53 protein-coding genes, 1 tRNA gene and 1 pseudogene (2 of these 55 cut by a window edge) are annotated in these 56451 nt (G+C 65.0%); 30 read left to right on the plus strand and 25 right to left on the minus strand.

Annotated elements, in window-relative coordinates; genetic code table 11:
- Positions 1–2422, plus strand: the 3' portion of a protein-coding gene (gene metH / locus J3E64_RS00575; RefSeq protein WP_253338525.1) for a methionine synthase. The gene continues 179 nt to the left of window position 1, outside the view; only the last 2422 of its 2601 coding nucleotides appear in the window; its start codon lies beyond the left edge, outside the window; it ends in the stop codon at positions 2420–2422.
- Between the two features lie 13 nt (positions 2423–2435).
- Here the strand turns inward: metH and J3E64_RS00580 are convergent, their stop codons facing one another.
- Positions 2436–3617, minus strand: a complete 1182-nt coding sequence (locus J3E64_RS00580; protein ID WP_253338528.1) for an NAD(P)/FAD-dependent oxidoreductase — start codon at positions 3615–3617, stop codon at positions 2436–2438.
- Between the two features lie 186 nt (positions 3618–3803).
- Between J3E64_RS00580 and J3E64_RS00585 the strand changes: the two genes are divergently transcribed.
- The 3 genes from J3E64_RS00585 (at position 3804) to J3E64_RS00595 (ending at position 5826) form a co-directional block, all read left to right on the plus strand.
- The gene (locus J3E64_RS00585) at positions 3804–4910 is read left to right on the plus strand and encodes a histidine kinase dimerization/phosphoacceptor domain -containing protein (protein WP_253338530.1); all 1107 of its coding nucleotides are present in this window, start codon (positions 3804–3806) and stop codon (positions 4908–4910) included.
- Between the two features lie 8 nt (positions 4911–4918).
- A complete protein-coding gene (locus tag J3E64_RS00590) occupies positions 4919–5353 on the plus strand; it encodes a response regulator (RefSeq protein WP_253338532.1) in 435 nt (144 codons plus the stop codon).
- A gap of 140 nt (positions 5354–5493) precedes the next feature.
- On the plus strand, positions 5494–5826 hold the full coding sequence (locus tag J3E64_RS00595; RefSeq protein ID WP_253338534.1) for a LysR family transcriptional regulator: 333 nt from the start codon (positions 5494–5496) through the stop codon (positions 5824–5826).
- Between the two features lie 197 nt (positions 5827–6023).
- On the opposite strand, the gene J3E64_RS00600 is transcribed toward J3E64_RS00595, so the two are convergent.
- Positions 6024–6857, minus strand: coding sequence for a TIGR00266 family protein (locus J3E64_RS00600; RefSeq protein ID WP_253338536.1), 834 nt, complete (start codon positions 6855–6857; stop codon positions 6024–6026).
- Positions 6858–7030: 173 nt separating this feature from the next.
- On the opposite strand from J3E64_RS00600, the gene J3E64_RS00605 reads away from it, so the two are divergent.
- Together J3E64_RS00605 and J3E64_RS00610 are read left to right on the plus strand one after the other, a co-directional pair.
- On the plus strand, positions 7031–7969 hold the full coding sequence (locus tag J3E64_RS00605; RefSeq protein WP_253339358.1) for a right-handed parallel beta-helix repeat-containing protein: 939 nt from the start codon (positions 7031–7033) through the stop codon (positions 7967–7969).
- A gap of 37 nt (positions 7970–8006) precedes the next feature.
- Positions 8007–8201, plus strand: coding sequence for a hypothetical protein (locus tag J3E64_RS00610; protein ID WP_253338538.1), 195 nt, complete (start codon positions 8007–8009; stop codon positions 8199–8201).
- Between the two features lie 13 nt (positions 8202–8214).
- Here J3E64_RS00610 and J3E64_RS00615 read toward each other — a convergent pair whose 3' ends face one another.
- Positions 8215–9867 carry an alkaline phosphatase family protein gene (locus tag J3E64_RS00615; RefSeq protein ID WP_253338540.1) on the minus strand — a complete coding sequence of 551 codons (1653 nt, stop codon included), beginning with the start codon at positions 9865–9867 and terminating at the stop codon, positions 8215–8217.
- A gap of 77 nt (positions 9868–9944) precedes the next feature.
- On the opposite strand from J3E64_RS00615, the gene J3E64_RS00620 reads away from it, so the two are divergent.
- From J3E64_RS00620 to J3E64_RS00665, 10 genes are all read left to right on the plus strand, one after another.
- Positions 9945–11984, plus strand: a complete 2040-nt coding sequence (locus tag J3E64_RS00620) for a protein-disulfide reductase DsbD (RefSeq protein ID WP_253338542.1) — start codon at positions 9945–9947, stop codon at positions 11982–11984.
- Positions 11984–12721, plus strand: coding sequence for a TlyA family RNA methyltransferase (locus tag J3E64_RS00625; RefSeq protein WP_253338544.1), 738 nt, complete (start codon positions 11984–11986; stop codon positions 12719–12721). Before J3E64_RS00620 ends, J3E64_RS00625 begins: the two co-directional genes overlap by 1 nt.
- An 89-nt stretch (positions 12722–12810) precedes the next feature.
- Positions 12811–13854, plus strand: a complete 1044-nt coding sequence (locus J3E64_RS00630; RefSeq protein ID WP_253338546.1) for an efflux RND transporter periplasmic adaptor subunit — start codon at positions 12811–12813, stop codon at positions 13852–13854.
- 12 nt (positions 13855–13866) lie between these two features.
- Complete coding sequence (locus J3E64_RS00635) at positions 13867–16971, plus strand: efflux RND transporter permease subunit (protein ID WP_253338548.1); 3105 nt, start codon at positions 13867–13869, stop codon at positions 16969–16971.
- 28 nt (positions 16972–16999) lie between these two features.
- Positions 17000–17548, plus strand: a complete 549-nt coding sequence (locus tag J3E64_RS00640; RefSeq protein WP_253338550.1) for a TspO/MBR family protein — start codon at positions 17000–17002, stop codon at positions 17546–17548.
- Positions 17549–17589: 41 nt separating this feature from the next.
- Positions 17590–17889: an accessory factor UbiK family protein gene (locus tag J3E64_RS00645; protein WP_253338552.1), complete on the plus strand. Its 300-nt coding sequence runs from the start codon at positions 17590–17592 to the stop codon at positions 17887–17889.
- 42 nt (positions 17890–17931) lie between these two features.
- Entirely contained in the window at positions 17932–18438 is a 507-nt protein-coding gene (locus J3E64_RS00650) for a YbjN domain-containing protein (RefSeq protein ID WP_253338553.1), read from the plus strand.
- Between the two features lie 18 nt (positions 18439–18456).
- Positions 18457–19263 carry a pyrroline-5-carboxylate reductase gene (gene proC / locus J3E64_RS00655; protein WP_253338555.1) on the plus strand — a complete coding sequence of 269 codons (807 nt, stop codon included), beginning with the start codon at positions 18457–18459 and terminating at the stop codon, positions 19261–19263.
- A gap of 71 nt (positions 19264–19334) precedes the next feature.
- On the plus strand, positions 19335–19838 hold the full coding sequence (locus tag J3E64_RS00660; protein WP_253338557.1) for an asparaginase domain-containing protein: 504 nt from the start codon (positions 19335–19337) through the stop codon (positions 19836–19838).
- Between the two features lie 81 nt (positions 19839–19919).
- Positions 19920–20165 carry a hypothetical protein gene (locus J3E64_RS00665; protein ID WP_253338559.1) on the plus strand — a complete coding sequence of 82 codons (246 nt, stop codon included), beginning with the start codon at positions 19920–19922 and terminating at the stop codon, positions 20163–20165.
- Between the two features lie 81 nt (positions 20166–20246).
- Here the strand turns inward: J3E64_RS00665 and J3E64_RS00670 are convergent, their stop codons facing one another.
- The 4 genes from J3E64_RS00670 to J3E64_RS00685 form a co-directional block, all read right to left on the minus strand.
- Complete coding sequence (locus J3E64_RS00670; RefSeq protein WP_253338560.1) at positions 20247–20774, minus strand: CarD family transcriptional regulator; 528 nt, start codon at positions 20772–20774, stop codon at positions 20247–20249.
- A 239-nt stretch (positions 20775–21013) separates the two neighbouring features.
- Positions 21014–21352: a ferredoxin FdxA gene (gene fdxA, locus J3E64_RS00675; protein WP_253338561.1), complete on the minus strand. Its 339-nt coding sequence runs from the start codon at positions 21350–21352 to the stop codon at positions 21014–21016.
- A 98-nt stretch (positions 21353–21450) separates the two neighbouring features.
- The gene (locus J3E64_RS00680; RefSeq protein ID WP_253338562.1) at positions 21451–21747 is read right to left on the minus strand and encodes an RNA-binding S4 domain-containing protein; all 297 of its coding nucleotides are present in this window, start codon (positions 21745–21747) and stop codon (positions 21451–21453) included.
- Positions 21740–24544: a helicase-related protein gene (locus J3E64_RS00685; RefSeq protein ID WP_253338563.1), complete on the minus strand. Its 2805-nt coding sequence runs from the start codon at positions 24542–24544 to the stop codon at positions 21740–21742. Before J3E64_RS00685 ends, J3E64_RS00680 begins: the two co-directional genes overlap by 8 nt.
- Before the next feature lie 215 nt (positions 24545–24759).
- On the opposite strand from J3E64_RS00685, the gene J3E64_RS00690 reads away from it, so the two are divergent.
- Both J3E64_RS00690 and J3E64_RS00695 read left to right on the plus strand, forming a co-directional pair.
- On the plus strand, positions 24760–26292 hold the full coding sequence (locus J3E64_RS00690; protein WP_253338564.1) for a M23 family metallopeptidase: 1533 nt from the start codon (positions 24760–24762) through the stop codon (positions 26290–26292).
- A 40-nt stretch (positions 26293–26332) separates the two neighbouring features.
- On the plus strand, positions 26333–27142 hold the full coding sequence (locus J3E64_RS00695) for an NTP transferase domain-containing protein (RefSeq protein ID WP_253338565.1): 810 nt from the start codon (positions 26333–26335) through the stop codon (positions 27140–27142).
- On the opposite strand, the gene J3E64_RS00700 is transcribed toward J3E64_RS00695, so the two are convergent.
- Positions 27133–28395 (minus strand): dipeptidase, encoded by a 1263-nt coding sequence (locus J3E64_RS00700; RefSeq protein ID WP_253338566.1) that lies wholly within the window; start codon positions 28393–28395, stop codon positions 27133–27135. The genes J3E64_RS00695 and J3E64_RS00700 overlap by 10 nt on opposite strands.
- Positions 28396–28608: 213 nt before the next feature.
- Between J3E64_RS00700 and aat the strand changes: the two genes are divergently transcribed.
- Positions 28609–29349, plus strand: a complete 741-nt coding sequence (aat, locus tag J3E64_RS00705) for a leucyl/phenylalanyl-tRNA--protein transferase (protein ID WP_253339360.1) — start codon at positions 28609–28611, stop codon at positions 29347–29349.
- Positions 29350–29384: 35 nt separating this feature from the next.
- Here the strand turns inward: aat and J3E64_RS00710 are convergent.
- A pseudogene (locus J3E64_RS00710) lies at positions 29385–29555 on the minus strand (DUF2155 domain-containing protein); the annotation flags it as partial.
- Between J3E64_RS00710 and J3E64_RS00715 the strand changes: the two are divergent.
- Positions 29518–29694, plus strand: a complete 177-nt coding sequence (locus J3E64_RS00715; RefSeq protein ID WP_253339411.1) for a hypothetical protein — start codon at positions 29518–29520, stop codon at positions 29692–29694. The pseudogene J3E64_RS00710 and the gene J3E64_RS00715 overlap by 38 nt on opposite strands.
- Positions 29695–29800: 106 nt before the next feature.
- Here the strand turns inward: J3E64_RS00715 and J3E64_RS00720 are convergent, their stop codons facing one another.
- The 3 genes from J3E64_RS00720 to J3E64_RS00730 all read right to left on the minus strand — a co-directional run bounded on the left by J3E64_RS00720 (position 29801) and on the right by J3E64_RS00730 (position 31496).
- Positions 29801–30199, minus strand: coding sequence for an NADH:ubiquinone oxidoreductase subunit NDUFA12 (locus tag J3E64_RS00720; protein ID WP_253338567.1), 399 nt, complete (start codon positions 30197–30199; stop codon positions 29801–29803).
- 51 nt (positions 30200–30250) lie between these two features.
- Positions 30251–30775, minus strand: coding sequence for a DUF192 domain-containing protein (locus J3E64_RS00725; RefSeq protein ID WP_253338568.1), 525 nt, complete (start codon positions 30773–30775; stop codon positions 30251–30253).
- Between the two features lie 199 nt (positions 30776–30974).
- A complete protein-coding gene (locus tag J3E64_RS00730; protein ID WP_253338569.1) occupies positions 30975–31496 on the minus strand; it encodes a regulatory protein RecX in 522 nt (173 codons plus the stop codon).
- A gap of 149 nt (positions 31497–31645) precedes the next feature.
- On the opposite strand from J3E64_RS00730, the gene J3E64_RS00735 reads away from it, so the two are divergent.
- Together J3E64_RS00735 and J3E64_RS00740 are read left to right on the plus strand one after the other, a co-directional pair.
- The gene (locus J3E64_RS00735; protein ID WP_253338570.1) at positions 31646–33406 is read left to right on the plus strand and encodes a fatty acyl-AMP ligase; all 1761 of its coding nucleotides are present in this window, start codon (positions 31646–31648) and stop codon (positions 33404–33406) included.
- 132 nt (positions 33407–33538) lie between these two features.
- Entirely contained in the window at positions 33539–35818 is a 2280-nt protein-coding gene (locus tag J3E64_RS00740; protein WP_253338571.1) for a bifunctional diguanylate cyclase/phosphodiesterase, read from the plus strand.
- 7 nt (positions 35819–35825) lie between these two features.
- On the opposite strand, the gene J3E64_RS00745 is transcribed toward J3E64_RS00740, so the two are convergent.
- The 6 genes from J3E64_RS00745 to aroQ form a co-directional block, all read right to left on the minus strand.
- Positions 35826–36575, minus strand: coding sequence for a ParA family protein (locus tag J3E64_RS00745; protein ID WP_253338574.1), 750 nt, complete (start codon positions 36573–36575; stop codon positions 35826–35828).
- Between the two features lie 85 nt (positions 36576–36660).
- Positions 36661–37005, minus strand: a complete 345-nt coding sequence (locus J3E64_RS00750) for an arsenate reductase family protein (protein ID WP_253338576.1) — start codon at positions 37003–37005, stop codon at positions 36661–36663.
- A complete protein-coding gene (locus tag J3E64_RS00755) occupies positions 36983–37735 on the minus strand; it encodes an aquaporin (protein ID WP_367398589.1) in 753 nt (250 codons plus the stop codon). The genes J3E64_RS00750 and J3E64_RS00755 overlap by 23 nt, the downstream gene beginning before the upstream one ends.
- A 27-nt stretch (positions 37736–37762) precedes the next feature.
- Positions 37763–39109, minus strand: a complete 1347-nt coding sequence (accC, locus tag J3E64_RS00760; protein ID WP_253338579.1) for an acetyl-CoA carboxylase biotin carboxylase subunit — start codon at positions 39107–39109, stop codon at positions 37763–37765.
- A gap of 12 nt (positions 39110–39121) precedes the next feature.
- Positions 39122–39607, minus strand: coding sequence for an acetyl-CoA carboxylase biotin carboxyl carrier protein (gene accB / locus J3E64_RS00765; RefSeq protein WP_253338581.1), 486 nt, complete (start codon positions 39605–39607; stop codon positions 39122–39124).
- Positions 39608–39699: 92 nt separating this feature from the next.
- Positions 39700–40140 carry a type II 3-dehydroquinate dehydratase gene (gene aroQ, locus J3E64_RS00770; RefSeq protein ID WP_253338583.1) on the minus strand — a complete coding sequence of 147 codons (441 nt, stop codon included), beginning with the start codon at positions 40138–40140 and terminating at the stop codon, positions 39700–39702.
- A gap of 120 nt (positions 40141–40260) precedes the next feature.
- Here aroQ and thiS point away from each other — a divergent pair, with 120 nt between their 5' ends.
- The 8 genes from thiS to J3E64_RS00810 all read left to right on the plus strand — a co-directional run bounded on the left by thiS (position 40261) and on the right by J3E64_RS00810 (position 48395).
- Positions 40261–41262 (plus strand): sulfur carrier protein ThiS, encoded by a 1002-nt coding sequence (gene thiS / locus J3E64_RS00775; RefSeq protein ID WP_253338585.1) that lies wholly within the window; start codon positions 40261–40263, stop codon positions 41260–41262.
- Between the two features lie 96 nt (positions 41263–41358).
- The gene (locus J3E64_RS00780; RefSeq protein WP_253338587.1) at positions 41359–42069 is read left to right on the plus strand and encodes a CoA transferase subunit A; all 711 of its coding nucleotides are present in this window, start codon (positions 41359–41361) and stop codon (positions 42067–42069) included.
- The gene (locus J3E64_RS00785) at positions 42069–42944 is read left to right on the plus strand and encodes an HAD family acid phosphatase (protein WP_253338589.1); all 876 of its coding nucleotides are present in this window, start codon (positions 42069–42071) and stop codon (positions 42942–42944) included. Before J3E64_RS00780 ends, J3E64_RS00785 begins: the two co-directional genes overlap by 1 nt.
- A 2-nt stretch (positions 42945–42946) precedes the next feature.
- On the plus strand, positions 42947–43582 hold the full coding sequence (locus tag J3E64_RS00790) for a 3-oxoacid CoA-transferase subunit B (RefSeq protein WP_253338591.1): 636 nt from the start codon (positions 42947–42949) through the stop codon (positions 43580–43582).
- Positions 43583–43592: 10 nt separating this feature from the next.
- Positions 43593–44033, plus strand: a complete 441-nt coding sequence (locus J3E64_RS00795; RefSeq protein ID WP_253338593.1) for an HIT family protein — start codon at positions 43593–43595, stop codon at positions 44031–44033.
- 27 nt (positions 44034–44060) lie between these two features.
- Positions 44061–45356 (plus strand): glycosyltransferase family 1 protein, encoded by a 1296-nt coding sequence (locus tag J3E64_RS00800; protein WP_253338595.1) that lies wholly within the window; start codon positions 44061–44063, stop codon positions 45354–45356.
- 128 nt (positions 45357–45484) lie between these two features.
- A complete protein-coding gene (locus J3E64_RS00805) occupies positions 45485–47122 on the plus strand; it encodes a beta-3-deoxy-D-manno-oct-2-ulosonic acid transferase (protein WP_253338597.1) in 1638 nt (545 codons plus the stop codon).
- On the plus strand, positions 47115–48395 hold the full coding sequence (locus tag J3E64_RS00810) for a capsule biosynthesis protein (protein WP_253338599.1): 1281 nt from the start codon (positions 47115–47117) through the stop codon (positions 48393–48395). The genes J3E64_RS00805 and J3E64_RS00810 overlap by 8 nt, the downstream gene beginning before the upstream one ends.
- 79 nt (positions 48396–48474) lie before the next feature.
- Here J3E64_RS00810 and J3E64_RS00815 read toward each other — a convergent pair.
- From J3E64_RS00815 to J3E64_RS00845, 7 genes are all read right to left on the minus strand, one after another.
- Positions 48475–48548, minus strand: a tRNA-Gln gene (locus J3E64_RS00815).
- Between the two features lie 135 nt (positions 48549–48683).
- On the minus strand, positions 48684–50993 hold the full coding sequence (locus tag J3E64_RS00820; RefSeq protein WP_253338601.1) for a glycosyltransferase: 2310 nt from the start codon (positions 50991–50993) through the stop codon (positions 48684–48686).
- 48 nt (positions 50994–51041) lie between these two features.
- Positions 51042–52112, minus strand: coding sequence for a dTDP-glucose 4,6-dehydratase (rfbB, locus tag J3E64_RS00825; protein WP_253338603.1), 1071 nt, complete (start codon positions 52110–52112; stop codon positions 51042–51044).
- Between the two features lie 129 nt (positions 52113–52241).
- Positions 52242–53258: a phytanoyl-CoA dioxygenase family protein gene (locus J3E64_RS00830; RefSeq protein ID WP_253338605.1), complete on the minus strand. Its 1017-nt coding sequence runs from the start codon at positions 53256–53258 to the stop codon at positions 52242–52244.
- A gap of 117 nt (positions 53259–53375) precedes the next feature.
- Complete coding sequence (locus tag J3E64_RS00835; protein ID WP_253338607.1) at positions 53376–55151, minus strand: hypothetical protein; 1776 nt, start codon at positions 55149–55151, stop codon at positions 53376–53378.
- A 13-nt stretch (positions 55152–55164) separates the two neighbouring features.
- Positions 55165–55797 (minus strand): hypothetical protein, encoded by a 633-nt coding sequence (locus tag J3E64_RS00840; RefSeq protein WP_253338609.1) that lies wholly within the window; start codon positions 55795–55797, stop codon positions 55165–55167.
- A 140-nt stretch (positions 55798–55937) separates the two neighbouring features.
- Positions 55938–56451 carry the 3' portion of an ATP-binding cassette domain-containing protein gene (locus tag J3E64_RS00845; RefSeq protein WP_253338611.1) on the minus strand. It continues 104 nt past the right edge of the window, so only the last 514 of its 618 coding nucleotides appear in the window; its start codon lies beyond the right edge, outside the window; its stop codon occupies positions 55938–55940.

A 56451-nucleotide genomic window follows, 5' to 3' on the forward strand; every position in this document is an offset into this window, starting at 1 on the left:
CGACGCGGTCGAGGCGATGACCACCTTCCTGAAGCTCATGACGTCGGAACCGGACATCAGCCGCGTCCCCGTCATGATCGACAGTTCCAAATGGGAAGTGATCGAGGCCGGGCTGAAATGCGTTTCGGGCAAGCCGGTCGTGAACTCGATCAGCATGAAGGAAGGCGAAGAGGCGTTCCTGCATCATGCCCGCCTCTGCATGGCCTATGGCGCCGCCGTGGTCGTCATGGCCTTCGACGAGACGGGTCAGGCCGACACGAAGGCGCGCAAGGTCGAGATTTGCGAGCGCGCCTACAAGCTGCTGATGACGATCGGTTTTCCGCCCGAGGACATCATCTTCGATCCCAATATCTTCGCCGTCGCGACGGGGATCGAGGAACATAATAATTACGGCATGGACTTCATCGAGGCGTGCCGGGAGATCAAGGCCCGCTGCCCGCACGTCCATATTTCGGGCGGGCTTTCGAACTTCTCCTTCTCCTTCCGCGGCAACGAACCCGTCCGTCGCGCGATGCACAGCGTATTCCTCTACCACGCCATTCCCGCCGGGCTCGACATGGCCATCGTCAATGCGGGGCAACTCGACGTCTATGACGCGATCGACCCCGCGCTGCGCAAGGCGTGCGAAGACGTCCTGCTGAACAGCGATCCCGAAGCGGGCGACCGCCTCGTCGCGCTGGCCGAAAGCTTCAAGGGCAAGGACGCCGCATCCGAAAAGGCGGCGCAGGAATGGCGCGGCTGGCCGGTTGCCAAGCGGCTGGAACATGCGCTGGTCAAGGGCATCGACATGTATGTGGTCGAGGATACCGAGGAAGCCCGCCTCGCCGCCGCCAAGCCGATCGAGGTGATCGAAGGCCCGCTGATGGACGGCATGAACGTGGTCGGCGACCTGTTCGGCGCGGGCAAGATGTTCCTGCCCCAGGTGGTGAAGTCAGCGCGCGTCATGAAGAAGGCGGTCGCCCACCTGCTCCCCTATATCGAGGCGGCGAAGGAACCCGGCGCCAAGGGCAAGGGCAAGATCGTCATGGCCACGGTCAAGGGCGACGTCCACGATATCGGCAAGAATATCGTCGGCGTCGTGCTCCAGTGCAACGGCTTTGAAGTGATCGACATGGGCGTGATGGTCCCCTGGCAGGACATCATCAAGGCCGCGAACGAGAATGACGCCGACATGATCGGCCTCTCCGGCCTCATCACCCCCTCGCTGGACGAGATGGTGACGGTCGCCGCCGAAATGCAGCGCGCCAACATGACCATGCCGCTGCTGATCGGCGGCGCCACCACGTCGCGGGTGCATACCGCGCTGCGCATCGACCCCGCGTTCACCGGCCCGGTCGTCCACGTCCTCGACGCCAGCCGCGCCGTGGGCGTCGCCACCGCACTCGTCTCCGAAACGCAGAAGGACGATTTCGTCCGCAAGACCAAGGACGATTACGAACATGTCCGCGTCGCCCGCGCCAACAAGGGGCAGAGCGCGCTGGTCAGCATCGAGGACGCCCGCGCCAACGGCTTCGAGATCGACGAGAGCCTGAAGGCACCGCGTCCGCGCCTGCCGGGCGTGCATGTCTTCAAGGACTGGGATCTGAAGGATCTCGTCAACTATATCGACTGGACCCCCTTCTTCCGTGCCTGGGAACTGGCGGGCAACTATCCCGCGATCCTGAACGACGAAGTGGTGGGCGACAGCGCCCGCAGCCTCTTCGCCGACGCGCAGAAGATGCTTGGGCGGATCGTCGACGAGAAATGGCTGACCGCGCGCGGCGTCGCGGGCCTGTGGCCCTGCCGGCGGGATGGCGACGACATCATCGTTCATGTCGAGGACGAAAAGCATGTCCGCCTGCCGATGCTGCGCCAGCAGATCCAGAAGCGGGAGGGGCGGGCGAACATGTGCCTCGCTGACTTCATCAGCCATGACGGCGACTGGATCGGCGGCTTTGCCGTGTCGATCCACGGCATCGAACCGCATCTCGCGCGCTTCAAGGCGTCGATCGATGACTATTCGGACATTCTTTTGAAAGCGCTGGCCGACCGCCTGGCCGAAGCCTTCGCCGAGCGTCTGCACCATTATGTCCGCACCGCTTTGTGGGGCTATGCCGAGGGCGAGCAGCTCACCAACGAGGCGCTCATCAAGGAACAATATCGCGGCATCCGCCCGGCGCCCGGCTATCCCGCCTGCCCGGAACATAGTCTCAAGCCGATCCTGTTCGACATGCTCGACGCGCATCACGCCACCGGCGCGACCCTGACGGAAAGCTTCGCCATGCTCCCCACGGCGGCGGTCAGCGGCTTCTATTTCGGCCATGCCCAGGCCGAATATTTCGGCGTCGCCCGCGTCGGCCGCGACCAGTTGGAAGATTATGCGGCGCGGCGCGGCATCGATCTGGAAACGGCGGAACGCTACCTCCGCCCCAACCTCGACTGATCGCCGTCGGGTTTCAGAGCGCCTGCGCCGCGGCCCAGCCGCTGGCCCAGGCCCACTGGAAATTATAGCCGCCCAGCCACCCGGTCACGTCCACCGCCTCGCCGATCACATGCAGGCCGGGCAGGGCGCGCGCCGCCATCGTCTGCGACGACAGCCCGTCGGTCGACACGCCGCCCGCCGTCACCTCCGCCTTGGCGAAGCCCTGCGTCCCGTTGGGCGTGAACCGCCAAGCGCCCAGCACCTGTTCCGCCCGCGCCAGCGCCTTGTCGGGCAGGTTCGCCAACTCCCCGGCCAGCGCCAGCCGCTCGCCCAGCGCCTCGGCCAGCCGGTCGGGCAGCGCCGCCCCCAGCAATCGCCCGACGGTCGTGCGCGGATTGTCCCGCTTGGCTGCCCGCATCCATCCCTCGCCGCGGTCGGGCAGGAAGTTGATCGCGACCGGCTCGCCATGCCGCCAGTAAGAGGAGATTTGCAGGATCGCCGGTCCCGACAGTCCGCGATGGGTGAACAGCGCCGCCTCGCGAAAGGCGGTCTTGCCGACCGAGGCGATCACCGGCGCGGACACGCCCGACAGCGACCGGAACAGCAGTTCCCCGTCGTCCAGCGTCAACGGCACCAGCGCCGGGCGCGGCTGCACGACCTTCAGCCCGAAACGCCGCGCCAGGTCATAGGCGAATCCGGTCGCCCCCATCTTCGGAATGGACGGCCCGCCCGTCGCGATGACCAGCGCGGGCGCCTGCACGGCGCGGCCGGGCAGGGTCACATGAAAACGCCCGTCGCGATGGGCGACGTCGGTCACCGCCTGCCCCATGGCAAAGGCGGCGGGCTCGCCGCGCGCGCACTCGTCCATCAGCATGGCGACGATCTGCCGCGCTGATCCGTCGCAAAACAACTGCCCCAGCGTCTTTTCATGCCAGGCGATGCCGTGCCGCTCCACCATCGCCAGGAAATCCTGGGGCGTATAGCGCGCCAGCGCCGACCGGGCGAAGCGCGGATTGGCCGACAGGAACCGTTCGGGCACGGTGCCCGAATTGGTGAAGTTGCACCGCCCGCCGCCCGAAATCAGGATTTTCTTTCCCGCCTCGTCGGCATGGTCGATCACCAGCACCCGCCGCCCGCGCTGCGCCGCCGTCGACGCGCACAACAGCCCGGCGGCCCCGGCGCCCAGGATGATGGCGTCGAATTCAGCGACCGGCATGGCGCGGGACCGGGATGGAGCAAGGATGCGACATGCAATGAAGGCACCGGGCAAGAGGGGGAGGACGCTCCCTATAGGCGTGCGACCATGCAAAGCGGAAGGGGCGTTGCGCCGGACGGAACATTGTCCGGCGGCGACCGTTCCGCTCAAGCCTTATGCCTACGGGGCGATCGCTTGCGGGGTCGGATGAAAGAACGTGATGACTGGCATCTGACCGACGAGTTGGATTACGAACATGGGCAGGGCGATCCCTTCGCCGCCGCGGTCAGGGCCACCAGAATGCCGATGGTCATCACCGACCCGGCGCAGCCCGACAACCCCATCGTATTCTGCAACGTCTCCTTTCAGGAACTCACCGGCTATTCGCGGGAAGAGATTGTGGGCAGGAACTGCCGGTTCCTTCAGGGCCCCGACACCGACCGCGCGACCGTGGCGAAGGTGCGCGAAGCGATCGGGAACGGCCATGATGTGGACGTCGACCTGCTGAACTACCGCAAGGACGGGACGACATTCTGGAACGCGCTGTATCTCTCGCCGGTGCGCGACAAGGATGGCGTCATCCGCTTCTTCTTCGCGTCGCAACTCGACGTCACCGACCGGGTCCAGGCCCAGCATATCATCAACGAGCAGAAGGAACTGGTGGAGCGGGAGGTCGCGCGTCGCACCGCGGACCTTCGCATGGCGCTCGATGCCAAGACGATCTTGCTGCATGAGGTCGACCATCGCGTCAAAAACAACCTGACGATGATCGGATCGTTGTTGCGGCTTCAGGCACGCACCATCGAGGATCCGGCGATCGCGGCGAAGCTGGACAGCATGCTCGAACGTGTCGACGCCCTCGCGGTGGTTCACCGGCAGCTATACCGGTCCGAAGATATTTCCAGCTTCGACATCGGCACCTTCTCGGGCAACCTCGCCGCCGATGTGGTGGGGTCCAGCGGACGGAGCGACATCGCGCTGGATGTCCAGTCCGAACCCCTGTTCGTCGACGCGGCCAACGCCTCGGCACTGGGACTGATCATCAACGAGATACTGACGAATGCGATCAAGCACGCCTATGCGGATGGCCGCTCGGGCGTGCTCAGGGTCCTTGTCGGTGAAGAGGATGATTGCGGCATCATCAAGATTTGCGACGACGGTCCCGGCCTGCCCTCGACCGTGCGGACGAAAAGCATCGGCACCGCCCTTATCACGCGCCTCGCGCGTCAGGCAAAGGCGGTGGCGACCTGGGGTGACAATGCGCCGGGCACCTGCGTCACCATCACCTTCCCGCGGAGCGAGGCCGCGTCATGATCCCGGCAATGGACGTTCTGATCGTCGAGGACGAGATGTTGCTCGCCATGGATCTGGAGGCGATCGTCGAGGACAGCGGTCACCATGTCGTCGCTGAAGCGGCCAGCCTTGAGGACGTCGAGGCTCTGGATGGTGGTCTGGCGCCGTCGCTCGCCTTCGTGGACATTCATCTCGCGCACGGATCGAGCGGGCTGGATGTCAGCCGCGTCATCCAGCAGCGCTGGCCGGACGCGATCATCATCTATGTCACCGCAAACGTGTCGAAAATCCCCGATGATTTCGTGGGCGCGCACGGTGTGATTGCAAAACCCTTTTCCCACGCCGGCGTCACCCACGCGATCCGCTATATCGCGGAAGGCGTGTTCGATCCTCCACCGCGCGTCCCCCGGCCCTCCAATCTCGCGACCGCGCCCCGTCTGGAAGAACGCTGGGCCAACTCGTGACGGCATCGGGTTGACGGGCTGTCGACAACGCCCCGTCTGCATCCCCGACTATGTTTCCATCCGCACCATCGTGCGCAGGCCGTCGCCCTGTTTCCCTAAAATGCTTCCAAAATAGGAAATGCTCTGATCTATCCTGCCGGATGACACAGCATCCCTCTTCCCCTCCGTCCGCCGCTCCCGTAACCCGCGCCCGCTGGACGCCGGATCGGCAGCGGCTGTTTCTCGCCACGCTGATCGCCACGGGCAACGTCTCGCAGGCCGCGCGCACAGTCGGCATGTCTCCGGCGAGCGCGCATCGCTTGCGCAACAGGCTTTCGGATACGCCGTTCGACCGGGCGTGGGCGGGCGCCCTGGCGCTGCATGCGCAAGGGCTGGCCGATCCCTTCCGCGATCCGGTCGCCGCGACCCTGACCGACCCCGCCGCGATGACCCGGCCGGCACCTCGCCGACGCGCCGGTGCCGCCCTGTCGTGACCTTGTCGTGACGTTGCCGGTGCGTGGCCGTGACCTGTCAGTGCCCTTGCGGGCGCGTCATGGCTGCGCGGGCATGACTTTCGACGCGAATGCGTGGCCACGACAACCTGAACTTTGCGCCAGTGACCCTAGAGGTGCGATTCTGACATGCGATACCGTTCGACGCCCGGTCTCGCTCGAATGTCAGGATCGATCCGCTAGCGGTTACCCTGGATCAGGTCGCCGAATTCGCCCAGCAGCGATCCCTCGCCCCGGTTCTGGCCGCCGCGGCTGCCCGCTGCCGCCAGCATCCGGCCGGCCAGGCGCGAAAAGGGCAGGGACTGGATCCACACATGGCCCGGCCCGCGCAGTCGCGCGAAAAACGCGCCTTCGCCGCCGAAGATCATGGATTTGACCCCGCCCGCCGCGACCAGGTCGAAATCGACGCTGGGCGTCATCGCGGCAAGGCAGCCGGTGTCGACATGCAATTCCTCGCCCGGTGCCAGTTCCTTTTCCACCAGCGTGCCGCCCATCTGCACGAACACCCATCCGTCGCCGGACAGTCGCTGCATGACAAAACCTTCGCCGCCGAACAGGCCGGTCATGATCCGCTTCTGGAAATGCACGCCGATCGACACGCCCTTGGCGGCGGCCAGGAAACTGTCCTTCTGGCAGATCAGCGCCCCGCCATATTGATCGAGCTTCAGCGGCAATATCGACCCGGGCGTGGGCGATGCGAAGGCGACCCGCGCCTTGCCATGGCCCTGATGGGTAAAGACGGTGGTGAACAGGCTCTCGCCGGTCACCAGCCTTTTGCCCGCGCCCAGCAGCTTGCCCATGAAGCCGCCGTCGGCGCCGCCGCTGCCGTCGCCGAATACGGTGGTCATGTCGACCGCGCCGTCCTTCCACACCATGGCGCCCGCTTCGGCGACCGCGCTTTCGCCCGGGTCCAGTTCGATCTCCAGAAATTGCAGTTCCTGGCCCTTGATCTCGAAATCGATGTCGTCGGACAGGCCGGCGCTGCGATGATGGCTCCAGGGCGAATTGGGCATGGGTCGCACTCTCCTTTTCCGGTGGTCGCCGCCATCCTAGCGCGCCGCGCCGGCCCGCGCCACGCCTGCGCGCATCTTCATTCATCGGCCCGCGACTGTGCCATAACGGGCCAGCGCCGGGTTAACCCTGTTCCCGCATTGGCGCTGCGGACATGCGCGCCTATCCTGCCGTAATGCGCACATTTTCCACCGCCTTGCTGCTTTCCGTCGCCATCGCCGCCAGCGCGCTGGCCCAGGGGCGGTCCGCGCCCTTCACCGTCGCCGAAACCGGCCGGAGCTACGGGTCGCTCGGCGAAGCGGTCGGCGCGATCGGCGACGGGCGCGGGACGATTGTCATCGCGCCGGGCACCTATCGGCAATGCGCGGTGCAGCAGGGCGGTGACGTCATCTACCGCGCCGCGACGCCGGGCACCGCGATTTTCGACGGCGTCCCGTGCGAGGGCAAGGGCGCGCTGGTGCTGCGCGGCCGATCGAGCGCGGTGGACGGCCTCATCTTCCAGAATATCCGCGTGCCGGACGGCAACGGCGCGGGCATCCGCCTCGAAGGCGGCACTCTCTCGGTCAGCAACAGCCTGTTCCGCAACAGCGAGGAAGGCATATTGACCGGCGATTATGACGGCGGTCAGGTGCGGATCGACAAGTCGACCTTCCGCCATCTGGGGCGCTGCGACCGCGATCTCGACTGCGCGCACGGCATCTATATCGGCCGCCTGGCCAGCCTGTCCGTCACCAACAGCCGTTTCGACCAGGGCGACGGGGGCCATTATCTCAAGACGCGCACGCCGCGCGTGACGATCACCGGCAACAGTTTCGACGATAGCGGCGGCCACCTGACCAACTATATGATCGACCTTTCGAACGGTGCGACCGGCGTGATCAGCGGCAATGAAATGGTGCAGGGCAAGGACAAGGACAATTGGTCCGCCTTCATCACCGTGGCGCCCGAAGGTCGCGAACATAGCAGCGCGGGTCTGGTGATAGAAGGGAACAGCGCCGGGTTCGTGCCGGGGCTGGAACGCGGCGCGACCTTTGTCGCCAACTTCACCGACGACGCCGTGCGGATCGGCCGGAACCGGCTCGCCCCGTCGATGAAGGTCAGCGACCGCCGCTGAACTGGCGCGCGGCGACGGGTGGGGGTAAGGGGGTGCCATGCGCACCACTTACGACCATGCCACCGTCCGCCTCTATCATCTGGCGGATGACGGGGCCGTCACCACCTTGCTCTACGGGCCGCTCCGCGAAGCGCTGCGCGTTGCCGACGGTCAGCCCGCCGAGGTGCAGGAGGCGCTGTTCCTCGCCACCGATAACGATGTCGTCGCCTATCTCGACCTGATCGGGGAATAGGCGGCGACGGGCATCACTTCGCGGCGCAACTGTCGCCCGGGCCCGCGATAAGGTCGACGCAGCGGCCGTCAATCTCGCCGCCGGGCACCGGCAGGCCGATCAGCGCGGCGAGCGAGGGCATGATGTCGACCGTCTCGATACCGGCGGGCTGTTCGAAATGGACCATGCCCCGGCGCCAGAACAGGATCGGCACGCGGCGGTCATTGTCCCATGGCGACCCGTGGGTGGCGACGGCGCCGATCACCGCCTGCTCGGGAATCGACATGACGCGGGGTTTCAGGAGCAGCAGCAGGTCGCCCGACCGCTGGGCATCGAAACTGGCGCGGGCCTTTTCGATCAGGCTCCAATATTCGGGCGGACCCGACGGGGACGGGGTCGCCGCGATCTCGGCCTTGGTGAACACCGCCGCGACCTGCGGGTGCGCGCGCAGCAGGGCCAGCGTCGCCGCCTCGACCGTGGCCCGCTGCGCAGCGCTCAGATGCTTGTCGAAGTAAAGATCGCCCGCCGGTCCGTCGCCCCGGATCAGCATTTTGTCGCCAATGCCGGTCTTTTCCGCGATGGTTTCGGACAGTGCCTCCGGCTCCAGCTTGTCGCTGACCCGCATTTCCATCGGCATCGCGTTCATCTGCTGACGCTCGGTCAGGTCGTGGCCGCCATGGTCGGCGGTCAGCACCACCACATAATCGATGCCGTCCTTGTCCAGGCGGTCGAAGAAGGCGCCCAGTTCCTGGTCCAGCCGGTCGACCTGGATGCAGCTTTCAGTCCCTTCGGTCCCGAATGCGTGGCCGACATAGTCGGTCGCGGACAGGCCGATGGAAATGATGTCGGTCTGGGCCTGCTTGCCCAGGTCCATCGTCTCGATCGCCGCCGCGGCGAAGGCGAGCGTCATCGCATCCTGTTCGGGCGATACGCGAAAACCGTCATAATCGCCCGCCCGGCGGACGAAGCGGCCGGTGCCGACCGTGCGGTTGCCGGCCTTTACCGGGAAATCCTTCGCCGCGCATTGGGGCGGCAGCTCGAATCCTGGGTTGGCCTGTGCCAGGCGCTGCGCGAAGGCGGCGTTCACCTTTTCCACCAGCGGCGGCGTGGGCAGGCCCTTGTAGGTCACATAGCCTTTCGGGGAGAGCCACCAGACCTGATCGGCCGTCGGCCCGCCCATCATGATGGCCGCGCGATCCTTGCCCGCCACGGACACGACGCGGGTCGCGGGATTGGCCAGCTTCATCCGGCCGCCCAGCGTCGGCACTTTCAGATGCATCGGCGATGCGACGTAATTTCTGCTGCTGCTGCCGGGCTGGCTCTCATCCTCGGCGCAGTAGATTTTCTTGTCGTCGCGCGCGGCGGACAGGTCGAACCAGCTGTTTGCGATGATGCCGGTGCGCGACGGGCGGCTGCCGGTCAGGATCGTGGAGTGACCGGGGCAGGTTTCTGTCGCGGCATGGCTTTGAAAACCGTGCGGGAACACCACGCCCTGCTGCGTGAGCCGGGCCAGGCCACCGGTATAATATTGACGATATTCGCCGAACAGGTCGGCGGAAAACTGGTCTACGCTGATTGCGACGATCAGCCGGGGCGGCGGCGTGGTCGAGCTGGCGGGACCGGGCGTCTGTGCCGCCAGCGGCGCGGCGGTGGCGAGCAGCAGGGCTGTGGCGAGCTTCTTCAACAACGGGCTGTCCCTTCTCATGCCTTGACGGCGGATGGGGACGGACCTAGCCCCCTAGCACCCAGCCGACCAGAGGCCCGATGCGGATTTTTCAAGTCATATTGATGACGCTTGCGTTGATCTGCGGCGGTCATGTCGCGCGGGCGCAGGGTGCCTTCGGCGGCGGGACCGCGCATATCGCCGCGCAACTCGCCGCCGAAAGCGCCGCGCCCCGGCCGGGCGCGGGCACAACCATCGCCTTTGCCATGGTCCCGCAAGCGGGCTGGCACGGCTATTGGGAAAATCCGGGCGACGCCGGCCTTGGCATGACGGTCGAATGGACCCTTCCGCCGGGCGTCAGTGTCGGTCGGCTACGCTATCCGGTGCCCGAAACATTGCTCATCTCCGGCCTGATGAACCATGTCTACGAAGGCCCCTATGCGGTGCTGGCCGATCTGAAGATCGCGTCCGGCATCGCGCCCGGCACCCGCCTGCCGATCCGCGCAAAGGCGCAGTGGCTGGCCTGCACGGACAAGGTCTGCGTGCCCGAAAGCGGCGATCTGACGCTGGATCTGGTTGCAGGCGACGGCAAGGTCGCGCCCGGTGCCCGCGCGCGCTTCGACGGCTGGCGCACCCATCTGCCCCGGCCCCTAGGGGCAAAGGGGCTCTGGCAGATCGATGGCGATCGGCTGCGCATCGCCATCCCCTTCCCGGCCGGGGCGGAGGCGCGCGACCTGCACCTTTTTCCGATGACCGAATTTCTCGCCAATTATGCCGCGCCGCAGACCGTGCGGCGGGAGGGCGACCGGCTGTTGATCGACACGCAGGCCAGCGCGAACGCCAGCCCCAAGAGCATGGGCAAATGCTGCCAGCCGGTCGTTTTGCGAACCGGCGATCATGTCGGCTTCGCGGTCCAGCTGGAACAGGGCCAGATCGCGGCGCCCGGCGGCATGTCGCGGACGCTGCTGGTCGCGCTGGGCGGCGCGATCCTTGGCGGCCTGCTGCTCAATGTCATGCCCTGTGTATTCCCCATTCTGGGCCTGAAGGCGATGAAGCTGGCCAAGGCGGGGGGCGAGGAACGGACCGTCCGACAGGACGCGCTCGCCTACGCACTGGGCGTCATTCTCACCTGCCTTGCCCTTGGCGGCTTGCTGCTGGCGCTGCGGGCGCTGGGCGGCGTGGTCGGCTGGGCCTTCCAGTTGCAGGATCCGCGCATCATCCTCGCCCTGTTGCTGCTGGTGACGGCGATCGCCTTCAACCTCGCCGGCCTGTTCGATCTCGGTGCCTATGGCGGCGGCGATCGGCTGGCGGGGCGGGGCGGGATTGCAGGCTCCTTCTGGACCGGGGCGTTGGTCGCCTTCGTCGCCACCCCCTGCACCGGTCCTTTCATGGCGGCGGCGATGGGGGCGGCTCTGTTGCTGCCCTGGCCGGCCGCGCTGGCGATCTTCGCCGGGCTGGGGCTGGGCCTTGCCTTCCCGTTCCTCCTGCTCGCCTACGTGCCCGCGCTTCGTAGTCGCTTGCCCAGGCCCGGCGCCTGGATGGGGCGTTTCCAGAAAATCCTCGCCATCCCCATGTTCCTGACCGCGCTCGGCCTTGCCTGGCTGCTGGGGCAGCAGCGCGGCGTTGCGGGCATGACCATCGGCCTTGGCGCGGCGCTGGCGCTGGCGCTGCTGCTGTGGTGGCTGGGCGGTCGCCAGCGGCGGGGCAGGGGCGGCGGCGGGCTGATCGCCGCTGGCGTGGCCCTTGTCCTGCTGGCCGGGGCTGGCGTCGCCCTGCCCACCCGCGCGCCGGCCGCTGCTGCGCGGGACGACACGACCGTCCAGTTCGATGCCGGGAAGCTCGGCGAGTTACGCGCCGCCAATAAGCCGGTGTTTCTCTATTTCACCGCCGACTGGTGCCTCACCTGCAAGGCCAACGAGGCCGCTGCCATCGACCGCGCCGAAACCCGCGAAGCCTTCGGGAAGGCCGGGGTGACGGTGATGGTCGGCGACTGGACCAATGCCGATCCGGCGATCACGCGTTTCCTGGAAAGCCAGGGGCGGTCGGGTGTGCCGCTCTACCTCTGGTACGAGCCGGGCAAGGACGCCATGGTGCTGCCGCAGCTTCTGACGCCGTCCACCCTGACCGCGCTGGTCCGCTGATGGCGAAGCTGCGGGCCGACCAGTTGCTCGTCGACAGCGGCCTGGCCGAAAGCCGCGCGCGCGCGCAGGCGCTCATTCTGGCGGGGCTGGTATATCTGGGCGATCGCAAGGTGGAGAAGGCGGGGCAGCAGGTGCCTGCGGATGCGGAATTGGACGTGCGCGGGCGCGACCATCCCTGGGTGTCGCGCGGCGGCATCAAGCTGGCCCATGCGCTCGAAGATTTCGCCATCGACGTGACCGGTCTCGTCGCGATCGACGTCGGCTCATCGACCGGCGGTTTCACCGACGTGCTGCTGAGCAACGGCACGGCGAAAGTCTATGCCGTCGACAGCGGGACCAACCAGCTCGCCTGGAAGCTGCGTTCGGACGATCGCGTCGTCGTCCATGAACAGACCAGCGCCCGCATCCTGACCGATCTGCATATTCCCGAAGCGGTCGACATCATCGTGTGCGACGCCAGCTTCATCAGCCTGTCCAAGGTGCTGGAACGCCCGCTTTGCTTCGCGCGGCCGGGTGCGCACCTTATCGCGCTGATCAAACCGCAATTCGAGGCGCGACGCGAGGAAGTGGGCAAGAACGGCGTCGTGCGCGATGCCGCCGTCCATGATCGGGTCTGCGTGCAGGTGCGCGAATGGCTGACCGATGCAGGCTGGACTGTCGAGGGGCTGACGCAAAGCCCCATTACCGGCCCGCAAGGGAATATCGAATTTCTCATTCACGCCAGGCTTGGTGGATAATGCCCCGCTGTTCGTTGTCCGAGCAGATCACCCAGGAAGCGGCAAATGGTCCAGTTACGCCGCAAATAAAGGCTCGATTGCCAGTCATCATGCGTTTCATTCCCGCAATTTGCATTGTCACGCTCTCCCTTGCCGCCTGTGGCAAGCAGGAACAGCCAAAGCAGCGTCCGGCCGCCCTGGTCGAGGCCGCACCTATCGCTGAGAAAATCTTCACCGATCGTCTGGAAGCGGTTGGGACGGCGCTGGCGAACGAGCAGGTCGTGCTTTCCGCGCCCGTGACGGAACGCATCACGTCCCTGAATTTCTCTGACGGCGGCTATGTTTCGCGCGGACAGGTGATCGCCACCCTGGCCGTCGGGCAGGAGAGGGCGGAGCTTGCCGCCGCCGAAGCCACGGCGTTGCAGGCGCGGCAGCAGCTCGACCGGATCCAGGCGCTGAAGCAGCGCGGCTTTGCGACCGGCGCCACGCTGGAGCAGCAGACTGCCCTTGCCAACGCCGCGCGCGCCAATGCGGAACTGGCCCGCGCGTCGATCGGCGATCGTGTCATCCGCGCCCCCTTTGGCGGGTGGGTCAGCCTGCGCACCGTGTCGCCCGGTGCCATCGTCAGTGCCGGCACGCCGATCGCCACGGTCAGCGATATCAGCCGCATCAAGCTGGACTTCACCATCCCCGAAACGCGCCTGCCCATGGTGCGCAAGGGCATGGCGATCAGCGCCGTTTCCGCCGCATGGCCCGACCGTCCCTTCAACGGCAGCGTGGCCACCATCGACCCGGTTATCGACCCTGCGACCCGCGCGGTGAAGGTGCGCGCGATCCTGCCCAATCCGGACCGGGCGCTCAAGCCGGGCATGTTGCTGACCGTGGGCATCGTATCGAGCGAGCGCCAGTCGCTCGCCGTTCCGGAACTGGCGGTCGTGGGCGATGGCGACGAGCGTTTCGTTTTCGTGCTGGAAGGGCGCACCGCCAAGCGCGTCAAGGTCGACACCGGCCTGCGCCAGGACGGCGCGGTCGAAATCCGCAGCGGCGTGAAGCGCGGACAGATGGTCGTGACCGAAGGGGTGGTGAAGCTGACCGACGGGATGACCGTTCGCCTGGCCGGCGACAAGCCCGGTCCCGCCAAGGCCGCCGGCTGAGGACGCCGGACCATGCAGCTTTCCGATCTTTCCGTTCGCCGCCCCGTGTTCGCCGCGGTGGTGGCGGTGCTGCTCTGCATTGTCGGCATCGTCGGCTATCTCAGCCTGTCGGTGCGCGAATATCCGGACATCGACCCGCCGGTCGTGTCGGTCGAAACCACCTATACCGGCGCGGCGGCATCGGTGGTCGAAACCCGCATCACCCAATTGATAGAGGATGCCGTCGCGGGCGTGCAGGGGATCGAGACGATCACGTCGACGTCGCAGGACGGGACGTCGCGCATCAATATCGAGTTCAGTCCCTCGCGGGACGTCGACACGGCCGCAAACGACGTGCGCGACCGGGTCGGGTCGGTGGTCGAAGACCTGCCGGAGGATGCGCTTGCCCCCGAGATTCGCAAGGTCGATTCCGATGCCCGTGCGATCCTGTTCCTGTCCTTTTCGCGGCCCGGTTGGTCGCCGATCCGCATCAGCGATTATCTGGACCGCAACATCGTCGATCGCTTCGCCGCTATCGATGGCGTCGCGCGCGTCAATCTGGGCGGGGAATCCCGGCCGTCCACGCGCATCTGGTTCAATGCGGAAAAGCTGGCCGCGTTCGGCCTGACACCCGCCGATGTCGAGGCGGCGCTGCGCCGGCAGAATGTCGAACTGCCCGCCGGACGCTTCGAATCCAGGGATCAGAACCAGACCCTGCGCGTCGAGCGGCCCTTCGCCACGCCCGACGAGTTCGCGCAGCTCGTTATCGGCCGGGGCGCCGACGGCTATCAGGTCAAGCTGGGCGACGTCGCCAGGATCGAGGAAGGGGCGGAAAATCCCTACACCAGTTTCCGGTCGAACCAGGGCACGGCCATTGGTGTCGGCATCATCCGCCAATCCGGCGCCAACACGCTGGAAGTCGCGCAGAAGGCCAAGGCACTGATCGAGGAATTGCGGCCCACCCTGCCCACCGGGATGAAGGTCGCCGTCGGCACGGACGAATCGCTGTTCATCGAGCGCGCGATCGAGAATGTGTACGATACGCTGCTGGAAGCCGCGGCGCTCGTGATCCTCGTCATCTTCCTGTTCCTGGGTTCGGTCCGCGCGACCATCGTGCCCGCAATCACCGTTCCGATCTGCCTGCTCGCCACCTGCGCTGTCATGTGGCTGCTCGGCCTGTCGATCAATCTGCTGACCCTGCTCGCCTTCGTGCTGGCCATCGGTCTTGTAGTCGACGATGCCATCGTCGTGCTGGAAAATGTCTATCACCGGGTCGAACAGGGTGACGATCCGCTGGTGGCGGCCTATCTTGGCGCGCGGCAGGTCGGGTTCGCGATCATTTCGACGACGCTGGTGGTGTGCGCCGTGTTCGTGCCGGTGATGTTCCTTGCCGGACAGACCGGGCTGCTGTTCCGCGAACTGGCCATCGCCATGATCGCTGCCATCGCCTTTTCCGGCTTCATTTCGCTCAGTCTCGCGCCGATGCTCTGTTCCAAGCTGCTCAAGAATGCCGAGCGCGGGCGGCTGGCGCGCTGGGTCGACGACCGTTTCCGCAGCGTCGAGGATCGTTATGGCGGCTGGCTCGATCATGCCTTGCGCCGTCCGTTGCTGCCGTTGCTGGGCGTGCTGCTGTTTCTGGGTGTCGCCGGGTTCCTGTTCACCCGCCTGCCCAGCGAGCTGGCCCCGGCGGAGGATACGGGGGTGGTCGAAGGACAGATCAACGCGCCCGAAGGCACCGGCTTCGACCGCATGATGGCCTATATGAAGCGCATCGAGGGTGATCTCATCTATCTGCGCAAAGACGGTACGCTCCAGAATCTGGTCATCAGGACGCCGGCGGGCTTCGGCACGACCGACGATTTCAACGGCGGCAACGTCATCGCCTTCCTGCGGCCCTGGGAAGAACGCACCATCACCACCGCCGAGGTGGCGAACATCGTCAACAAGGTGATCGCGAACCAGCCTGGCGTGCGGGGGAATGTCGCGCCGCGATCGGGGCTGGGCCGCGGGCGCGGACTGCCGGTCAATATCGTGCTGGCGGGCGCGACCTATGAGGGGCTCGTGGCGGCGCGGGACCGGATCATGGCGGCGGCGGCCAGCTATCCCGGCCTCGTCAATCTGGACAGCGATTACAAGGAAACCAAGCCGCAGATGCGGATCGAGACGGATCTGGCGCGTGCGGGCGATCTGGGCGTTTCCGTGAACGACATCAGCCAGGCCTTGCAGAGCCTGCTGGGGTCGCGCCGCGTCACCACCTATGTCGACCGGGGCGAGGAATATCGCGTCCTGGTGCAGGCCGAGGACGAGGGGCGTCAGACGGTTGCCGACCTGGACCGGATCAACGTGCGCAGCCGTACCGGTGCGCTCGTGCCGCTTTCCGCGCTGGTCACCGTGCGCGAGGTCGCCGGGCCTAGGCAGCTCAACCGCTACAACAAGCTGCGCGCGATCACCCTGTCTGCGGCGCTGGCGCCCGGCACCTCGCTGGGAGAGGCGCTGGCCTATCTGGAGGATCAGGCCCGTCAGTCGCCCGAAGTGCTGGCGATCGGCTATCGTGGCGAAAGCCAGTCGCTGCGCGAAACGGGCGGCGCGATCTGGCTGGTGTTCCTGCTGACCATCCTGATCGTGTTCCTGCTGCTCGCGGCGCAGTTCGAAAGCTTCGTGCATCCCGGCGTGATCATCGCCACCGTGCCGCTGGCAGTGGCCGGGGGGGTGCTGGGTCTCGCTTTGACCGGCGGCACCGTCAACCTGTACAGCCAGATCGGTATCGTCATGCTGGTCGGCCTGGCCGCCAAGAACGGCATCCTGATCGTCGAATTCGCCAACCAGTTGCGCGACGAGGGCATGGAGATCGCCCAGGCCATCCGCGAGGCCGCACGGCGGCGCCTTCGTCCGATTCTCATGACCTCCATCGCCACCGTCATCGGCGCGGTGCCGCTGGTGATTCGCGGGGGCGCCGGTGCCGCCGCGCGGCAGTCGATCGGTGTCGTCATCGTTTTCGGCGTCAGCCTGGCGACGCTGATCACGCTTTTCCTTATCCCGATATTCTATTCGCGTGTTGCGAAGCGCACGGTTTCTCCCCAAACCGTGAGCCGAAAGCTGGATTCGGCGCTGAAGGATTCGCCGGAAGCCGCCGAATGAGTGACATGCGTGGGGAGTGTTGCTGCCGATGAACGAGATTGCGTCACAGGGTCAGCTGCGCCTTGCCTATCTGCGTTGGGCGCTGGTGACCGTCCCGGCCATCGTGTTCCTCGGCTTTCTTTCGGGGCAACTCGCCAATAGCGGCTATGCCAATCGCTGGTTCGCGGCGCTGGACAAGCCGGCCCTGATGCCGGCGGGCTGGGTTTTCGGCACGGCATGGTCGATCTTATATGTCCTGATCGGCCTGGCGCTCGCCATCGTCCTGCACGCGCGCGGCGCGCGAGGGCGGGGCCTGGCGCTCCTGCTGTTCCTGGTGCAGCTGGTGCTCAATCTCGCCTGGTCCCCGCTTTTCTTCCGCGCGCATCAAATCGGCAGCGCGCTGACGCTGATCGTCGCCATGTTCGTCGTGGCGGCGCTGACGACCCTGTTGTTCTGGCGTATCCGCAGGGGCGCCGGATTGTTGATGCTTCCCTATCTCGCCTGGCTGGTCTTTGCCGCCTACCTCAACTATGAGGTCGGCCGGTTGAACCCCGAGGCCGAGACTCTTGTCGCGCCGGCTCTCAGAACCCAGATATGACAGGTGAGGCGCATGGGCGCGCCATAGGAAGGACGAGAGCGATGCAGAGCGAAAACCGCCTTTTCGACGATCTGGCCAAGCTGGTAAACGGCGCGGCCGGCACGGTTGCGGGCATGACGCGCGAGTTCGAGACGAACGCGCGGGAGCGCGCGAAGGAATGGATCGGCGGCATGGATTTCGTCTCGCGCGAGGAATTCGACGCCGTCAAGGCCATGGCCGCGGCCGCCCGTGAAGAAGTGGATATGCTCAAGGCCCGGCTGGACGCGCTGGAAGGCAAGGCGCCCGAGCCCGTCACGAAAAAGGTCAAGGCGAGCAAATCCGACCCGTTGGACAAGGCCTGATCCCGTCTGTCCTTCCGCCCGATTGGGTGATAAGGCGCGCAGATGATGGATAGCGACGAATTCGAACATGGCGCGCAGGAAGCCGCGCCGATCGACATGCTGGCGACCTATTTCGAAGCGCATGGCTGGAGTTACGAGCAGGCCGGCGAGGATGAAGTCGTCGCGAACACGCAAGGGTCCTGGGCGCAATATGAACTGCGCGGTATCTGGCGTGACGAGGACCAGGTTCTCCAGCTGCTGGCCTTGCCGGATATCCGCGTCACCGATGAAAAGCGCGGCGTCATCTACGAGACGCTGGGCCTGATCAACGAACAGCTCTGGCTTGGTCATTTCGAACTGTGGTCGTCCAGCGGCATCATTCTGTTCCGCCACGGCGCGCTGCTCGGCGCGGGCGGGACGATGACGCTGGATCAGGCGCAACTGTTGGTCGAAACCGCGATCGACGAGTGCGAACGCTTCTATCCGGTGTTTCAGTTCGTCCTGTGGGGCGGCAAGTCGCCGAGTGAGGCGATTTCCGCCAGCCTGATCGAAACGCGCGGCGAAGCCTGAGCACGCGGCACCGCGACCATGAACTGGCCAGGCCATCTTTTCCTTGTCGGCTGCGGCAATATGGCCGGGCAGATGCTGCGCCGGTGGCTCGATTGCGGCCTTGATCCGGCGAGCGTGACCGTCGTGCGCCCGAGCGGTCGGCCGGTGGCGGGCGGCGTGGCGGTCGTGACCGACTATCCGGCGTCATTGCCGTCCGGCACGACCGTGCTGCTGGGCATGAAGCCTCATCAACTCGATGAGGTCGCACCGCGGCTTCTGGCCCTGTGCCGGGAGGACACGGCAATCATCTCGATCCTGGCGGGCACGCCTCTGGCCAGCCTGCGCGCTTGCCTGCCGGCGGTGCGGCATATCGTGCGGGCCATGCCGAACCTGCCTGTCGGCCTGGGTGAGGGCGTCACCGCCCTTCATGCCGACGACATGACCGGCAAGGAGGCGCGCGCGAAGGCGGATGCGTTGATGCGCCGGCTGGGGCTGGCCGAATGGATCGAGGACGAATCCCTGTTCAACGCCGTGACCGCCCTGTCGGGTTGCGGGCCGGCATTCCTGTTCCGTTTCGTCGATGCGCTGGCGCAGGCCGGTCAGGCGCTGGGGATACCGGCGGCGCAGGCGGAACGGATGGCGAAGGCGACCGTGCGCGGCTCGGCGACAATGGCTGCGCTGGCGCAGGAAAGCCCGGCGACGCTGGCCGATCAGGTCGCCAGCCCCGGCGGCATGACACGCGAGGGCCTGAACGTCATGGATAGGGACGGGCGCATGATGCGCCTGCTTGCCGAGACGCTGGCCGCCGCCCGAGACCGGGGCGAAGCGATGGCGAAGGGTAAATAGGCGGACGCCGTTTCAGTCACCGGCCTTTTGCGCTAATGGGCCGCGATACTGCCTTCTGCGGAGCCCGTCCGATGCTTTCTCCCGATACACCCATATTGCTGCTCACGACCGGCGGAACCATCGACAAGGTCTATTTCGACGCACTGTCCGATTATAAGGTCGGCGACACGGTGATGGCGCGCCTGCTGGACATCGCCCGCGTCAGGCGCCCGTTCCGGATCGAGGAAGTGACGCGCAAGGACAGCCTGGAACTGGTCGATGCCGATCGGGCGCTGATCCGCGAACGAGTGATCGCCGCAGCCGAGGATCATGTCATCATCACCCATGGCACCGACACGATGACGGACACCGCCCGGGCACTTGCCGATGTTTCGGGCAAGACCATCGTGCTTGTCGGCGCGCTGGCGCCCGCCCGGTTCGGCGAGAGTGACGCCAGTTTCAACCTGGGGATGGCTTTCGCCGCGGCGCAAGTCGCCCCGCCGGGCATCTATATCACCATGAGTGGTTCAGTGTTCCGGGCCGACCGGGTGTTGAAAGACCGTGCCGCGGGCGCATTCGTTCCCATCGACGGGTGACGCCTCCTCGGTCCTTCGGGGGAACATCGTTCAATGCTCAGGCATTGAAACGGTCGGGTGGCCCAATGAGGAGGACAGACTATGGCCGAATATCAGGAGCGTCCGGCCACGACGACGACCGTGATCGAAAAGCGCAGCGGCAATGGCGGCATGACCTTTGCCATCTTGCTGCTGGTGGTTGTGGCAGCGATCGCCGCGTTTTTCCTGATCAGCAGCGAAACGAACAAGGATAACGCGATCTCGTCCGCCGCGACGCAGGTCGGCGACGCCGCCAGCGACGTGGGCGATGCGGCCAAGGACGCGGCCAAGGATACGACCGGGCAGTAACGTCCCGAGCAGATATGCAAAATGGGCGCTCCGATCATCCGGAGCGCCCATTTTATTTGTCCATATGATGGAGAGGTGCGTTCAGCCTTCGACCTTGGCGTGCTTGGGCGCGGCCTCGTTAAGGATGCGAAGGATTTTCTTGAGCGCGCTCGGCTCGTCAGTCTCCTCCATGGCGGCCAGTTCGCGGGCGAGGCGACTGGATGCAGCTTCAAAGATCTGACGTTCGGAATAGCTCTGTTCGGGCTGATCGTCCGCGCGGAACAGGTCACGGGTCACCTCGGCGATCGACACCAGATCGCCCGAATTGATCTTCGCCTCATATTCCTGCGCGCGGCGCGACCACATGGTGCGCTTCACCTTCGGCTTGCCCTTCAGGGTCTCCATCGCCTCTTCCAGCGTCTTGTTGGAGGAGAGCTTGCGCATGCCGACACCTTCGGCTTTGTTGGTCGGCACGCGGAGGGTCATCCGCTCCTTTTCAAACCGAAGCACATACAGCTCCAGCTCCATGCCGGCGATCTGCTCCTTCTGGAGCTCGATCACACGACCAACGCCATGCTTGGGGTAAACAACATAATCACCAACGTCAAAGGACAGCGCCTTGGCAGCCATTTGATACCTTTCCAATTCACCGGGGGACGAGGCCGTCGCGAAGGCATATGCGCCAAGGCATCTGCCGGGAAGTCCGCGGCGCCACCGTCAGGACATGAAATATATTCTCCAGGGACAGGCAGGTTAGGCCCGGCCGTTGGCAACGCTTTTAGCAGATTCGTAACAAAATTACCACCCCCGGGCACAAGGCCTGGCGGTGTGGCGCAAAACGGGACGGTCGGGATCGTCAGATCGACGAATCAGCTACCCTGGCCGGGTTCAGGGGAAAAGAATTTCTCCAGCTTGTCCTCGATGCCCTTCATGTCCTCTGCATCGGCCGGCGCATCGCCCTTTACGGTAATGTTCGGCCATTCCGCGGAATATTTCGCGTTCAGCTCGATCCAGCTTTCCAGCCCGTTTTCGGTGTCGGGCAAGATCGCTTCGGCCGGACATTCGGGTTCGCATACGCCGCAGTCGATGCACTCGCTGGGATTGATGACCAGCATGTTCTCGCCCTCGTAGAAGCAGTCCACGGGGCAGACCTCGACGCAATCCATGAATTTGCAGCGGATGCAGTTGTCGGTCACGACATAGGTCATTGGCTGGGCACTCTTATCCTTTGAAAAGCGCGGCCCTGCTATGCGTGACGGGCGCGAAGGTCAATGAGGATATTGTTGGCCGGGGCGTGGCTCGGCTTTCATCCCCCGACCGTCAGTTCCTCGTAGCAGCCCTGCGCTTCGGGCGCCGGTCCGCGCCGGACCGGGAGCGCGGTGACGCGGACCACCCGAACGCCGCCGGGATTGGGAAAGGTGATGAGGTCACCCGCACGCACCGGGGCATGGGCGCGTTCGATCCGGCGGCCGTTCAGGCGGATATGGCCTTCCTCCGCCATGGCCTGCGCGATCGATCGGCTTTTCACCAGCCGTGTGAACCATAGATATTTATCGATGCGAAGGCTGGGGCCATGACCCGTCGCCGGCACCGGGTCAGCCATTGCGGCCCAGCAGGTCGGCGAGGCCGGCGAACGCATTGTTGGCAGGCGCGGGCGTGCTGCCCGGCGACTTGGGACGCGGTTGGCGGTCCGTCCGCGGCTTGCCGCCGCCGGGGCGCGGTCCGCCCGGCTTTCCGTCACGGGGGCGGTCGCCATGCGGTCGATCCGGACGGGCCTTTTGCCGGCCCCTGAACGTCCAGTTGGTGCCGGTCGCCGGCTCCGCTTCTGGCACAGACGACGAATCGGCGCTCTCGGCCGTGTCACCGGGCGCGGCGGCATCCACGGGCGCTGCTGTCTGCGCGGGTATCGCCGGCACCTCGGCCGCAGGCTCGACTGCGGGGACATCATCACCGGTGGGCGTCGCCCGATCATCGGCTGCCGGCGGGATGGGACGCGGCGTGATCGGGCGGAAACCGGCTGCGCGCATCATTTGCAGGAAGGATGATTCGCTGAGGCCGAGCGACACGATCTGGGGGCTGAGCGCGGTGAAGGGCTGGTTTTTCGCGATCGCCTCGTGCGCGGCACGGGCCATGCGCTCGACCATGTCGATGCGCAGCATCTGATCGCCAAAGCCCCGGAAGCCGGCGATGCGCGCGCCCATCTGTTCCGCCTTTTCTCCCATGGCGATCAGCGTGAGACCGGGGCCCGGCAGCGGGAGGCAGGGCTTGGTCAGTCGCGCGGCCTGCAACGCCGCGCGCCAACGGGCTGCGCCGGGTTTGAGCAGGCCGGGATGATAGATGTCGAGCACGCCGATATCGATGCCGGCCTTGCGCAGCAGATGGCGCTGTTCCTTGTCGAGATGCCCCAGCGCCGAATCGAGGTCGGTGCGGCCAATGACGCCGCCCGCATCGGCGAGCTGGGCGAAAACCGCACGCACGACCGGGGGGACGGCCGGATCGGTGGCGCTTTCGCCCATTTTCAGAAGGGGAAGGAGATGTTTCTGCTTCTGCCCGTCGACCCAGGTGGCGAGGCGGGCGACGACCTGTTTCTGGACATCCTGGCCGAGCGAGAGCAGGGCGCGGTCGAGCCGGATTTCGGGCGACAGCAGGGTAGGCCCGGCGAGCAACACCGCGACGGGTGTTTCGCCCCATGCAATGCCCGGGGCCTGTCCCGCCGCATCCAGCAGCGCGAAATCCGCATCCGTCGCCGCCACCAGTTCTTCTGCCTTCACGCGCAATACCTTTCCGAGGCGCCTTTCCGCGGCCGCCAACAGCATTTTCCTGTCAGCCAGTCGCGTAGCGGGATCAACCGAGAATCGGAAGCCGTCAAGTCGGCCTATCGTCTCGCCATCCACGCAAACCGTCCCATCCTGCTCCACGGTAACCGGCAGGTTGCTCGCGTCCTGCCCCAGATCGCGCAGCAGGACGGATGTGCGCCGGTCGACAAAACGCTGCATCAGGGCACCATGCAGCGCGTCCGACAGCTTTTCCTCCAGCGCGCGGGTGCGTTCGGCCATTTCGGCCGGATGGGCCAGCCAGTCCGGGCGATGCGCGATGTAGGACCAGGTCCGCGCCGCCGCGATCCGGCCGGAAAGCGTGTCGACGTCGCCCTGCACCGAATCGAGTCGGGCGACCTGCTGCGCGAACCAGTCGCGCGATATGACGCCATGCCCTTCGGACAGGAAACGCCAGATGCGCAACACCATGCGGGCATGATGGTCCGCGCCGAGCTTCTGGAAATCGGGAAGGCCACAGGCGGCCCAGAGCCGTTCGACGAGCCGTTGCCCGCGCGCGCGGGCGATCACGTCATTGTCGTCGGCCAGCCGCTTGAGCACGGCGAGGTCGACCGCTTCGGGTGCGGCGCGCAGTTCGGGGCGATCCGGCCGTGCCTCCAGATCGACGATCAGATGGTCGAGACGGTCGGTGCGCGGGTTGCCGTCGCGCCAGTAGAGGGTTTCGACCGGCGGGAAGCGATGGGCCTCGATGGCCTCTATCTCCTCCGGCGTGAAAGCAGCGTCGCCATCCTCATGGCCCAGGCTGCCGAACGTGCCGTCCTTGTGATGGCGTCCGGCGCGCCCGGCGATCTGCGCCATTTCCGCGATCGTCAGGCGGCGCGTGCGGCGACCGTCGAACTTGCGGAGCGAAGCGAAGGCGACGTGCGCTACATCGAGGTTCAGCCCCATGCCGATAGCGTCCGTGGCGACCAGATAGTCGACCTCGCCATTGAGGAACATCTGCACCTGTGCGTTGCGCGTTCGGGGGGACAGTGCCCCCATCACGACGGCTGCCCCGCCCCGGAACCGGCGCAGCATCTCCGCGACGGCGTAGACCTCCTCCGCCGAAAAGGCGACGATGGCGGAACGCCGCGGCAGGCGGGACAGCTTCCTGGCCCCGGCATAGGTCAGGGTGGAAAAGCGGGGACGGCCAACGACCTCCACGTCGGTGACCAGCGTCTTGACCACCCGGGCGATGCTGGCCGAACCCAGGATCATCGTTTCCTCCCGCCCGCGCGCGCGCAGCAGGCGATCGGTAAAGACATGGCCGCGTTCGGGATCGGCGCCCAGTTGCGCCTCGTCGAGTGCGACGAAGGCATGGTCGCCGCCGGTCGGCATCGATTCGGCGGTGCACAGGAAATAGCGGGCACCGGGAGGCACGATCTTTTCCTCCCCGGTGATCAGCGCCACCTGGTGCGGCCCCTTGATCGCGACGACCCGGTCATAGACCTCGCGCGCCAGCAGGCGCAGCGGAAAGCCCATCATGCCGCTGGAATGGCCGCACATGCGCTCGACCGCCAGGTGGGTCTTGCCCGTATTGGTAGGCCCCAGGACGGCAGTGACGGACGAGCGGGCGAAGGCAACCATGGTCCGCCCTATGTCGGAGATGGGGGCGTCATCGGCAAGGAGAATCCGGGTTCCATGGTATGCGACCCGCCTGTCCGCCCGATGGCACGTTTCGTCGCATGGGCGACTCGCCCGATCCGCTCTTAAATTGACTTTAACCCTAGGCGTTCACAACAGTGGCGACGACGCATGGGCGGGGGTCGCTCACGTCGATAATACCCTTGGGGGTCGCGGGTTTGTTTCAGGAAAACCAGCTAGGGTCATCGCAGGGCGGCGCGTCGGTCTCCCTGTGGCTGGCCGATTCGCTGCGCGGAGCGGCGCCTGCGCCGCATGTGCCGGACTGGCGCACGCGCCTGCGCGAATGGGCCGACGATGTCGAACTGGTGCCCGATCTGGGCCAACGCATCGGTAGCCTGACCTGGTTCCGCGGGCTCGCCACCTGTTTCGGCCTCTGCGCCACCGCGCTCTATCTTTCCCCGGGTTTCCAGCCGGTACCCGGCGCGCCCGCACCGCTGCTGAGCGACGCGCAATTTGACGAGGTGCGTAGCCAGATGATCACGCCGCTGGCGCTGGGCGCCGACAGCGGTCATCGCATGGCGTCTACCGACGCGGTTCAGCCGCTGCGCGAAACCCCCGAACGCCCGCAGATCGAACTCAGCGCTCAGGTCGGCAGCAGCGATACGTTGGCCCGGGCGCTGTCCCGCGCCGGGATCAGCGGCAGCGACGTCGCGACAGTGGTCGGCATGCTGGGCAACGACATTGCCGGCGGCGTGAAGCCGGGCACCCGGCTGGATATCGTCCTGGGACGTCGCGCCAGCCGCGACCGGCCGCGCCCGCTCGATCACCTGGCATTTCGCGCCCGGCTCGACCTGAACGTCGCACTGAACCGGCTGGGCGGGGTGCTCTCGGTCAAGCGCATCCCCATCCGGGTCGACGATACTCCGCTTCGCATCCAGGGCGTCGTGGGCGACAGCATCTATCGCTCCGCCCGCGCGGCCGGAGCCCCGCCCAAGGCCGTGCAGGCATTCCTGCGCGTTATCGCGCAGCAGGTCGACCTGGGCTCTATCGGTGCGGGCGATCGCTATGACTTGGTGACCGAATATCGCCGTGCCGAAACCGGAGACGTCGAGGTGGGCGAACTGCTCTATGCCGGCCTGACGCGGGCGCGGGGCAAGTCGATCAATATGCTGAAATGGACCAATGACGGTCGCACCGAATGGTTCGAGGCATCGGGCGTGGGCGAACGCCGTGGCGTCCTGTCGGCGCCGGTCGCCGGACGCATGTCGTCGGGTTTCGGGATGCGGCGCCATCCGATCCTGGGCTATACGCGAATGCATGCCGGCATCGATTTCGCCGCGCGCTACGGATCGCCCATCTATGCGGTGACCGACGGTGTCGTCAGCTATGCCGGGCGCCATGGCGGCCATGGCAATTATGTCCGCATCCAGCACAGCAACGGTCTTGCGACGGGCTATGCCCATATGAGCCGGATTGCGGCGGCGCCGGGCCAGCGCGTGCGGCAGGGACAGGTGATCGGCTATGTCGGGTCGACGGGCCTGTCGACAGGCCCGCATCTGCACTATGAGCTCTATCGCAACGGAGCCACGGTCAATCCGCTGTCGGTCAAATTCACTACCACGGCCCAGCTTGCCGGACGCGAACTGGCGGCGTTCCGGGCGCGACTGGCGCAGTATCAGAGCCTGCGCGTTGGATTGCACGAAGATGTGCGGCAGGCCGATGCCGCGAGCGTCCCGGCGCGCGGCAAATAAGACGCTTTGCCGCGTCCTGCCGCTCGGCTAACGGGCGGCGATGACCTTCACTGCTCCGGCCGGAGTCACGGCCATCCTGCTCGCGGGCGCGCGGCCCGTTCCCGATCCGCTGGCGGTCGCCGCCGGCGTGCCGGTCAAGCCGCTGGCGCCGGTCGCAGGGGCGCCGATGATCGCTTATCCCGCTCGCGCGCTGCTCGACCATCCGGCCGTTGCCGACGTCGTCGTCCTGACCCAGCGCGCCGATGCCTTCGCCGCCGACCCGGCAACCGCCTGGATGGCGACGGAACCGCGCATCCGGTTCGAACGCAGCGGGCAAGGGATCGCGACGTCGCTGCTGGCGCTGATGGACCGGGAGGATCTGCGTTATCCGCTGTTGCTGACCACAGCCGACCATGTGCTGCTGAACGGGGCGATGCTGGACCAGGTGATGGACGAGGCGGCCGGGGCGGACATCGCCGTCGCCATGGTGGAGCGCGCGACATTGCTGGCGCGCTATCCCGGATCGCGCCGCACCTGGCTGAAATTTCGCGACGGCTGGTGGTCGGGAGCCAATATTTTCTGGATCGGCGGTCCGGCCGCGCGGCAGGCGATCGCCCTGTGGCAGGAGGTCGAGCAGGACCGCAAGAAGGGGTGGAAGATCCTGTCGGTGTTCGGACCGCTGGCGCTTGCCGGGGCAATGCTGCGCATCCTGACTCTGCGCGGCGGCATGGCCAGGATCGGGCGGCGCATGGGTCTGGACGCGCGTCTGGTTGCCATGCGCCAGCCCGAAGCGTGCATCGATGCCGACAAGGTGTCCGACGTGGAGACGATCGAGGCGATATTGACCGAGCGGGCGCGGGATCAGGATTGAGGCGGCGGAACCGCGCTGCCCGGCGGTTCGTCCCGCATGGTCGCTGCCGTCCGTTCCGCCGTCGCCATCACGCGCAACATGTTTTCGCCCGCCAGCCGGGCGATGTCGGTGTCGCTCCATCCCCTGCGCATGAGTTCGGCGAGCAGCGCGGGATAGGTCTCCACGCCGCCCAATCCTTGCGGCAGCGCGCCGACACCGTCGAAATCGCTGCCGATGCCGACATGGTCGATCCCCGCCACCTTGACGATATGATCGATATGGTCCGCGACCTGGGCGATGGTCACGATCGGTTCGGGATGCGCCTTTTCCCAGGCTGCGAGCGCGATGGCCGCGCCTTGGGGATCGCCGATATGCAGCCCGCCGAAGGGCGGTGCGTTGTTGCGGGCGATCTCGGCGCTGCGATCCGCGCCCCAGACGCGGCGTTCCTCCGACACATATTGCGCGGCGAAGTTGACCATCACGATCCCGCCGTTGCGCGCGACCTCCTTCAACACCTCGTCCGACACATTGCGAGGCGTGTCGCACAGGGCGCGGGCGTTGGAATGGGAGAAGATAACCGGTGCGCGGGTGACGCGCAGCGCGTCCAGCATCGTCGCTTCGCTGACATGGCTGAGGTCGACCAGCATGCCGAGACGGTTGAGTTCATGGACGACCGCTTCGCCAAAGGGCGTCAGTCCGTCATGTTGCGGGTTGTCGGTAGCGCTGTCGGCCCATGCGATCGTGCGACTGTGCGTCAGCGTCAGATAGGCGGCGCCCAGGTTCCGATAGGCGCGCAGCACGGCGAGGCTGCCGTCGATCTGGCCTCCGCCTTCCACCCCGATCATCGACCCGATCCGGCCTGCCTTGTGCGCCGCGCGCAGTTCGGCGGCGGTACGAACCAGCAGGAAATGCCCCGGATAACGTGCCGCAAGAGCGTGGACGAGACCGATCTGGTCGAGCGTTTCCTTGACCTGCTGCACCTGCGGCAGGTCGGCCGATACCCAGACCGACCAGAATTGTCCCCCGACGCCGCCCGCATGCAGACGGGCTATATCGGTATGGAACCGTGCCGGGTCGAGATGGGTCAGGTCGATGGTCCAGCGCGCGTCCTTTTCCTTCTCGGCCAGCGCTTCGGGCCAGTCGTTATGCCCGTCTACAAGCGGCGTCGCCTTCAGGATGCGGACGATGCGCGCCTGATAGGCATCCGTTGCGGCGTGGGCGGGGAGGGGGCCGAGAAGGGCGAGAAGCAGCGTCGGCAGGGTCGGTCGGATCATGGGCAGGCAGCGTAGGCTGCTGCCGGGACGAGTCAACGCGCCGGCGCGTCGCCGCCGGACAGGATGCGGCCGGATCGCCGGCGCCGGGCAGGCGCGGCGAAGATGGCGCCTGCCGCTGCGCGGCTGCCCCGCACGACCAGCACGATCCGGTCGAATCGGGCGTGTCGCTTATGGGCTGTTCGCCGCGTCCGGCTCTGCTACATCCTTCCCTTGGTGATGATCGATCCATTGATCCTGCTACAGGCCTATTCCATCGGCGTCTTTCCCATGTCGGACGACCGCGATGCGGCGGAAATATACTGGGTCGAACCTAAATTGCGGGCGATTCTGCCGCTGGACGGTTTCCATCTGTCACGGTCGCTGGGGAAACTGCTGCGCCGGGAGCGGTTCCGCGTCACGGCCAACCGTGCCTTCGCCGAGATATTGACACTATGTGCCGAGGCGGCGGCGGATCGCCCGACGACGTGGATCAACCACGAGATCGAGCGCGCCTATCGCGATCTGCACGCGCGCGGCTTTGCCCATTCGGTCGAGGTGTGGGACGGGGACGATCTGGTCGGCGGCCTCTACGGCGTCAGCCTGGGACGCGCCTTCTTCGGCGAAAGCATGGTGTCGCGTCGGCCCGATGCGTCCAAGGTGGCGCTGGCGTGGCTGGTGGCGCGGCTGCGTTTCGCCGGCTTCACCCTGCTGGATTGCCAGTTCATGACCGACCATCTGCGATCAATGGGCGCGATCGAGATCGACCAGCGCGACTATCTTCAGTTGCTGGGGGTTGCGGTCGAGGGTGTGGCGCTGGGCGGGGGAGCCGATGTGGTGGCGCCGGGTTGCGGCGCGCCGACGGAGCGGGCTTTCGCGCCGCTGGCCGGTTCCGATGCGCCCTTGCCGTCCAGCGTGACGGTTTCGGGGCCGGTTTCCGGCCATTCCATCGCGCAGCTCTTGACCCAGACGTCATAAATCGGGTGCTGTACGACATTGCGGTCGGGACGGTCGCGGAACAGCCAGCCGGAAAAGTTGCGGCGCCATTTGCCGTCGGCGCTGCTGCGGACGTCAAGCTGCACGAAGGCGCCGGTTTCCTGGACATTTTCCCAGGGTGCCGTCGTTTCGCAGGCCTGGAGCCGGACGATGGCGTCGCCGATGCGCAATGCTTCGCCGGGCTTCATGGTAAGATCGCGGGTCAACCCGTTCCGCTTGTTCAGCAGGCCCAGCACCGCCGTGCGTTTCGCCATCGGCGTGCCGGGCAGGGTTTCGTTCCCGGCGGTCCGTATCGGCGCGGTGTCCACCCTGACGGGGCCGGTCTGATTCGCTTGCGGCAGTTCATTGTCCCCGCACGCCGCCAGGGACAGCGCCGCCAGGCCGGCAATCGCATATCGCAGGATCGGCGGAACGTGTCCCGCCGCGGGGTGTGTCATGATGCGTCGGGGCTCCACGCCTCATAATCGCCCGTCGCACGCTGGCGCACGCCGCCTTTTTCCAAGGCGCCCGAAGGACGATAGGCATTGGCGGTGCCGGTCGCATTGGGGGTATATTCCCGCTCCCAGATGCGGGGCGGCGGCAGGAAGCTTTCCGGTGCCCCTTCGATCGAGTGGTGCAGCCAGCCATGCCATTCGGCGGGAACGCGGCTCGCATCGTTACGCCCGTTATAGATGACCCAGCGTCGGGCACGGCCCATGACGTCGGTGCCGCCTTCATAATAGATGTTGCCCTGATGATCCTCGCCGACCTTGCTGCCCTTGCGGGCGGTGAACAGCGAGGTGCCGATGGTCGCGCCATCCCACCAGGTGAAGATCTTGCCGAGGAGTCCCATGGGGCAAGGCACTTAGCCGTTGCCGCAGGTGTGGGCAAGGCGGATATGGCCTCAGTCGCTGCCGCCGGGGCAGAAATTAAGGTCGCCGCTCGATGGTGCGCCCGGGACGGCGCAGGCCCCCCATGCGACGCGGTCGCCTTCCCCGATGCCCAGGGCGGCGGCGCGCCCGCCCGCCAGTTCCAGCACCGCCGCGACCGGGACGCCCGCCGACACGGGTTCACGCGAATAGGGCGCCACATTGGCCCCGATGAACGCGATGCTGCCATCCGTGTGAATGAACAGCATGTCCAGCGGGATCACCGTGTTCTTCATCCAGAAACTGGCGGTACGCGGCGGGTCCATCGGGAACAGCATGCCACCGTCCGGCGCCAGTTGCTTGCGGAACATAAGGCCACGTTCCTGCTCGGCCTCCGTGCGGGCGACCTCGACGTCGAATCGGTGCCGGCCGGTCGCAGTGCGAATGACCACGGGCAATGTCGTCACGGCGCGGGGCTGCGCGCTGTTGTCGGCGGCCGGTTGCGGGCTGGAGCAGGCGGTCAGCAGGCCGAGCGCGATTAGGGCGAGGGAATGGTGCATGCGGCCATGCCTAACGGGATTTTTCGTGCAAGGGGAGGGGGACGGGACGCAGGCGCGCCATCGACCTGCAAAAGCGCGCAACACAAGTGTATGGCGCTGGCGGCATAGCCCGATCATCGGAGCCATTTCCTTGCCGCCGCGAATTTTGCGCACGCGAGAGGGAATGTCGCGGCACATGCAGGCCGCCCTCCGGCCCGGTTCAAGAATCTTCCGGAATCTCTCCGGGACGAGCGTCGATCCAGCGTCGCGCCACGTCATAATCATGCCCCGCGCGCAGGAAGGCGGCAATGGCCCGCTCGCGCTGCTGCGGGCTGGGCGGTTCTGCGGCATAGGGTCCCAGGCGCTTGCGCCGCGCGAACCGGTCGGCAGCGGCCCAGGCGTCCGATACGGCCAGCGCTTCGGCTTGCGCGCGGTCGCTCTCCGCTATGCCAGCGGTACGCAGTGCATCATTGACCCGGCGCGCTCCATATCCGCGTCGACCGAGCGCTGCGCCCTTCATCACCGCATAGCCGGCATCGTCGATATAGCCCAACTCCACGAAGCGGTCGGCGAGAGCTTCCGCTTCGGCCGGCCGCTCGCCGCTCCACCCGCGTTCGCGCAGTTTGCGCTGAAGATAGGCGACCAGCTTGCTCCGGCTGGTCGCAAAGCGCGCGACATGCCGCAGCGCCAGATCGCGCAGGGCGTCCTCGTCCAGCGGCAGGGAGCGGCGTTTTCCGGTCATCCCGACCTCACATGCCCCACGCGCCATCTTTATGCCACAGTCGGGCCGGATTTTTACCGTCCCTTGTGCGCTAGAAGGCGAAGCTGGAGTGAAACTATCCGGTGCACGCCGAAGGCAAAGATGCTAGCGGCCGCGCTTTCATACGCTTTATGACATTGGGTGAAACCAATATGACGGGTTCGCAAGAGATGATGGCTCCCACGCCGACAAAAGACGATCTGCCGCGCCGCTTCTCGGATTTCGGGACGCTGGGCGAAGCGCTGGACTATGCAGCGCGGGGCAAGCGGGGCCTGAACTTCCATGACGCGCGAGGCAATCTGGCGCGACCCTATCCCTTTTCCGAACTGCGCGACGATGCGGTCGCCTGCGCCCACCGCCTGATCGCCCACGGCGTCCGGCCGCAGGACCGCGTAGCCCTGGTCGCCGAGACCGGGCCGGATTTCGCGATGCTCTTCTTTGGCATCGTCTATGCGGGCGCCTGGCCCGTGCCGCTGCCGCTGCCCACGAGTTTCGGCGGCAAGGAAAGCTATATCGACCAGTTGAATGTCCAGTTGTCGAGCTGCGACCCGATGCTGTTCCTCTTCCCCAGGGAACTGGAAGAAATGGCCGGCGAGTCCGGTCGCCAGAAGAATGTCGAGAGCATTGCCTTCGAGGATTTCATCGCCCGCGATGCGGTGCCTTGCGACCTGCCGCAAGCGAAGGGCGAGGAAATCGCCTATCTGCAATATAGCAGCGGTTCGACCCGCTTCCCCCATGGCGTGGCGGTGACGCACCACGCGCTGCTGAGCAACCTGTCGGCGCATAGCCACGGCATGGAAGTGATCGAAAGCGACCGGTGCATCAGCTGGCTGCCCTGGTATCATGACATGGGGCTGGTCGGCTGCTTCCTGTCGCCGATCGCCAATCAGGTATCGGCCGATTACATGAAGACCGAGGATTTCGCGCGCCGGCCGCTCGCCTGGCTTGACCTCATCAGCCGTAACGAGGGCACGTCGATCAGCTATTCGCCGACCTTCGGCTACGACATCTGCGCCCGCCGCATGTCCAGCCAGACCAAGGCGCAGGACCGGTTCGACCTTTCGCGCTGGCGCCTGGCCGGCAACGGTGCGGACATGATCCGTCCCGACGTGATGCAGAGCTTCGTCGACGCTTTCGCCGACGCGGGTTTCAGCCCCAAGGCGTTCCTGCCCAGCTACGGCCTCGCCGAAGCGACGCTGGCCGTCACCATCATGCCGCCGGGCGAAGGGATCATCGTCGAACTGGTCGAGGAAACCGACCTGTCGGGCGGCGCTGCGACCGAGGGACGGCCGCAGCGCTTCCGCTCGATCGTCAATTGCGGCAAGCCGGCCAAGGACATGGTCGTGGAAATCCGTGACGAAGACGGCGGCCTGATGAACGAACGCCAGATCGGCAAGGTGTGGACCACTGGCCCCAGCCTGATGGTCGGCTATTTCCGCGATCAGGAAGCGACCGACGCCTGCATGGCCGACGGCTGGCTGGACACGGGCGATATGGGCTATCTGTCCGACGGCTATCTCTACATTGTCGGCCGGGCCAAGGACATGATCATCATCAACGGCAAAAATCACTGGCCCCAGGACATCGAATGGGCGGTGGAGCAGTTGCCCGGGTTCAAGCAGGGCGACATTGCCGCCTTCGCCATCACCACGCCGGGTGGCGAGGAAGCGCCGGCCGTGCTGGTCCATTGCCGGACGTCGGACAATGAGGAACGGTCGCGCCTGCGCGACCAGATTCGCGAGCGGGTCCGCGCCATCACCGGCATGAACTGCGTCGTCGAACTGGTTCCGCCGCGCACCCTGCCGCGCACCAGTTCGGGCAAGCTCAGCCGGTCGAAGGCGCGCAACCTGTATCTGACCGGCGAGATAAGGCCTTATGACATAGCCGCCTGACGGGCGGGAAACCCCCGGTTTGTCCCGGGTTACGGATTGCTAACTCTCCTTTGCTAATGTCGCGGCGTGAACAGGAAAACGCCAAAAAAGGTCGCGGCGGAATCACCGGAGCGCGCTTCTACCCGTGCGCTGATGGGCTTGCGGCCGATCGACGACGAAACCGAGGCTTCTGTGGCGGGCGCCCAGTTGCGATCCGCCGCGAGCGCCGCGCCGCTTCGCCACGTCATGAACCTGTTCGGCCTTCTGTTCGTGTGGCAGGTTTTTGCAGAACATTGCGGCCCGGTTCGTCTCGGGGTTTGGAGCGCCGGTCTGGTCGGCGCCACGATCGCCGGCATCGTGATCGACCGAATGCGCGCGCCTCGGATGATCGGTCTGCGCTGGCACGGCGCGGGTGCGTTGCTCCAGGGGTTGGTGTGGACGGCGGGCATGCTCATGATCTCCGCGTCGGTCACGCCGGAGCAGATGGTTGCCCTGTGGCTTCTCATAAGCTGCATCATGGTGTGCGGCGCGATCACCTATGCCGCGACCCCGCTGGCCACGAGTGCGTTTCTGCTGCCATGCATCGTCGGTCTGTTCGGAATGTTCGACGATTTCGGCCAGTTGCCGCTTCGCGCCTTGTCGACCAGCTACGCCTTGTCGCTTTTGACCGGATGCCTGATCTACGCGCGCACCTTCGCGCGACAGCAAAGCACCACGGTGCAGCTGGTCGAAAAGACCGAAGTCGTCAGCCTGCTGCTGCGCGAATTCGAGGAAGGCGGATCGGATTGGCTGTGGCAGATCGATCCGATGCGGCGGATCAGCGGCGTGTCGCGACGCTTTGCCGAGACGCTGGGCCTGTCGCCCGAAGAACTGGATGGCGCTCCATTGATCCAACTGCTTGCAGGCAGCGGGTGGGAAACAGGGCGATTTTCGACAGGGCTGCATGAGCTGACGGAGCATCTGAAGCGGCGGGAGAGCTTCAGCAATCTGGTCCTGCCGGTTGAGGTGCAGGGGCGGAGCCGCTGGATCGAACTGTCCGCGTCGCCACGATATGACGAGCAGGGCGTCTTTCAAGGATTTCGCGGCGTTGGATCGGACGTCACCATCCAGCGCGAATCGGCGGACAAGATCGCGCAGCTTGCGCGGTTCGACCCGCTGACCGGTTTGCCCAACCGGACGCATCTGCGCGAAGTGCTGGATGATGCTCTGGCACGGAGCGCCCCTGGACGTGGCTCAGCCTGCGCCCTGATGATGATCGACCTCGATCGTTTCAAGTCGATCAACGACACGCTAGGTCATCAGACCGGCGACAAGCTGCTGGGGCAGGTCGCGCGGCGCTTGCGTCAGGTCTGTTCCGGGCGCGCCTTTTGCGGGCGGCTGGGGGGCGATGAATTCGCGGTGCTGATCGCACCGGTCGACGAAGGCGACGTCGTGACCGATCTGGCGAGCGCCATCATCGCGGTGATATCCGAGCCCTATCAGATCGACCATCATATGCTGTATGTCGGCGCATCTGTCGGGTCGGCGGTTTCGCCCACGGACGGCATGGATTCAGAAGCGCTGACCCGAAGCGCCGACCTGGCGCTTTACCGGGCCAAGGCGGAGGGCGGCGGCACCCACTGCGCCTATGAACAGCAGTTGCACGTTCAGGCCGAGGAACGCCACCAGCTTGAACTGGCACTGCGTGACGCGCTCGCCAATGATGAATTCCATATATTGTACCAGCCGGTGGTCGACGCAAAAGCGGGATGCGTCGTCGGGTTCGAGGCGCTTCTCCGCTGGACCCACCCGCAATTGGGCGCGATTTCGCCGGCCAAGTTCATCCCCGTTGCCGAAGAAGCCCGCCTGATCGGCGCGATCGGAGAATGGGTGTTGCGCACCGCCTGCATGGAGGCTGTCAACTGGCCCGAGGATATTCGGGTCGCCGTCAATGTTTCACCCGAACAATTGTCGCACCCCAGTTTCGTCGCGGCGGTCGTTTCCGCATTGGCGCAGAGCGGCCTCGATTCGCGGCGGTTGGAGCTGGAAGTGACGGAAAGCGTGTTCATGAGCGACGATACCGGCGCGCTCCGGCTGCTCGACCAGTTTCTGGGCATGGGCATTCAGCTTTCGCTCGACGATTTCGGCACCGGCTACAGCTCGCTGGGCTATCTCGGCCGGACCCGCTTCAACACCATCAAGATCGATCGCAGCTTCGTCGTCGGGGCATCCAAGAACAAGGCGGAAAGCCTGGCGATCATCCGCGCGGTCGTCACGCTGGCGAACAGCCTGGGCATAGCGACCACGGCCGAGGGCGTGGAGACGGAGGCGGAATTGGACCTGGTGCGAAGCCTGGGGTGCCAAAAGGTGCAAGGCTATTATTTCGGGCGCCCCATGAGCGCATGCGACGCCGCGGCGCTGTTTCCTCGCGAGGCGATGCGCCTGTCCGCCTGACCGGGCGTCAGCGATCGCCCAATTGCCGCTCTATCCGGGTCCAGAGCGCGGCAAACTCCCGCGCCGGGGGCGATGTCGATGCGAAGGCGCCCAGTGGCTTGCGCCGGACGGTCATCTGCTCGATCGCGCTGGCCATCGGAATGGCGGGCCAGCCCGGCTGGTCGTCCAGCGCCTTGCGATGCAGGCTCCGGCGACGATCGACCATCGAGTAGACCGGCAGGATAGGGGCGGGGCTGCCGCCGCGCTGGACCAGATAGCGCGCGACTTCGCCCATCGCCCGCTGCGAGAGCGGGGAGGGGATTACCGGAATGACTATCAGGTCGGCCGCGCGCAGCACCTGCTCGCTGGTTTCGGTCAGGCCCGGCGGACAATCCAGGATGATGCGGTCATAATCCTTGCCGAGGCTGTCGATCAGACGGGCAAGGCGTTTCTTCTTGTCCATCTCGCGAAAGAGATGGTCGAGGCCGCGCAGCGACGTATCGGCGGCGATCAGGTCCAGCCCAGGGACAGTCGAAGGCTGGATCAGTTTCCTGACCTCGACATCCTTACTGAAGATCGCCTGTGCCGCGTCACGGCTGGTCTGGTCGGTGGAGATGAGCCAGCTCGACGCCGCTTGCGGATCGAGATCCCACAACAGGGTGCGGCGTTTCGAGATGCTGGCGGACGCCCAGGCGAGATTGATCGCGAAGGTGGTTTTGCCGACGCCGCCTTTGAGGCTGTAGACGGCGATGGTCGCCAATGTCCGGTCCTTTGCCATGCGCGGAAGGCTAGGGCATCGCGCGGCGAAGGCAAGGCGGAAAAGGGCCGGACCCGCAACCAAGCATCGCTGCCTCGCGCTGCGGTCAGAGAATCTCGCGAACCTTGTCCTGCGGGCGGCAGAAGCGGACGCCCTTTTCCGTTTCGACGAAGGGACGGTTTACATAAGCCGGGTTGGCGGCCATGGCGTCGAGGATCGCATCCGGCGCCATGTCGGGCAGCCCGCGTTCTTCCGCATCCGTTCCCATCTTGCGGATCGCATCGGCCGGGGTCAGGCCGGCATCCGCGATCAGCTGGGCGACCTTGGCGCGGCTATAGGGGGTCTTGAGATATTCGATCACCTCGACATCGACGCCGGGTGTTTCCTCAAGGATGGCCAGCGTCTTGCGTGATGTGCCGCAGTTGGGATTATGCCAGATGGTGGCCTTCATGGGTCTCGTGCTCCGGTTCGGGGATGGTGGCCGGTCCGGCGAGCAGCCAACCGGCGCAGTGATGGCCCAGCGCCGCGCCCGCGAGCTGGGCCAGAATGAAGGGCAGGACATCGATTGGACGGATGCCCGCGAAACTGTCGGTCAGCGCGCGCGCGATCGTCACCGCCGGATTGGCGAAGCTGGTGGACGCGGTGAACCAGTAAGCCGCGATGATCCAGGCGGCCACCAGGGCCGGCAGCGCGCCGGGCCGGAACCGTCCGCCCATCCGGATGGTCAGGAGCAAGCCGAAGGCCGCGACGGCTTCCGCCAGCCACTGGCCCGGCCCGGTCCTTGGCGTGGTGCCCGACTGAAACAGTGGCAGGCCGAACATGATGTGCGCGGTGGCCGTACCGACCATGCCGCCGCCGCACTGCGCCAGCAGTCGGGGCAGCCGCTGCGGCACGGGCGAGGCAAGGATGGTGACGGCGGGATTGAAATGCGCGCCGCTGACCGGCACGAACAGGGTGATCAGCAGATAGAGCATCGCGCCGGTCGCCATGCTGTTAGCGAGCAGGGCAACGCCGTCATTGCCCCCGGAAAGCCGGTCGGCCATGATGCCCGAACCGACGACGGTGGCGACCAATATCGCAGTGCCGAGCGCTTCGGCGGCGCAGATCCGCTTCATCAATTGCAGGTCCCCCGCTGCGATGTCGCCCTCCGTTCCGGATGGCGCATGAACGATGCCGTTCAAGGAAAGGCATTGCCCGATGTACTTCGGCTATCCCTGGCGGGCAAGCCAGTCTTCCAGCCACTTGATGGTGTAGTCGCCGTTCAGAAAGTCCGCGTCCTTCAATAGCGCCTGATGGAGGGGAATCGTGGTCTTCATCCCTTCGATCACATATTCCTCCAGCGCGCGCTTCAGCCGCATGATCGCGCCCTCGCGGGTGCGGCCATAGACGATGAGCTTGCCGATCATGGAGTCATAATAGGGCGGCACCCGGTATCCCTGATACAGGCCGCTATCCACCCGGACATGCATGCCGCCGGGCACATGATAGCTGGTGACGGTACCGGGCGAAGGCGCGAAGGTCCGGGGATCCTCCGCATTGATGCGGCATTCTATGGCGTGACCGGTAAAGCGCAGTTCGTCCTGCGCAACCGAGAGCGGCTTGCCTTCGGCGACACGGATCTGTTCGCGCACCAGGTCGACGCCGGTGATCATCTCCGTCACCGGATGTTCGACCTGAAGCCGGGTATTCATTTCGATGAAGTAGAATTCCCCGTTTTCCCACAGGAACTCGATGGTCCCCGCCCCGCGATAGCCCATGTCGGCCATTGCCTTCGCACAGACGCCGCCGATCCGTTCCCGTTCGGCCGCCGACAGGACCGGCGAGGGGGCTTCCTCCAGCACCTTCTGGTGGCGGCGCTGGAGCGAGCAGTCGCGCTCGCCGAGATGGATCGCATTGCCCTTGCCGTCGCCGAACACCTGGATTTCGATATGACGCGGATTGCCGAGATATTTTTCCAGATAGACGGTGGCGTCGCCGAAGGCGGCCTTCGCCTCGCTGCCCGCCTGCTGCATCAGCGTTTCGAGCTGATCGGGCGAGGTGCAGACCTTCATGCCACGGCCGCCGCCGCCCGATGCCGCCTTGATGATGACGGGATAACCAGCCTTTTCGGCGATCGCGCGCGCTTCGTCGAGGTCGCTGATCGCGCCGTCCGATCCGGGAACCAGCGGCAGGCCTAGCGCGCCGGCCGTGCGCTTGGCCTCGATCTTGTCGCCCATGGTGCGGATATGTTCGGGCTTGGGGCCGACGAACGCGATGCCGTGGGCTTCCACGATCTCAGCGAACTTGGCGTTTTCGGAGAGGAAGCCATATCCCGGATGGATGGCGTCCGCCCCGCTGATCTCCGCCGCCGAGATGATAGCGGCGATGTTGAGATAGCTGTCGCGCGCGGCCGGCGGCCCGATGCAGATGGCCTCGTCGGCGAGGCGGACATGCATGGCGTCGGCGTCGGCGGTGGAATGGACCGCGACCGTCCTGATGCCCATTTCATGACAGGCGCGGTGAATCCGGAGGGCGATCTCGCCGCGATTGGCGATCAGCAATTTTTCGATGGCCATGGGTTCGCGGCCTTATTCGATGACGATCAGCGGCTGATCATATTCCACCGGCTGGCCATTATCGACCAGCACGGCCTTTACTGTGCCGGATGCTGGCGCGGGAATGGCGTTCATCACCTTCATGGCTTCAACGATCAGGATCGTTTCGCCGGCCTTCACCTGCGATCCGACGCGCGCGAACGGCGCTGCGCCCGGTTCGGCGGCAAGGTAGGCGGTGCCGACGATCGGCGATTTCACCACCGTGCCGGACGGCAGGCCGGCGTCCGCAGGCGCATCCGCAGCGGTGGCGGCCGGTGCCGCGACCGGGGCGGGCAGCGGGGCCATGGCGGGGGCGGCGAAAAGCGGCGCTGCGCCGCCTGCCTTGCGCGCGACGCGGATTTTGCGGTCGCCGTCCTCGACCTCGATTTCGGTCAGATTGGTGTCGTCCAGCAGCGCGGCAAGATCCCGCACCAGTTGCACATCCACCTGCATTGCGCCCTTTTCAGTCTTTTCGCTCATCGCATGTCCCTGGATGATGAATGTCGTTTCTGTCCCGCGCCTATGCGTATTTAAGGCAAAGCGCAACTTTGGTGCGTCCGGTCGCTACGTCTTCAAAGTTCCAGCGCGGCTTCCAGCGCAAGCATGTAGGACATCGCGCCGAAGCCCGCGACCGTTCCCTTCGCCGCCATGCCGACATAGCTTTTGTGGCGAAAGGGCTCGCGCGCATGGGGATTGGACAGATGTACCTCGATCACCGGCACGCTGATCCCCTTGATCGCGTCGTGCAGCGCGATTGACGTGTGGGTCAGGCCGCCGGGATTGAGGATGACCGCATGGGCGCCTTCGCCATGCGCTTCCTGCAGCCAGTCGACCAGATGGCCTTCATGGTTCGATTGACGGAAATCGATTTCGACATGGGCACGGGTCGCAGCATCCTCCATCCGCTCGGCGATGTCGTCGAGTGTGTCGAAACCATAGATTTCCGGTTCGCGCGTGCCCAGCATGTTCAGGTTCGGGCCATTCAGGACATAGATTTTGCGCGCGTCTGTCATCGGCCATTCCCTTGCTGGTTGCGGGCGGGGCCAAGCCGCCCCTATATGCGCGACGATCTTTAGACCTTCGTGTCTCGCCGCGTCGAGACATGTTATCCATTTCAGGCGGGACTTAAGGACGTGACCACAGACGGCACCATCTCCATCCGGATCAATGGCGAACATCGCCGCGTGCGGCAGGGGATCACCCTGGCCGAACTGGCGAGCGAACTGGGCTTCGTGCCCGAAAAGGTGGCGGTGGAGCGCAATCTGGAAGTAGTGCCGCGTTCGACGCTGGCGCAGGTATGTGTCGAGGACGGGGACGAACTGGAAATCGTGCATTTCGTGGGCGGCGGCGCGGTGTCGCCGGTGGGCGACGACTGCTGGACGGTCGCGGGCAGGACGTTCCGGTCGCGGCTGATCGTCGGCACCGGCAAATACAAGAATTTCGAACAGAATGCCGCGGCGCTGGCAGCGTCGGGAGCCGAAATCGTCACTGTGGCCGTGCGCCGCGTCAATGTGTCGGATCCCAAGGCGCCCATGCTGACCGATTATATCGATCCCGGGAAAGTCACCTATCTGCCCAATACGGCGGGCTGCTTCACCGGCGAGGAAGCGATCCGCACCCTGCGCCTGGCGCGCGAGGCGGGCGGCTGGGACCTTGTAAAGCTGGAGGTTCTGGGGGAGGCGCGCACGCTTTATCCCGACATGGTCGAGACGCTGCGCGCGACCGAGATCCTCGCAAAGGAAGGGTTCAAGCCCATGGTCTATTGCGTCGACGATCCGATCGCGGCCAAGCGGCTGGAGGATGCGGGCGCGGTCGCCATCATGCCGCTGGGCGCGCCGATCGGATCGGGCCTGGGTATCCAGAACCGGGTGACGATCCGCCTGATCGTGGAGGGAACGCGGCTGCCCGTGCTGGTCGACGCTGGCGTGGGCACGGCGTCGGAAGCGGCGGAGGCGATGGAACTGGGCTGCACCGGCGTCCTGATGAACACCGCCATCGCCGAAGCGAAGGACCCGGTGCTGATGGCCGCCGCGATGAAAGCGGGCGTGGAGGCCGGTCGCATGGCCTATCGGGCCGGTCGCATGGGCAAGCGACTCTATGCCGATCCGTCGAGCCCGCTCGCCGGACTGATTTAGCAGGGCGTAATTATCGCGCTGTTCGCCATCGCAGCAAATTGACCGACCCCTTGTCCGTGCCTATGGCTGTTGCCAAGACGGACGAGGAGACAGGCGATGGTGAACAAGCTCTACCCCGATGCTGCGACTGCGCTGGACGGGTTGCTCTTCGACGGTATGCATCTGTGCGCGGGCGGGTTCGGCCTGTGCGGTATCCCCGAACGCCTGATCGACGCGATCCGCGAGTCCGGGGTCAAGGATCTGACCATCGCCTCCAACAATGCCGGCATCGACGGCGAGGGTCTGGGCAAACTGCTTCGGACACGACAGGTCAGGAAGATGATCTCCTCCTATGTCGGCGAGAACAAGGAATTCGAGCGGCAATATCTGGCTGGCGAGCTGGAGGTCGAATTCTGTCCGCAGGGGACGCTGGCCGAACGCTGCCGCGCTGGCGGCGCGGGCATTCCCGGCTTCTACACCAAGACGGGGGTGGGCACCCAGGTCGCCGAGGGCAAGGAGGTCAAGACCTTCGACGGCGAGGATTATATATTGGAGCGCGGCATCTTCGCCGATGTCGCGATCATCAAGGGGTGGAAGGCCGACGAGAGCGGCAACCTGATCTTTCGCAAGACTGCCCGCAACTTCAACCAGCCGATGGCGACCGCCGCCAAGGTCTGCATCGCCGAAGTCGAGGAAGTGGTGCCGACCGGCAGCCTTGATCCGGACTGCATTCACCTGCCCGGCATCTATGTGAAGCGCATGATCATCGGCGCGCCCTATGACAAGAAGATCGAATTCCGCACGGTGAGGCAGCGGGAGGCAGTCTGATGCCGTCGGCGAAGCGTGCCGCGCTGCTATGGGTGCTGGCATTGCTCGGCGCCTGTGCCCCCGCGCCGCCCGCGCTCGTTTCCGCGCCGCCGCCTGCCGCTCCTCCGGCCGGGATGCAATATCTCTATGGATCGGGCGAGGGCGCCGCGCTTTCGGCGCAGGCATGGAACGCGTTGCTCGCCTATGTATCCGCAAAGGTGAAGGCGCGGCCGGCGGACAGCGTGGTCCTGGCGGAGGGCGCAGCGCTCGAAGCCCCGCATTTCGTGCCCTGCGGCGAAAAGCCGTTCGCCGCCATTTTCGATGTCGACGAAACGGTCATGCTCAACCTGGGCTTCGAATATCATGATGCCACCACCGGCAAGGGCTATGATGCCGCCGACTGGGACGCGTGGGAGCGGACGGGGGAGGGAGCTGTCGTGCCGGTGCCGGGCGCGGATGGCGGCATCGCCGCGCTGCGCAAGATGGGCGTTACTGTCGTGTTCAACACCAACCGGTCGACTGCCAATGCCGATGCCACGGCACGGGCGATAGCTGCGGCCGGGCTGGGCGCGGCAGTGCATGGCCAGACCCTGTTCCTGAATGGCGACGATGCCATGGGGAGCCACAAGGATGGTCGCCGCGCGACCATCGCGTCCCGCTATTGCGTGATCGCCATGGGCGGCGACCAGCTCGGGGATTTTTCGGACCTGTTCAATGCCGGGCAGGCCGTGCCGGCCCGCCGCGCCGCAACGATGCGACCGGCAGTCGCGGCGATGTGGGGCAAGGGCTGGTTCATCCTGCCGAACCCTGTTTATGGAAGCGGCCTGAAGGGCGGCTTCGACGATGTGTTTCCGATGGACAAAAGGTGGGCGCCGCCTGCCGATGGGGAGAAGTGAACATGCCCTGGACTCGTGACGAGATGGCCGCGCAAGCGGCGAAGGAATTGCAGGACGGTTTCTACGTGAACCTGGGCATCGGCATCCCGACGCTGGTGGCGAACCATATTCCCGACGGCGTGGAAGTGACGCTTCAGTCGGAAAACGGCATGCTGGGGATCGGTCCCTTCCCCTATGAGGGGGAAGAGGATGCGGACCTGATCAACGCGGGCAAGCAGACGATCAGCGAACAGCCTAACACGGTCTATTTTTCCAGCGCTGACAGCTTCGCGATGATCCGCGGCGGGCACATCGACCTTACCGTGCTGGGTGCGATGGAAATCGCGGAAAATGGCGACATCGCCAACTGGATGATCCCCGGCAAGATGATCAAGGGCATGGGCGGCGCAATGGACCTGGTTGCGGGCGTCAAGAAGATCATCGTCGTCATGGAGCACACGTCCAAGAACGGCGACCCCAAGTTCATTCCGGCCTGCACCCTGCCGCTGACCGGGAAAAATGTCGTGGACATGATCATCACCGACCTGGCCGTGTTCCAGCGGCCTGATCATGACAGCCCGTTCAAGCTGATCCAACTGGCGCCGGGCGTGACGGCGGAGGAAGTGGCTGCTAAGACGACCGCCCATTATATCAGCTAAGGGCGGTTCCATGAGCCTGGACGGCACTTATGACGAGGGCAATGTCTTCGCCCTCATCATAGCGGGGAAAATCCCGTGCACCCGATTGTACGAGGACGACGATACGCTCGCCTTTCTGGACATCATGCCGCAGACGCGCGGTCACGCGCTCGTCATTTCCAAATGGTCTAAGGCGCGAAACCTGCTGGAAATGGAGGATGAGGCGATTGCGCAGGTGATGGCGTGCGCCAGGAAGGTGGCGGTCGCGATTCGCAAGGCGCTGGACCCCGACGGCATCCAGATCGCGCAATTCAACGGGGCGCCGGCCGGGCAGACCATTTTCCACACCCACGTCCACATCCTGCCGCGCTGGGAGGGCGATCCCAAGGGCTTTGCCACGCACGGGCAGGGCGAGGCAGCGGACAAGGCGGTGCTCGAAGCGCTGGCCGAAGAGATTCGTGCCGCTTTCTGATGTCCGTTTCGCTACCCCGCTGCTGACATGGTTCTGCGTCCCTTCACCGCACCTGGCGCCCGGCTGGCGCTGAAATCGAAGCGTGCCGGCGCGCTGCATCACGGCGCGCGGGGCGAAAGCGAAGTCATACTGGACCTCTCCCGCCTGCTGTCCCGGTCCTTTCATGCCGCGCCGACCGGGATAGACCGGGTCGAATATGTCTATGCCCGGGAATTGCTGGACCGGATACCCGACCGGCTGGCTTTCGCGGCCGTCCACCCGGCGGGCGGCTATTATGGCCGCTTGTCCAATCACGCGGTCCGCCAGTTTCTGGCCTTCACGGCGGCGAAATGGCGCAATGCCGGCCTTTCGGACGCAAGCGAAGGCAAGGCTGCGACCATCCGCCACATGTTCGCCACCCGTCCCCGCCCGGTGCCGCGCGCGAACGGATCGCGCATCTACCTTCAGGTGTCGCCGCATCATCTGGACGACCAGTCGAAAGTGGGGGCGATCCTGCGCGCGGAGGGCGCGAAATTCGTTACGCTGGTGCACGACGTCATTCCGCTGAGCCATCCCGAATTCGCGCGTCCCCAGGGTGCGGCGGAGCATCTGCGCCGGGTCCGCACGATCGACCGCTATGCAACCGGGATCATCGGCAACAGCCAGGCAACGGTCGACGCTCTGGCGCCGCACATGAAGCGGGGTCTGGACGGACGGATCATTCGCGTGGCCCATTTCGGTGCGGACGCGCCCGACATATTCGGCGCGAGCGATGAAGGGGTGCCCGACCGACCGTATTTCGTCTATATTTCCACCATCGAGCCGCGAAAAAACCATCTGCTGCTTCTCAACGTCTGGCGGCGGCTTGTTGAAACGCTCGGCGACGCAGCGCCGGTCCTGGTGCTGATCGGTCGGCGCGGCTGGGAAAACGAGAATGTCATCGACCTGCTGGAGCGCGGCGAGGCGTTGCGCGGCCATGTGATCGAAGCGGGCGAAGTGTCCGACAATCGGATGCAGTCCCTGGTCGCGCGGGCACGGGCGATGCTGATGCCGTCCTTTGCCGAGGGGTTCGGCATGCCGGTCGTCGAAGCGCTGTCTGCGGGCGTGCCGGTCATTTGCAGCGACATCCTGGCTCACCGCGAAGTAGGAGGGGAGGCGCCGGATTATATCGATCCGCTGGATGGACTGGGATGGATGCGCGCCATCGGCGCCTACGCGCGCGACGGATCGCCCGAACGGGCAGCCCAGCAGCGCCGCATTGCGGCATGGCGACCGCCCACATGGCGCGACTATTTTGATATTGTGACGGATCTGATTGAAGAAGTAACAGCTTCTGTTCCTTGATTTTCAGTGCGCGCCTGCCCAAGGATAGCGCGAAGCCAGGGAACGGACGATGTGGTTGACCACGGACATTGATGCTGTCGGGTACGTGACCTTGGCCCGCACGTGCAGGTAGCGGCGGTTCTCGCATCATGCCCCCCACATCTTTCCTGCGATCTCCCCCCTTTCCCGGCATCCCGTCCACGGTCGCCGCGATCAGCGACAAGACCGATGCGGTCGACGATGCGACGGCGGTCGACGACGCGATGATCGATGCGCTCGCGCAAGCGCGCGTCGGGGGCTGCTTCTGGGGAGATAAGCCGCAGGGCCTGCGCATCGTCATCGGCGCCGACATGAGCGTGCCCGCGAGTGCGCTTGCGGGCGTCATGCCCGACGAGATCGGACTGATACGGAGCCGCAACGGTCAGGTGCCGCGCATGCCCGGCCGTGCCATTGGAGCCGATTGCGATCCCTGGGCATTGCTGGCGCAGGCGCGTGCGCTGTGGGCGGCGCCCGGCGATGAACTCGCGCTGGTTGCGGGCGTGTTGGGTGTCCCGGTTTTTACGTCCCATGGCAGGAAGGTCGATCCCGCGCAGTTGCGCCTCACGCTGCGCAAAGAACTGGCCGCGGCGCGTTACCGCAATCCGTTCACCGGAGCGCCCGCCGACACCCGGTCGACGATAACCCAGCTCGCCGACTGGCGGCGCCATCTGGATGGCAACCGGGACATCGCGGCGGCGAGCGGCATGGCGTTCTGGAAGCGGGAGGCGATCCGACATTTCCTGTGGGACGGACGGCGCGCTCCGCCCTTCCTGCCGGCGGCGCGGGGCCTGCGCCGGGCGCGGCAGACCGGACAGGCGCTGGCGATCTGGCCGTCGCGGGTGCCGGCCGACACGGTGCAGGAGGCATCCGCGGCGGGCGTGCCGATCGCGCGCGTGGAGGATGGGTTCCTTCGGTCGCGCGGGCTTGGCGCCGCGCTGCATCCGCCCGGGTCGGTCGTCGTCGACCGGCGGGGTATCTATTACAATGCCCGGGTTGAGAGCGATCTGGAAAGATTGCTCGCGACGCATGATTTCCCCGCCCTGCTGGTGGATCGCGCGCGGGCGCTTCGGACCCGCATCTGCATGTCGGGCGTCACCAAATATGGGGCGGGGGTGGGGCGCGCGATCGACCTGCCAGCCGGCAGGCGCACGGTACTTGCCGTGGGGCAGGTGGATGACGACATGTCAGTGCGGCTGGGCGGCGCGGGCGTCGACGGGAACCTGGATTTCCTGGCACGGGTGCGCCGCGCCGAACCAGACGCCTTCATAATCTACCGGCCGCATCCCGACGTGCAGGCGGGGCACCGCAAGGGGCATTTGGCGGAATCGGCGGTTCTGGCCCACGCCGACGCTATCGACGCCGGTTCTCCACTGATGCCGCTGGTACAGGCGGTGGACGACGTTCATGTCCTGTCCTCGCTCACCGGTTTCGAGGCACTGATGCGCGGATGCCGGGTCACGGTGCACGGCATGCCTTTCTATGCCGGATGGGGCCTGACCCGCGATCTTGCACAGCCCAGTGCCAGACGGGGACGGTCGCTGACGCTGGATCAACTTGTCGCCGCCGCCCTGATTCTCTATCCTCGCTATCTGGATCCGGTGACCCGATTGCCTTGTGGCCCCGAAGTGATGGTGGACCGCCTGGCAGACGGGTCGACGCCGCCGGTTACATGGCTTATCAGGTTGCGGGCAGCACAGGGGAAGTTACGGCGATTTATGACCTTGTCCGCGGAATATCTTCATGGCTGAGGCGTCGGTGAAGACCTTCCTGTTCCTGCAAGGGCCGCACGGTCCCTATTTCGCGATGCTGGCGGAGGCGCTGCGCGCGCGCGGACACAGGGCGTTGCGCATCAACATCAACGGCGGCGACAAGGTCGACTGGCCGGACGACGCGACCGACTATCGCGGGACATTCCGCAACTGGCCCCTGTTCTTCGACGATTTCATCGTCAACCATGGCGTTACCGATCTGATCCTGTACGGCGATTGCCGTCCCTACCACGCATCGGCGCACGGCATGGCCCGGCTGCGCGGCCTGCGCGTGCACTGCATGGAGGAAGGCTATATCAGACCCGACTTCCTGACGCTTCAGGACGATGGTGTGAACGGCAATTCTACCCTGCCGCTCGATCCGGAATGGTATATTGAACAGGCCGATGGGCTGCCGGACCATGATGCCGGGCAGCCGCCCGTGCCGTCGACCTTTCAGGCGCGGGCGCGCAACACCATGCGCAACGGGCTGGCAGCGGCGTTCATGCGCCCCTATTTTCCCTATTACCGGACGCATCGGCCGCACAGTTTCCTGCTGGAATCGGTCGCCTGGTGCTGGAAGCTCATGGTGCGCAAGGGGGAAGAGCGGCGATCCCACGCGGTCTGGGACGCGGTGAAGGACCGGCCCTATTTCACCCTGCCTCTCCAGCTCAATTCCGATTACCAGATCCGGGTTCATTCGCCCTTTGGCGACATGCGGGCCGCGTTGCGGTTCGTGCTCAAGAGTTTCGCGCAGCATGCTCCGGACGGCGTCTCGCTGTTGGTGAAGCGTCACCCGCTCGATCCGGGCCTGGTGGGCTGGGCGCGGTTGACCCGGCGCCTGGCCGATCATTATGGCATCGGCGACAGGGTGTTCTACCTGTCGGACTGGGATATTGCGGAAGTCGTCGGCAAGTCGCAGGGCGTCGTGACGGTGAACAGCACGGTAGGGACGCTGGCGCTCAACAGCGGCAAGCCGGTGGTCGTTCTGGGCCATGCCGTCTACAAGGTTCCCGGCGTCGTGCATCAGACCAGCCTGGACGATTTCTGGGGCGCGCCGCGTCAGCCGGACATGGCGCTCTATTCCGCCTTTCGACGCGTGCTGGTGGATCGCTGCCTGATTCGCGGCGGCCTTTTGAGTGAGGAAGGGCTTGCCATGCTCGTGGCCAACGCGGTTGATCGGCTGGAGCGCGACCCATCGGAGGTCTTGCCTCTCCCCCGCCCGGTCAAGCGCAAGCGGCGGACCATGGGCGTGATACAAGGCGTGGCCTGACGCGGCCGGCGCCGCGCTGCCTTCTTGCGCGAAAAAGCGGATAGGTTTCGCAGTCAAACCGACTGTTATCGGGGGAAGTTGGATGCCCGATGAGGATTCGAACCTCAATTGACGGAGTCAGAGTCCGTAGTCTTACCTTTAGACGATCGGGCATCAAGGCGGGTCGTTCGCTCGCCGGAGACGCGCAGATAACGGCCCTATTTTACCCCGTCAAGGGCTTCCGTCACGCTCTCCGGCCGACTTGTTAAAATCGTCTGGCCAATCGTCGCGCCGCCGGACCGGCGTGATTCACCCCAGTTGAAGCAGCCTGCGACGCTTCTTGCCCCGGGGCTGGACCAGTTCCGCGCCCACGACCGTGACGGTCGCGCGACGTTCCGTGAATTCGGGGGATTCAAGGATCGACCGAAGTATGTCGGCCTTTGAAATGCCGCTGCTCAGCAACGCGACATGATGCACCAGGCCAGCGGGATCGGCGCGCCGGCCCAGCATTTGCCGGTAGAAGGTTTCGACGAAATCCTCTCCGTCCAGGGCGAGGATCGCGCCCACATCCACCGTGACGGCAGGCATAAGGTCTGCATCCGGGGCACCCGGCGTGGCCGGTGTCGGCACAGCGGGCGGAGGAGGGGCGGCCGGTACGGGTGCCGTCATGACCGGCTCGGGCAGCGGATCCTTGGCGGTGTAGGTCTTGCGCAACATGTCGCCGTCGTCGATGCGGTCCATCAGCCGGTCGTAAAGGTCCGGCTTTGAGATCTGCGCAGTCGCGAATTCGAACAGACCCTTCGACCATTCATCCCAGTCGATGCAATCGCGTTCGACGACGCTCGACCGTCCGATTTCGACCGCCTTGCGGACCTGATCGGGCAGATCCTTGTCGTCGAAATAGAGGAACACGCCCTCGACCGATTCGAATGTCGCCAGGATCTCGCGCGTCGCGGGGATGTCGCGGGCCACGACAGGCTTTCCCAGGGAAAGCGCATGCAGCAGGGACAGGCCAAATCCTTCATAATAGGACGGCAGGATGATCGCGCTGGCCTGCGCGAAAATCTCGTTCATTTCTTCTTCCGGAACGACGCCGGCGTGCAGTTCCCGCACATTGCGGAGCGGGGAGGGGTTTCCCCTTCCCATGAGGACGACCGACAGGCTCGGTATCGCCTTGGCAAGCGCCTCGCCCGTGACGCCGGCGGCCTTGTGTGCGAAATGGTTGCCCATGACGAGCACATGCTCGCGACCAGTGGTCAGTCCCTCATAGCGCGCAGCATAGGCCGACGGCCGGGTTGGCAGCAGGCGGGTATATTTGTCGGTGCGATCCTTGCGCACGAAACGGTGGCGGAACGTATCTTCGGAAAACTGGCTGATAAAGAACAGCCCGTTGGCGTTGCGGGCCACGTAGGACCAGAGCGAGAATACGTCGTTGCCGCCCCGCAAATAGGAACAGTCGAGTGCGATCACGTCCAGCATGCCGTAGATGTTGACCGGCGCCAGATGTTCCATGACGTTGATCTGGTGCAGATCGAAGGGCTGCCCGAAAAAGATTGACGCTGCATAGACGGGGGAAATCTCGGTGCGCAGCTTCACATGCCGAAGTTTGTCCAGCTTGTGGAACTCGGCCACCGAACGGTCGCAGATCGCATAGATTTCGAACGATTCGTGCGCACGGCGGTCGCACCAGCGAATGAAATTGAGGATCAGTTCGTTGGTGCCGTTATGATGGCGGCCCATGGTGAGCAGGTTGAGCGCGATTTTCAGCTTGCCGTCCGCGGTCGGTACCAGGTTCTTGAGTTGCGTCATCGCGCGATATTCGGGCGAACGCTCAAATTCCCAGACCAGCGGGAGAAATTCGGGATGGCGACCCGCGATCTTCTGGAGGTTGCCCTGTTGCTGCCCCTTGAAGTCGATTTCATGCAGCATGAAGGACGCCGAACCGGCATGATAGGCATAGGCGTGGTTCGCCAGCGCGGCGCGGTAGCCGACCTTGCCTGCACGCATCACCAGGTCGTTCTCTTCCTCGTATCCGACGCCGAATTCCTCGTCCAGATAGCCGAAATTCGCCACGACCTGGGGCGAGATCAGCATGTAAAAGCCCACCGCGGTCGGCGCGAATGTGTAGCGCGGCAGGTAGCGGTAGACCGATTCCCAAGCGATGTGGCAGATTTCGGGCGTGGTTGCGATGCCCGACAGATTGTTGGGCGCCTGCGGGAAGGTGGCGATGGCCGCATTGTTGGAACGGGGGCAGACGAAACCGATTTGCGGGTCGGAAAGCAGCACGGCGACCGTTTCCGCCAGCGTGTTGCGATAGGTTACGGTGTCGCTGTTGACCAGGATCGCGCCGGCACCATTTTTCTTCGCGAGCGCCAGCCCCTTGTTGACGCTTTTGACGAAGCCCAGATTTTCATCGTTGCGGATATAGAGGTCGATCAGGCCCGCTGCCTTGCTCTGGCTCAGATAGCGTTCGACATCCTCATCGTCGGGCGAATCGTTGATGACAATGACGCGCGGGCTGTAATCCCGGATTTCATCCAGATGGTCCGTCAGGGACTCCAGGCAATTCCGAACGAGGTCGACATTGCGATAGACCGGGATGATGAGATCGAGTTTCATCAATATTCCTTGCTGGGATACGTTTCCGCGAAGTGCCGGCGTGCCTCGTCAGGCGACGAGTGCGGCCCGGTCGATCAGCGGACGCCACCAATCCTGATTGTCGAGGAACCAGTTGAGCGTGTCGGCGAAGCCCTGCGGGAAATCGCGTGCCGGCGCATAGCCCAGTTCGCTGCGGATCTTGGTCTCGTCGATCGCATAGCGGCGGTCGTGCCCCTTGCGGTCCTGCACATAGGTCATGAGATCGGTCGACGGCCTGCCCTGCGCGGCCGCGGCATCGGGGAACATCGCGGCCAGGCCGGGATTGCGTTCGAAAGCAGCATCGACGCCGCGGCAGATTTCGCGAATTACCTCGATATTGGGCAATTCCTGTCCGCCGCCGACATTGTAGGTTTCGCCGATCCGGCCCTTGCGCAGGATCAGTTCGATACCGATGCAGTGATCCTCCACGTGCAGCCAGTCGCGAATGTTCATGCCGTCGCCGTAGATGGGAAGGTTTTTGCCCGACAATGCATTGATGGTGAAGAGGGGGATCAGCTTTTCGGGAAATTGATAGGGGCCGTAATTGTTCGAACAATTGCTGGTCGTGGTTTCCAGCCCATATGTGTGATGATAGGCGCGGACGAGATGATCCGAACCTGCCTTGGATGCCGAATAGGGTGAATTGGGCGCGTAGGGCGTAGTTTCGCTGAAGGCCGGGTCGTCCAGTTCCAGCGTACCGTAAACCTCGTCGGTTGAAACATGGTGGAAACGGTGGGGGCGGCCCGTCCCCTTGTCCAGCCATGCCGCCTTGGCGGCCTTGAGCAGGCTGTGGGTGCCCACGACATTGGTCGTGACGAAGGCGTCCGGCCCGGTGATCGAGCGATCGACATGGCTTTCGGCGGCGAAATGCACGATCGTGTCGACATCATGATCGGCCATCAGGCGCGAAACGAGCGCCGTGTCGCAAATGTCGCCTTCCACCAGGGTGACGTCGGGTACGTCCACGATATTGGCGGGATTGCCCGCATAGGTCAGGGCATCCAGGACCACGATACCGTCATTGGGCGAAACCTTGCGCCAGTGACGGACGAAATTCGCGCCGATGAAACCAGCTCCCCCGGTAATGATCAGATTGGCCATGCGCCTGTATTTCGCTCCCTCGCTGATCCGCGCCTAAGTCGTGCGGCAAGTCATCATCATTTTGGTGCAAGGCATTGTGATTCCCCCGCTCCGCTGAAAGCAGTAGCCGGAAATTGCCGCACTGCGCAATCAGCTTGCGCTCTTCTCGCGGGACTTGTCGCGGTTAAACAAGCGGCTGAGCATGCCACCCGTCCCTTTATCGGACTCCGGCTCCGGTTCCGCCGCTTTTTCCCGCTCCGCAAGATTATAATATTGGCTGCAATAGGCCAGTCGGTCGTGATGCTCCACGGTCGCCAGGTGCGGATGATCGCCAAAGAATTTCGGCGTTCTGCCCTGCGGGCAAAAATGCCCGACCAGGCTTTGGCGGGTCAGGTCCGGCACGGTCACGACCGCCCCGCCATGCGCAAGATCGGCATGCCAGATCAGAATGTCGCCCTTTTTCGGCAGAAAATATTGAATGCCCTGCTCACTTTTGGCGGCATGGGCATCGAGATGGCGTGCCCATTCATTATGGATGTCCAGGCCGTCGATGCCGCGAACCCAATGCTTACGATCGGCACCGAAATTCCAGTCAGGCAGGCGATGGCTGCCCGGAACATACATGAGTTCGCCCGATCCGGGCTGAATGTCTTCCAGCGCGATCCAGCAGGCCGCCAGTTCCAGCGGCTTGTCGACAACGACATAGGCGGTGTCCTGATGCAGCCGCTGCTGCGATCCCTGGTCGAAACTCAGGCTCTGGAACAGCAGAGGGTCGGCTTCGAATATGAGGTTGAGGAAAGCAAGCAGCGCCGGCGACGAGAGAAGGTCGAGCGCTTCGGTCAGGGGGACGTAGGAATCGACCACGCGGACGCCGAGGCGGTCGGCCGGCTCGGCAAGCGGCGTCACGTCCCTGTAGCCGTGGCGCTGATAGAGCACATCGGCATTGCCCTCCCGAAAGGAGGTTGCAATCCTCTGCCGGAAACGGTCGACCAGATCGGGATCGGCCGCGCCTTCCAGCACGATGAAGCCGTTTGTCACGAAATTTTCGATCTGGTTGGCCTGTTCAGGCGTCAGTTTCCGCGCGGTGATCTGCTGGCGCCAGTCCGCGCGATCGATCCACAAGCCGCCGTAGCGCGAGTGAAAAGCCGGTTCGTCATTCAACTCCATCGCTCACCCCCCGCCCCATATCGGCGCCAATATTGATCCCAACGATGCGCCCCCCGATCCGTGGCGTCCAACGAAGCATATTGCATGGGATTGTGACACGCTACGAAATTGCCATCGTCATTTGGTCATGATGTCGGCGATCGCAGCCCAATATTGATCGGACCCGCACCGGCTATTACGTGACGAAATGAGAAACCGGTCGAGATCGGTCCCCGATTGCTCGTTATAAGGCAGCATCGACATATAGTAGGGTCCGACGAACACCGCGCCGGCGTCGCGATGCTTCTCGAACATCGCCCGATACTCGTCCGGTTCCAGCGGCACGATCGGGTGCATTTCATTGACGCCGTAGCGGCGCCAGCCCTTTTCTTCTGCCATTCGGTCGAACGCGGCGCCAAAGGACGTGCCGCCGTACAGGGTGACGCCATGGGCCAGTTGGTCCTTGCCGTCCTGCATCGCGTCGATCGCTACGATGTCCGACAGCCACGAACCGTAGAGATTGGGCGCTATCTGGTGGGAGAATACCCGTTCCCGTTCGATCCCACCCTGGATCAGGATGTTCACGAAATGCTGGAAATAGTTGCGGACGACAGCGTTCCGATATTCCAGCCAGAGACGCGCCAGCGGATTGAAGATCAGCTTGCCATGTTCGTAGGGCACATCGACATGGCCGGACAGGTTGAGGTTCGACCGGAATACCGGCAGCGGGCTGCATATGTTGGACAATTGCGGCGGATGTTCGGGCGGCCGGCCGCCGACCTGTTCGACGTCCACCTCGATGCGTTGCACATAATAGGGGTCGAGCCCGGGAATACGGACCAGTATCTCGATCGCGTGACGTCCGTGACTCATCCCGCGATAGTCGAGATCGAAGCGGAAGCCGACATTGGGGTCTTCGATATAGTCGTGCATTTCGGCGACATCGGTCCGGCTAAGTCCGGTTTCCGCCTGCCCCAGCAATTCCCCGTCGACATAAATGTCCAGAGCCATGGGCCGCCTCTGGCGATCGTATATCCAGCCGGTTATGGGGGCCACGCCAGCGGCGTTGATGTCGACATGGTTGAAAACCGTGCCTTGTTCGCCGCGATTAAGGTCGACGGACGGAGGGGTGATCGCATCGAATGTTTCGAAACTCGACCCGATATCGCGGTTCAGCGCCTCGGTCGTGCCGAAGCGTTGCGACAGCCAGACGCGGAAGCCGTTGCAGTTGAGCGGCGAGAGGTCGGTTACCCGCGTCATGGCCATGAACTGGCTTGGCCCATCGACAAAGTTGGGAAACATGTCGTGCACTTCGCCCAGCACGGATATTCCGACGATGCGGGCGCGTGCCGCAGGCGACAGCGCATTTATGGCGGCGGCGGCGGCGCGAAAAGCCTGTTCCCGCATGCGCGTGATGGGTGCGCTGTAATTGGACAGGGTCCAGGCGACGATGGGGTGGTTGAAATAGTCGTCCGGCGCCAGCGGGCCGTCCCGGTTCCACATGAGGTTGGCCGGATCGCCGGCCAGTTCCCGCACCAAGGGGACATTGGCGTCGGTGAAATGGTTCGCGGACAGGTAGATTACGACATCCCGGTCCACCGCTTCGATGGTGTGGATGTCGTGGGTCAGCAATCCTTCGTCCAGATGCCAGCCGTCATCGCCCTTGCGAAAATAGCGCAGCAGCGGAATGTTAAGCGTATAGCCCAGGCTGTAGCGGCCCGACGGGCTGGTCCGCGGGCCGATCGCGTCGAGAAACTGGTTGATCCGCGTGCCGCCATTCACTCCCAGCGCATAGCAGAGCATGGAGGCGTCGTTTTCGGTGCATACCGAACTGTCCGTCAGGGCAGCGTCGCAGTAAAATTGCCCCAGCAAAAAGGGGGCAATGACGAGGCGATGGTCGGAAGACTGCGTCATGATCGATCTCTGCCTATCCTGACACGCTGAGCGCGACAAGACCGATCCCCAGGATGCGATTATCGCGAAGGACGTCGCCCTTGGCCGGTATCTGCGGTGAATCGTGGCGCAACTGGATCAATATGTCGCCGTCACCGACGCACGATGGCGGCAATCGCAGGCGGTAGACCCTCGCGGCGTTGCCGATCCGGTGACTGCCCAGAAAATAGCCGTTGGCGCTTATGTCGACATCGGGCAGCGACCCGCCCGGCGGTACGAAACTGCGCAAGGTAAGTTGCAGGTCGAGATAGCCGCCATGATAGTCAGCGGCCGAGAAGCGGATCGCCTGAACGGCATCGCGTCCCCATACGCCCCAGTTTTCGCGCGCATACCAGCCGCTTGCCAGGAAATCGTCCGGCGCAAGGCCTTCTTCTTCCCGGTCTATACCGAACTGGACGGGGCGGTTGCGCGGCAGCAGGGGAAAGCCCCCGGGCGACCAGCGCGCCGGGTCGTGGGCGGTCGCATCATGCTCGCGCCGGCGCACATGCAATTCGCCAAGAACCAGTTCCACCAGATGCTGCAAGCGGTCGAGCCGGCTGATGCTGTCGGCGGCCATGGTTTCCAATCGCGACAATCGCGCTTCCACCCGATTGAGCCGCTGGCTCACCGATGGCGGTCCGGGGGGGGCGGAGGCAGCGGGGGCAGGCGACGTATTTTTCATGCGTGTTGCGGATCAATCCCGGTGGATGGGCTTTCCTGATGGCTGTCAAATGGCCCGCTGTCGACCCCTCTTGGATCAGCGTCCGATCAGGCTTCGGGCATTTCCACGATCAGATCGGCCAGGCGTTCGGCTTCGCGGTGGTCATGGGTGACATAGAGTATCGGCAGCCGGATCTGATCGCGCAGCGTTTCGATCAGCGGCAATATCTCGTCGCGACGGGATCGGTCGAGGCCTGACAGGGGTTCGTCCATCAGCAGGAAATGCGGAGCGGACAAAAGTACCCGGCCAAGCGCCACGCGCTGGGCCTCTCCGCCGGACAAGGTGTCTGGCCAGCGGTGTAACAGATGGCCGATCCCGAGCAGCGCGATCACCCCGTCCATCTCCAGCGTGCCCCCCGGACGGCGACCATAGCGCAGATTGGCTTCCACGCGCATATGCGGGAACAGGCGGCGATCCTGGAAGAGATAGCCAGCATGACGCTGTGCAGGAGGCAGATCGACCCCCGCCGCACTGTCGAACAGCAGTCGCCCGTCCACGACGATGCGGCCATGATCGGGCCGCAGCAGGCCGGCCACCATGTTCAAAATGCTTGTCTTGCCC

The sequence above is a fragment of the Sphingobium sp. OAS761 genome (assembly GCF_024168485.1).
Taxonomy (GTDB): Bacteria; Pseudomonadota; Alphaproteobacteria; order Sphingomonadales; family Sphingomonadaceae; genus Sphingobium.

Coding starts and splice junctions, on each gene's coding strand:
- J3E64_RS00580 (WP_253338528.1), bottom strand. CDS start 3,617: ATGCCGGTCGCTGAATTCGACGCCATCATCCTGGGCGCCGGGGCCGCC.
- J3E64_RS00585 (WP_253338530.1), top strand. CDS start 3,804: ATGAAAGAACGTGATGACTGGCATCTGACCGACGAGTTGGATTACGAA.
- J3E64_RS00590 (WP_253338532.1), top strand. CDS start 4,919: ATGGACGTTCTGATCGTCGAGGACGAGATGTTGCTCGCCATGGATCTG.
- J3E64_RS00595 (WP_253338534.1), top strand. CDS start 5,494: ATGACACAGCATCCCTCTTCCCCTCCGTCCGCCGCTCCCGTAACCCGC.
- J3E64_RS00600 (WP_253338536.1), bottom strand. CDS start 6,857: ATGCCCAATTCGCCCTGGAGCCATCATCGCAGCGCCGGCCTGTCCGAC.
- J3E64_RS00605 (WP_253339358.1), top strand. CDS start 7,031: ATGCGCACATTTTCCACCGCCTTGCTGCTTTCCGTCGCCATCGCCGCC.
- J3E64_RS00610 (WP_253338538.1), top strand. CDS start 8,007: ATGCGCACCACTTACGACCATGCCACCGTCCGCCTCTATCATCTGGCG.
- J3E64_RS00620 (WP_253338542.1), top strand. CDS start 9,945: ATGCGGATTTTTCAAGTCATATTGATGACGCTTGCGTTGATCTGCGGC.
- J3E64_RS00625 (WP_253338544.1), top strand. CDS start 11,984: ATGGCGAAGCTGCGGGCCGACCAGTTGCTCGTCGACAGCGGCCTGGCC.
- J3E64_RS00630 (WP_253338546.1), top strand. CDS start 12,811: ATGCGTTTCATTCCCGCAATTTGCATTGTCACGCTCTCCCTTGCCGCC.
- J3E64_RS00635 (WP_253338548.1), top strand. CDS start 13,867: ATGCAGCTTTCCGATCTTTCCGTTCGCCGCCCCGTGTTCGCCGCGGTG.
- J3E64_RS00640 (WP_253338550.1), top strand. CDS start 17,000: ATGAACGAGATTGCGTCACAGGGTCAGCTGCGCCTTGCCTATCTGCGT.
- J3E64_RS00645 (WP_253338552.1), top strand. CDS start 17,590: ATGCAGAGCGAAAACCGCCTTTTCGACGATCTGGCCAAGCTGGTAAAC.
- J3E64_RS00650 (WP_253338553.1), top strand. CDS start 17,932: ATGATGGATAGCGACGAATTCGAACATGGCGCGCAGGAAGCCGCGCCG.
- proC (WP_253338555.1), top strand. CDS start 18,457: ATGAACTGGCCAGGCCATCTTTTCCTTGTCGGCTGCGGCAATATGGCC.
- J3E64_RS00660 (WP_253338557.1), top strand. CDS start 19,335: ATGCTTTCTCCCGATACACCCATATTGCTGCTCACGACCGGCGGAACC.
- J3E64_RS00665 (WP_253338559.1), top strand. CDS start 19,920: ATGGCCGAATATCAGGAGCGTCCGGCCACGACGACGACCGTGATCGAA.
- J3E64_RS00670 (WP_253338560.1), bottom strand. CDS start 20,774: ATGGCTGCCAAGGCGCTGTCCTTTGACGTTGGTGATTATGTTGTTTAC.
- fdxA (WP_253338561.1), bottom strand. CDS start 21,352: ATGACCTATGTCGTGACCGACAACTGCATCCGCTGCAAATTCATGGAT.
- J3E64_RS00680 (WP_253338562.1), bottom strand. CDS start 21,747: ATGGCTGACCCGGTGCCGGCGACGGGTCATGGCCCCAGCCTTCGCATC.
- J3E64_RS00685 (WP_253338563.1), bottom strand. CDS start 24,544: ATGGTTGCCTTCGCCCGCTCGTCCGTCACTGCCGTCCTGGGGCCTACC.
- J3E64_RS00695 (WP_253338565.1), top strand. CDS start 26,333: ATGACCTTCACTGCTCCGGCCGGAGTCACGGCCATCCTGCTCGCGGGC.
- J3E64_RS00700 (WP_253338566.1), bottom strand. CDS start 28,395: ATGATCCGACCGACCCTGCCGACGCTGCTTCTCGCCCTTCTCGGCCCC.
- J3E64_RS00715 (WP_253339411.1), top strand. CDS start 29,518: ATGGCGTCGCCGATGCGCAATGCTTCGCCGGGCTTCATGGTAAGATCG.
- J3E64_RS00720 (WP_253338567.1), bottom strand. CDS start 30,199: ATGGGACTCCTCGGCAAGATCTTCACCTGGTGGGATGGCGCGACCATC.
- J3E64_RS00725 (WP_253338568.1), bottom strand. CDS start 30,775: ATGCACCATTCCCTCGCCCTAATCGCGCTCGGCCTGCTGACCGCCTGC.
- J3E64_RS00730 (WP_253338569.1), bottom strand. CDS start 31,496: ATGACCGGAAAACGCCGCTCCCTGCCGCTGGACGAGGACGCCCTGCGC.
- J3E64_RS00735 (WP_253338570.1), top strand. CDS start 31,646: ATGACATTGGGTGAAACCAATATGACGGGTTCGCAAGAGATGATGGCT.
- J3E64_RS00740 (WP_253338571.1), top strand. CDS start 33,539: ATGGGCTTGCGGCCGATCGACGACGAAACCGAGGCTTCTGTGGCGGGC.
- J3E64_RS00745 (WP_253338574.1), bottom strand. CDS start 36,575: ATGGCAAAGGACCGGACATTGGCGACCATCGCCGTCTACAGCCTCAAA.
- J3E64_RS00750 (WP_253338576.1), bottom strand. CDS start 37,005: ATGAAGGCCACCATCTGGCATAATCCCAACTGCGGCACATCACGCAAG.
- accC (WP_253338579.1), bottom strand. CDS start 39,109: ATGGCCATCGAAAAATTGCTGATCGCCAATCGCGGCGAGATCGCCCTC.
- accB (WP_253338581.1), bottom strand. CDS start 39,607: ATGAGCGAAAAGACTGAAAAGGGCGCAATGCAGGTGGATGTGCAACTG.
- aroQ (WP_253338583.1), bottom strand. CDS start 40,140: ATGACAGACGCGCGCAAAATCTATGTCCTGAATGGCCCGAACCTGAAC.
- J3E64_RS00780 (WP_253338587.1), top strand. CDS start 41,359: ATGGTGAACAAGCTCTACCCCGATGCTGCGACTGCGCTGGACGGGTTG.
- J3E64_RS00785 (WP_253338589.1), top strand. CDS start 42,069: ATGCCGTCGGCGAAGCGTGCCGCGCTGCTATGGGTGCTGGCATTGCTC.
- J3E64_RS00790 (WP_253338591.1), top strand. CDS start 42,947: ATGCCCTGGACTCGTGACGAGATGGCCGCGCAAGCGGCGAAGGAATTG.
- J3E64_RS00795 (WP_253338593.1), top strand. CDS start 43,593: ATGAGCCTGGACGGCACTTATGACGAGGGCAATGTCTTCGCCCTCATC.
- J3E64_RS00800 (WP_253338595.1), top strand. CDS start 44,061: ATGGTTCTGCGTCCCTTCACCGCACCTGGCGCCCGGCTGGCGCTGAAA.
- J3E64_RS00805 (WP_253338597.1), top strand. CDS start 45,485: ATGCCCCCCACATCTTTCCTGCGATCTCCCCCCTTTCCCGGCATCCCG.
- J3E64_RS00810 (WP_253338599.1), top strand. CDS start 47,115: ATGGCTGAGGCGTCGGTGAAGACCTTCCTGTTCCTGCAAGGGCCGCAC.
- J3E64_RS00820 (WP_253338601.1), bottom strand. CDS start 50,993: ATGAAACTCGATCTCATCATCCCGGTCTATCGCAATGTCGACCTCGTT.
- rfbB (WP_253338603.1), bottom strand. CDS start 52,112: ATGGCCAATCTGATCATTACCGGGGGAGCTGGTTTCATCGGCGCGAAT.
- J3E64_RS00830 (WP_253338605.1), bottom strand. CDS start 53,258: ATGGAGTTGAATGACGAACCGGCTTTTCACTCGCGCTACGGCGGCTTG.
- J3E64_RS00835 (WP_253338607.1), bottom strand. CDS start 55,151: ATGACGCAGTCTTCCGACCATCGCCTCGTCATTGCCCCCTTTTTGCTG.